Below are 52,968 nucleotides of genomic sequence, written 5' to 3' on the forward strand. Positions count from 1 at the left end.
GTGCGGGGGGACGTCGCGGCGCAGGCGGTCGTCGTTCGAGTCGGCCCGGTCGTCGCCCCAGCCGGTGTCGGAGTCGTCGGCGCTGCGGCTCGGGATGAGCGGGGAGTCGTCGACCGGCCTGCGGGGTCGGTCCGTGGGCTCCGGGCGGGGCTCGGTCGGAGTGGTCACGCTGCCGATTGTCCCACCGCGCGAGGGGTCGGCGACGGCAGCCGACCGGGCGGGCCGGCTGCCGTGCTCGCGGCGCGGGTCAGGCGAGGGGCGGGTGACCGGGATCGCCGACGCCCGTCGCCCTGCCGGTCACCCCGGGACCCCCGCTGCCGGGCGCCTCGGTGGTGCCGGGGGCGGACGACGGCCCGGCGTCCTGGCGGAGGGCCGGGCTCGACTGGGCGGCGAGCAGGTCGCGGATCTCCTGGAGCAGCAGGATGTCCTCGGACGGGCGCGCCGGCTCCGCCTCGATGCCGCGCTTGCGGCGCTCCGCGAGCTTGTTGAGCGGCAGCACGATGAAGAAGTAGATCGCCGCCGCGGTGATGAGGAACTGCAGCAGGGCGTTGAGGATCAGGCCCATGTTGATCTGGGCCTCTCCCGCCGCCCCGATCTTCCAGATCTCGGAGATGTCGGGCTGGCCGAAGATCATGGCGATCAGCGGCGCGATGAAGCCGTTCTGGATCGCCGTGATCACCCCGCTGAACGCGGCGCCGATGACGACACCGACGGCCAGCTCGATCGCGTTCCCGCGGGAGATGAAGTCCTTGAACCCCTGCAGGACCTTGCCGGCGCCCCGGGCGCCCTCGGTCGCGGTGCGCAGGCCCTTGTTCAGTACGTCGCTCATGCGGTGAAGACCCCCGGTGTGCTGCGGCGATTCGCCCGCATCATCCCACGATGACCGCGCTGAGCACGCGCGACGCGGCTGCGCCGCTCAGGGCGACCGAGTCCTCCGGCGCCACCGCGAGCAGGACGGGCGCGCTCTCGGCCGCGGCGGTGCTGCCGCCGAGCAGGCCGCCGCCGGAGCCCGTCGCCGGGTCGGCGTCGCCGCCGGGGCGCGCGAGCACGACCGCGGCGCGCGCCAGGCGCGTCGCGTCGTCGCCGTCGTGCAGGGCGGCCGCGACCACGTCGACGCGCATGCCCGGCGTCAGCACGTCCGCGACGCCCGCGTCGGCGAACCGCACCGGGACGACGACGGTGCCGGGCGGGCCGGTGGCGCCGTCGTCGACGAACAGCCCCGGGACGAGCGGCAGCCCCGCGGGCACGGCGACCGCGAGGCGACGACCGCCGAGCGCCTCCGCGTCCGCGCCGACGAGCTCGTCCGCGCCGGTCCGCGTCGACCGGGACCCGCCGTCGCCCGCGAGGCCCGCCGGCACCAGCGCGAGCGGCACCTCGGCGAGCCGCACGTCGCCCGCGGCGAGCACCGCACCGACCGCCAGGTCCCGTGCCGCGACCGGGACCCGCGCGGTCGGCGGGTCGGCCGGCCGCGCCAGCCCGACCGCGACCAGCGCGGCCAGGCCGGCGCACAGCGCGGCGAGGGGGCGTCGGACGCGCCAGCCGATCAGGCGGAGCCGACGCCGGACGGGCTCGGGCAGCGGATCGGTCAGGGGCACGCCCCGACGCTAGGCAGCCCGCGCGCCGCCGTGGGCGCCCGACCGCCCGCTCTGGGGACGACGCGCGCCCGGCGGGCTGTGGAGGAGTCGGCGCCCGGCCGTCGTCAGCCCGCGGCGGGCTTCGCCGCGCTCGTCGAGGACGAGGACGACGACGCGGCGGGGGCCGCCGCGCTCGTGGTCGAGCCGGACGACGCCGTGCTCGAGGAGGACGTGCCGCCGGTGCTCGCGCCGGTCGTGGAGCTGGTGGTCGACCGCGAGTCGTTGCGGTAGAAGCCCGAGCCCTTGAACACGACGCCGACGGAGGAGAACACCTTGCGCAGCCGGCCGCCGCAGGCGGGGCACTCGGTGAGCGCCGCGTCGCTGAACGACTGGTGGATGTCGAAGGCGTGGCCGCACTCGGTGCAGGTGTAGGCGTAGGTGGGCACTGCTGTCTCCCGCGGATGACGTGACCTGGGTGGACGGGGGGCCGGTCGGCTGGCGTCACCGCCCGCGCGCCTGGCACTCCCGCTGTCCGAGTGCCAATGATACGCGTGGCCCGGATATTCCTCGCGAGCGGGCCCGGTCAGCCCCCGAGCCGCACCCAGCGCTCGGGCGTCGCCACCATGTCGACGGTCCGGTCGTGCGGCTCGTGCGGCAGCGGCCGGGTGGCGGCGTCGTACAGCTCCTCGGCAAACACCAGCGCGATGACCGGCGTCCCGGGCCGGGCGTGGGCGAGGGCGCGGTCGTACCAGCCGCCGCCCTGCCCGAGCCGGTTCCCGGCGGTGTCGACGGCGAGCGCGGGCGCCACGACGACGTCGACCTCGGCGATGGCGTCGGCACCCAGGGAGGGGCCGGAGGGCTCCGGCGGCCGGCCGGGCGCGCGCTCGAGCAGGTCGTGCCGGCCGGCGAACCAGGCCCACTCGCGCTGCAGGCCGGCGCCGAGCACCGGGAGCAGGACCCGGGCGCCGCGCGCGGCGAGCGCGTCGAGCAGCGGACCGGTGTCGGGCTCGGTCGGCCGGGCGCTGTACGCGGCGACCACGCCGGCGTCGGCGAGGGCCGGGATCGTCTCGACCACGTCGACGAAGGCCTCGGCGGCGGCGGCCCGCAGCCGGGGCGACCGGGCGCTCCGCGCGGCGCGGATGGCGGCGCGGAACGCGTCCTTCACCTCGGTGGTGCTGCTGCCGTCGGAGACGTGCGGATACGGCTGGGCAGCGGCGCTCATGGCACCCAGTCTCGCAAATCGCCCCGGTGCCGGGTAGGACCAAAGGGGTTGCACCGGCGCGGCCGGTGGGCGGCGGGTCCCGTCGGCCGGGCATGATGCGGGCATGAGATCCGTCCAGGACCAGCTCGCGGCGGTGCTCGCCGCGGTCGGACCGGTGGCCCCGCTCGACGTCGTGCTGGCCGACGCGTCCGGCTGCATCCTCGCCGAGGACGTCGTGGCCCCGGCGGACGTGCCGGACCGGCCGGTCGCCGCGTGCGACGGCTACGCGGTGGCCTCGGGCGACCTGCGCGGCGGCGCGCCGGGCGCGCCCCTGGTGCTGCCGGTGGCGCACGACGTGCTGGCGGGCGACCCGGCCGCGCTGCGGCTGGCCCCGGGCCAGGCGGTGCGGATCGCGTCGGGCGGGCCGGTGCCCGCGGGCGCCGACGCGGTGGTGCCCGCCGGGGACACCGACCGGGGGGCCGTGCGGGTCGCGCTGCACCGGGTGCCGGAGCCCGGCGAGCACGTCCGGGCTGCCGGGACGGACACGGTGCGCGGCACCGTCCTGGTCGCGGCGGGCACCCGGCTCGGGGCGCGGCAGCTGGCGACGGCCGCGGCGGCCGGGCGCGGGCGCCTGCGGGTGCACCCCGCGCCGCGCGTGGTGATCGTGTCGATCGGCTCCGAGCTCGTCGAGCCCGGCGGGCCGCCGCGGGACGGCGGCGTCTACGAGTCGGCGGGCCACGCGCTGGAGGCCGCGGTGCGGGACGCCGGGGGGACGCCGGTGCGGGTCGGCGTGGTGCCGGACGACCGGGCGGTGCTGAGCGAGGCGCTGGAGGACCAGCTGGTGCGCGCGGACGTGGTCGTGACCACCGGCGGGCTGTCGGAGTCGCAGCACGACACGCTCGCGGACGTGCTCGCGCCCCTGGGGACCGTGCGGTTCGACCAGGTGGCGATGGCACCGGGCTTCCGCCACGGGTTCGGCACCGTCGGCGGCGGGCTGGGCGCGGTGCCGCTGTTCGCCCTGCCCGGCCACCCGGTCGCGTCGCAGGTGGCGTTCGAGGTGTTCGTCCGCCCCGCGCTGCGGGCGATGGCCGGGCACACCGACCTGTTCCGGCCGTCGGTGACCGCCCGCGCGGACGTCGGCTGGCCGTCGCCCGCGGGCGTGCGGCAGTTCGTGCCGGCCGCGGTGGTCGGGACGCCGGGCGAGGGCTACCGGGTGACGCCGGTGGGCGACCCCGCCGTGCCGTCGATCACCGGGTTCGCGCGTGCCAACGCGCTCGCCGTCGTGGGCGAGCAGGACTCCGCCGTCGTCGCCGGGCAGGTCGTGCACTGCCTGGTGCTGGAGGGCTGATGCCGCGCGGCTGGCCCGTGGTGCTGACGGACGGCGACGTCCGGCTGCGCCCCCTGCGGCGGTCCGACGAGGCCGCCTGGATGCGGCTGCGCGCGGTGAACGCCGCCTGGCTCGAGCCCTGGGACGCGACCTCCCCGGAGCCGGTGACCGGTCGGCGGCCGACCTTCGGGCAGTTCGTCCGCACCCTCGACCGGCAGGCGCGGTCGGGCACCTCGCTGCCGTTCGCGATCGAGCACGCCGGGCAGCTGGTCGGGCAGCTCACCGTCTCCGGCATCACGTACGGATCGCTGTACTCCGCGTCGATCGGGTACTGGGTCGCGCAGCACGTCGCGGGGCGCGGGATCACGCCGACGGCCGTGGCCCTCGCCACGGACCACTGCTTCACCGCGGTCGGGCTGCACCGGGTGGAGGTGAACATCCGGCCCGAGAACCGGCCGTCGCTGCGCGTCGTCGAGAAACTCGGGTTCCGGGACGAGGGGCTGCGCGAGCGGTACCTGCACATCCAGGGCGCGTGGTGCGACCACCGGACGTTCGCCCTGACGACGGAGGACGTGCCGCGCGGGCTGCTGGCCCGCTGGCACGCGCGCCGCTCGTCCGGGGTCTGACCGATCCGTCCGCTCTGCCCGGTTTCGTCCGGGTGTGGCAGGCTGGGCCCGGCTCGCCGAATGACATCGGTGTGATTTTCACGCGGCGCGCCGCTCGACACGCCGCGACGGGTCCGGGGCCGGTGCCCACGCCGCACCTACCGTCGTGGAGTGTACGAATTCGCCGGACCGGCCGCCCTCGTGGTGGTCGGCCTGTGGATCGCGTACCTGGTGCCGCACAAGCTGCGGCACCGGCAGCAGCTGCTGGAGTCGCGGACCGACGACCGGTTCTCCGACGCCCTGCGGGTGCTCGCCGTGACCGGCCCGGAGGGCTCGGGTCGCCGGCGGCGCGCGGAGGTGGCGGGAGGAGTCCGGCAGGACTGCGGCCCGGTGGAGAAACGGGCCGGGCTGCTCACCCCGGGGACGGGGAACCGGCTCGCGAGGACGGAGAGGGGAGGGGCCGAGGTGGACCGACCGCACGGGACCCAGGACAGGATCGGCGCCGACGCCGCCCGTCGCGCCGCGCAGCTGCAGGCCGCCCACGCCGCGGCGACCGCCCGGCGGGGCGCCGCCGCGCGCCGCCGCGGTGCGCTCGCCGGGGTGCTGCTGGCCGCGACCGTCGTCGGGTGGGTCGTCGCGGGCGTCACCGCGCTCGGCGTGCTCGCCGGCGTCGTGCCGACCGTGCTGCTCGCCGGCGTGCTCGGCCTCGGCCGCCGCGCCGTCGTGCAGGGGCGCCTGGCCGAGGAGGAGTGGCAGCGCCGGATCGACGAGGCCACCGCGCCGCTCCGCGAGCGGGCCGCCCGCCCGGGCCGCAAGGGCGCCGCCGGTCGCGCCGTGCGCCCGTCGCTCACCGAGACCCAGGCGATCGAGCGGGTCCGCGCCGACGCCCCCTTCCGCACGTCGACGCGGGTGCGCGACGGCGGCCGCGAGGGCGACACCTGGACGCCGGTCGCCGTGCCCCGGCCGACCTACGCCACCAAGGCACCCGCGCCGCGCCGCGAGCCCGCCCCGCTGGGCGAGGTCGAGGGCTCGACGCACGCCGCCCCGGCCCCCGCGGCCGTCCGGCTCGATCGACCTCAACGCCGTCCTGGCGCGCCGCCGCGCCGCCGGCCAGTAGGGCGCGGCGAGCGGTGTCGTGAGCACCCCGGATCGGGTGCTAGGCTGGTCACCGCTTCAAGGGGCTGTGGCGCAGTTGGTAGCGCGTCTCGTTCGCAATGAGAAGGTCAGGGGTTCGAATCCCCTCAGCTCCACCGGCACGAAGGCTCGGGATCATCACGATCTCGGGCCTTTCGTCATGTTTGCCTCTGGAAGCCCGGGGGACATCTGGGGGAACATGTCGCCGTGCGAGACGATCCGGACGTCGTGCCGGTCTACGACCGTGTCGCGCTTCAGCTCGTCGAAGCCAGCGCACTCTCCGGCGCTTCGACCCTGTTCCTGCGTGCACGTGCTCACTACGAGGACGAACTCACGGTGCACTGGATCACGGCGGGCAGTTCTCGCGGCCTGGTCCGCGTGGCGGAGTTCGCGCCGTGGCTCGCCGCCTGGCGCCAGTACGGTCCCAGGTCGACCGACATCGAAGAACTGAGGAGGTGGACGTACGTGCGACGCCCCGAGCCGCAGATTGCGTACAGCTTCGTCGCGTGCTCCGTCCGACAGGCCGCCGACCGCGTCGGGGTGTCTGAGACGACCCTGACGAAGGCGATCGATGACGGCTACCTCATTGCGCACCGCGCCGGCGACAAGGGTGGGAAGCGCATCATCCGCGCCGTCGATCTCGACGAGTGGGTCCAGTCGCTGCCGACCGAGCGTGTCGGCGAACGGTGGAGTCACTGGGCCTGATCGTGCCGGCGCGGGTCGACCACCGCCTCGGCCCATGTGGGCAGGAGACCACCTTGCCGTTGCCATGAGTCGACGGTGTAGGTGATGCCCATCCGACGGAGCAGGTTGGACACGATGCAGTAGCGGATAGCCGCAGTGCGGTTCCGCCCTGGGGGCATTGCGCTGAAGTCTCGGCGCGAGAGGATCGCCTGCCACTCTCGGAAGGCAGTCGCGTCTACGAGCCAGCTGCGCCCCGCGCGAGCGCCGGGGAGGATCGCTTCTGTGATCCACCTCCGCACTGCCTCGATCGGCACCTCGAGTTCGCCCGCGACACGCTCGGCAGGGATGGCGTCTTGGAAGTCGACGATTGGCTCCGGCGGCGGGTTCACTCGCCCTGGTCGTGGCGGCGGGAGGATCCGCCGCCTGGGGTTGTCGGGCTGCTCGACAGCCGCGTTGCCGCGGAGCGTGAGCCACAGTCCCAGCTCGATTACGTCGTACCGCCAGCCGCCTGCCAGGCGGTAGGCAGGTACCTCGCCCGACGCGGCCGCGCTGGTGAGCCACGACGGGGTGACCGCCAGCAGCTCAGCCACTTCCTTCGTGGTGAGCAGCCGGTCCGCCATGAGTCCATGATGGTCGCCCGCTGCCACTGCGGTGTACGGGCTGTGCTGCCACCCTCTTGGCATGAGTCTTCAGCGACGCGACAGGCGAGTGGTGGCTGCCAACTGGGCGCTAGTGCTGAGCAGCGGCGTTGTAGCCCTGATCGCAGTCGTGAGCGCATTGCTCCTCGACGACTCGAGTTGGCCCTGGTTCGTCGCTGCTGTTGCGACGGGCGTCTGTGCGGCCGGCGTCGTCAGATTGCGCCGCGCCTCGAGTCAGCCGTAGTCCGACGCTCTGACGACAGAGGTCGTTCGGTGGAGCGTGCGGGTGTGCCACACTTCGCCATGCTCACTTCTCACAACGCGCGCGTGCTGCTTGTCGAGGACGACCCGGGCGATCGCCTCCTGGTGGAGGAGGTGTTCGATGAGCACGGGGCGTCGGGCAATCTCGTGTCCGTCGAGGATGGTGCGATGGCGCTCGACTTCCTTCAGCGGCGCGGTGAGTATGCCAAGGCCGAGCGTCCCGACCTGGTGCTGCTCGACCTGAACCTGCCGAAGGTCAACGGCCGTGAGGTCCTGGAGCAGGTCAAGTCGGACCCGGAGCTGACGTCGATCCCGGTCATCGTGCTGACGACGTCCTCGTCCGAGGAGGACGTCCTGCGGGCCTACGCCTCCCACGCCAGCGCGTATGTCACCAAGCCCTTGAACTGGGACGAGCTCAGTGGGGCGGTGCGACGTATCGGGGAGTTCTATCTTGACGTCGCACGTCTGCCTCGGCGCCCGAGGGCTTAACTCCGCGAGGGGCAGCGCACAATCCGGGCGAAGTGGCGAAGGCTGCCGCTCTCATCGCTGGAAACCCACTCGCCGTCGACACACATGCCGATCAGGTAGAGGTAGCGCTGGGCGATGGCACGCAGGGGCGGGTCCTGCCCTGCGGGGAGGCGCAGGTGCTCTCGCGCGAGGGGTCGGCCGTGAAGGTCGGTGAGGCTGAGCGTCCACATCACCCCCGCCCCTTCTTCTCGGGGATGGTGCAGCACGACGACTTGAGCTCGGCGTAGCGCCAAGCCTTCGAGGTCGACGAAGCGAGGCAGGGGACTTCCGGGGTTCTCCGGCATGTCTTCCTATCGGTCGACTACGTCGAGGTGTGACCCGTCCTGAGGGATCTCCGCGGCGGTGCGCGCACCGCGGCCCGCCGCGATGCGTGATCGAAGCGGGCCGCCCCCTGCGGAAAACGGGCGCGCCGGTGCGGGGTCCGCGGCTGTTCCCGTGCCGGGCCAGCCGCAGGTCGCTCGAACCTACGACGATCTCGGTCACGGTGACTAGAGGGGGGAGGGATGCCATCGGATCTCGAACGCGGCCGCCAAACGTCGCGAGGGCGCCCGGCGGGTTTACCGTCGGCTGATCGTCGGGCAGCGGCCCCCTTGCTGCCCCAGCGATAGCGAGCATCGATCCGCGGTCCTGGCGGAGCGACCCGTACGGTGCCTGCAGGACGGGTCGTTTCGTGCTCCGGCACGGTTCCAGGTCGCCGCCCGGGACGTAAGCCTCTGCGTCGCGGGAGCAGTCGTGTGAGGCTCTAATCGTCGTCTGGAGTTCCACCAGGAGAGCGCCAGGCGGCTGGCGTCACCGTCGGCGTACGTGAGCGCCGGCGGTGGCGCCGCGGCTCATCGTGGCTGTCCAAGACAGGGCGGGCCACCCGACTCGTCACTGGGATCGCTCGAGCACACGCCGTGCGGCCACGTACAGAGTGACGTCGTCGCGCACCGACTCGGCGACGAGGGCCTTGAGCGCGAGGTCGGCCTCCACGCCGTAACTCTGCATGAGGACGCCCACGGCTTGCTGGACGATGTCGTGCCGGGCGAGCTCGGCGCCCATGCGGCCCCACGGTCCTGGCTGTGCACGGCGAACCTACTCAGCCAGCCCGCGCGAGGCAGGTCGCGAAGCAGTACGTTCCACCACAGCGCGACGTCGCTCAGGACGGTCGGTGGCGCCGTGTCAGCGGAGAATGCAGCAGCGCCGTCCTCCGCGCCTCACGACGGCTGCGAACGGCGTTCGCCCGTTCGGGTGTGGTCCCAGGCTTCCCTGACCTGTCAGGCCCACGATGAGGTCATGGAATGGCACACAGCAGGTGAAACCGCTGTCGGGCATGCGATCGGGGTGAGATACGTCGTGTCCCGCGACCGGATCGGGTGGTTCTTCTCCTGGGACTTCGACCCGCCTACCCTCGGTCGCCCAGGGACGGTCACCTGCCGGTTCGACAGCCTCGAGCTCGCGCGCGCTGCCGCGGAGGACCACTGGCGCATTCACTGAGGCTTCGGTCAGGGTTCGACGTCAAGCGCGCCGAGTACACCCGTCACCTCGAGCGTTGTCTCGACCAAGGGATCCAACCCGCGCACCCGCAGCCGCGCGTCCCGTTCCCGGCACAGCGCGATCATGCTCGCGAGCAGACCGACGGTAGAGGAGTCCGCGAACGTCACCCGGCTCATGTCCACCAGTTCGACGTCACACAGCAGCGGGGCGACGCTGCCGGCGGTCGGCTCCGGCGCGCCCGTCGCGCGCGCGAAACTCACCGACCACGACGAGGTCGATCTCGCCGGACATCCGCAGCACTGTTCGGTCCTCGTCGACCCAGATGCGTCCAGGAACCTGATCGGTCGGCCCCGGCTGATCGAAGCTGCGAGCGGCGTTCACGCCATGAGTATGCGGGCTAGATCGCCCTCGCACGGACCACATCACCCGACAGATCGGGTGGCGATGTCGACGGACCCCTTGCCGCGACAGGTTCGAGGCGAGTTTGCTGGAACACGAGCGCCTCGCCAAGCAGGAGGACTAGCGTGAACCGCCTCGGCTTCGAGCGACTGAGGGTCGCGATGCTGCACGACGCACAAGACCAGGACCGTCAGGTGGTGTGGACACTCAGCGTGATGAGCCTGGCCGGCGAGCCCGTCGCGCTCGACTCGCTGGGCATCGGCATCGAGGAGGAGGCCCCGCTCACCGCGGCCGAGCAACGGCTCCTGCGGGCCGGCCTTGTCGTCGGTGGTGGGTGGTTCAGCAGCCCCGACAACTACCGGCCCCGCTATTACGCCCCCGTCGTGCTTGAAGGCTCCTCCTCGAACTCTGACACGAACGGGTCGTCCGTGCGGAGGGGCTCGCTATAATCGGCGCTCGGTCCGCTCCCGTCGGCCCCCTGCCGGGAGCGGATCCCCCTCACGACTGCCTGGTCCACGGCGTCCTCAACGGGCGGTCGACCCAGCGTGGGAGGGCGGGCCACCACTCGGTGTCGTCGTCGAGGCTCGACCATGTCTGTCCGCTCGGTCGCGCAGGCCTCGTCAACCGCAGACCCGGACTGTGCCGGCTGCACGGTGACCAGCACGAGGACGCGATGTTCGTGCTCGTGCTACCCAACGACGACGAGTGGTGGTTCTGCGAGGCCACCCAGCAGCTCACGCAGGGAACGGCGGTTCTGTGATGCGGTCGTTCCCGCCGGGCTTCACGTCGAGCCCTCCTCTGCCGAAACGGGACTGGATGCGGCGCCCCGTCATGGGGCCCGAGGCGCCCGACGTTCACCTGCTCTGGGGCGACGGGCGGTGGGCAGCCCGGGGCACGCTCGACATGCACGGTCTCTGGGGCCACGGCGCCGATGCGACGGTGGGAAGCCTGGTAGCCGGCGCGTGTCGAGAGGCCGTTCTGCTCGCGCTACGGCGCGTCGATTGGGAAGCCTGGGTGTTCGAGGAGCACCACGTTCTGGTCCCGGTTCCGCACCATGTGCAGCCGGAGCCCGTGCTGGTGCTGGCGGGGTCGCTTACCCGCTGAGACCAACGAACGAGGAAGCGCCCCCGCCCTCCCGGAGGAGGACGGGGGCGCTGTCGTGCCGTTGCTGCTTTACCTGACGAAGAAGGACTGGCTCCAGTCGGGGTTGGTCCGTCCGTCGAGGGTCGCGCGCCACTCGTAGCGCTGGCCCGCGACGAGCGGCAGGCCCGGCCCGATGTTGACGGTCAGGGGGATCCTGACCTCGGACCCGGCCGGCAGTCCCGGCGGGCGCCCCGCCTGCGTCTGAGCCGTCACATTCAGCGGCTGGTCTCCGAACGGCCCCGGCACGGTGACCGGGTGCCCGTCGGCATCCACCAGCTCGAGAAGGAGCTCGATGTCCCTGTTCGTCTCGTCCCAGCCGACATCGAGCAGCACCACGACCGCCATGGGCGGCGTCGGGGTGCCAGTGGTGTTCCACCCCAGCCCGAGCGAGTGGACCTTGCCCATCGCCTCCTGAGCGGCGTCGGCCAGGAGCAGCGTCAGCCTCATGCCGTTGCGAACGACGCGGTGTGCGTCGGCGTCGCCGGCACCAGGGTCACAGTGGCGGAGGACGTGATCGCCGCCGAGGTGGAGCCCGTCGACGAAATGGCTGCCCCGCTCGTGATCGAGATCGGTGCTGAGATCGTCTCAGTGCTCATTCGAACTCCCTTGCAGTCGTAGCGGGCTTCCCCTTCCCGCTGTGATCGGCATCATGACACCGATCTCTGAGCGTTTTCACGTGAACCACGAACTACAGAGGTGTCGTTTCGTCAGCGGGTCAGGCCGCGAGGTGCTGCGGCCCGTCGTCGGGCTCGAGGCCGGTGTCGCCGACGGGCTGCTGCTCGGGGAGCCAGTCCTTCAGCGTCCGCAGGAGGGTGACGAGGACGGCGCCGCCGACGGTGACGGCGAAGGCGTACCAGTCGACGTCGTTGATGACGACGACGCCGAGCAGCATCGGGGCGCCGACCTGGCCGAGGGTCTTCGCCGAGCGGACGAGGACCGCCCGCCACAGCGGGACGGTCTTGCCGTCGACCTCGGGGAGGCCCGCGAGCGACGTGACGAGCGAGGCGATCGCGGAGAGTGCGGCGACCGAGACCACGTACAGCGGGGTGACCTCGCGCGCGACGAGCAGGGTTGCCAGCGGGATCAGGGCGGCGATCGCGGTGTTCGCGGCGCGGGCGCCGGCGGACTCCCACCAGGCGGGGGTGAACAGGTTCATGAGCGTGCTCCTCGGGGCTCGGGGCGGGCGGTGGTTACTTCTTCGCCGCGGCGGCCGCGGCCTCGGGGGAGTACTGGATCGCGTACTGCTGGGCGGCGAGGGTGCTGCCGGCGGCGACCTGGGTCGTGCGGTCGTCGACGTCGGCTTGGGAGAACTCGCGCTTGAGGAAGGTCCGGGCCCACTGCCGCAGGTACGCCGGCGCGGCGGCGATCTCCTTGAGTCGGGTGCCGATGCGGCCCTGCTCGTTCTGCATCTCGAGGAGCTTCGACAGGAGGGTGTTCGTGCCGTCGGTGGTCGCGGTGCGGTCGACGAGCGGCTTGCCGTGGGCCTCGTAGGCGCGGATGAACGGGTCGAGGCCCGCGTTGCCCGAGACCTTCGCGATCGGCAGGCAGGCCTTCCACACGCCCAGGTCGGCGTTGATCGGCGAGGCCGGGACGGGCTTGAGCCCGGCGAGCGGGGTGAACGTGTAGTAGGCGAGGTCGGAGCCGTTGGTGTGCTCGACGAGGATCATCGTGTCCTCCTGGGACAGGTCCGGGGCGATGGGCGGCGCGGGTGCGGTGAGGTCCGGGACGGTGGGCGTGGCCGTCCCGCCGCCGATGGGGTTGGTGACGGTGCCCGCGCCGCCGCCCACGTGGTTCCAGTGCCAGGCCTCGTTGATCGCCCGGCCCTCGGCGTTCGACCAGCCGCGCGGCTCGGCGACCGCGGCGAATTGCTTGTAGCGGGTGCCGTTGAACCCGCCGAGGTTCGCGACGTCGACCGTGATCCCCAGCCCGTGGTTCGAGGTGCCCGGCACGGCTGCCGCGGCGTACCCGGCCTTGAGGTACCAGCGGCGGCCCTGCCAGACCTTGAAGGGCCGGCCGGGCAGGTACGTGGTGGTGTACCGCTGGCGGAAGATCCGCTCCTGCGTCGCGTAGTCCCGGTACGCGTCGGTGAGCGTCAGGACCCACCCGTACACCGCGAGGATCACCGCGGCGACGACCGCGAGCGAGGCCTCGGCCGTCGCGGTCAGGCGCAGCGACGGCTGCGACCTGACCGGGGTGAGGGTGCGGGTGTCGATCAGGCCGTTCGCCACGGCGGGCCTCCTCAGATCTCGATGAGCGCTTCGGGGTACGGGGGGACGTCCTCGCCGGCCTCGTCCAGGGCGTTGCGCAGGACGTGCACGTAGTCCGACAGCAGACGGACCTCGCGGCGCAGGGCGCGGACCTCGTCGCGCACGGAGTCCTCGCGGTGCGAGCGGCGCGCGAGGACGGCGGTCAGGGCGGCGGCCAGGACGACTCCGATCGTGGTGACGACGGCGGTCACGACACCGAGCGGCAGGTACACGCCTGCCTCGGTCGCGGCGCGGGTCACGGGTTCCGCAGCCGGGAGGTGTTCGACACACCCCCGGCGATCGCGAGGAACGCGCCGGCGAGGATCCACTGTCGGTTCCCGCCGGGCTGGGCGATCCACCCGATCCCGTACAGCAGGCCCCACCCGCAGCACAGGCCGGCGACGGAGGCGAAGCCCGCGACGTCCCACCATCGCCGCACGGCGCGGTCACGACGCCGGAACGCCCCGATCACGGCCGCGAGCGCCGCGGCGCCCCACAGGGCGGCGTAGACCCACAGGGGTACGACTGAGGCCAGGGCGCGCAGTCCCCAGGGCAGGGACTCGGCGGTGGCGGGCGGCAGGCAGGACACGGCGACGACGACTGCGAGCGCGGCCCAGCACAGCAGGACGCTGCCGCGGGGCCCGTTCAGCCGGCGGATGATCCGGTCGGGCATGGCTCTCCCAGGGTTGGGGCAGCGGCTCGCGCTGCTCAGAAGTCGTAGACGCGGTAGATCTCGTAGGTGCTCGACCCGAAGACGGTGAGCGTGCCGCCCGACGTCACGGCGTTCATGTAGACCGTGAGGGTGCCGCTGTACCCGTGGGCGACGGTGAAGAACCCGACCATCTCGACGTCGGCGTAGGACGAGCCCGGGATCGAGCGACGCAGCTCGCGGGTGCCGCCGGGGTGCACGAGCGTGGTCGTGAGGGTGCCGGTGGCAACGTTCTGCCCGAGCGAAGCCTTGATCACGACGGCGTACACCCCAGGCCAGATGACGCCGCTCAGGGTCGTGCCGATCACCTGGATCGAGGTCCCCGCGTTCACGGTGGCGTCGCCCGCGTAGGACGAGCGGGCCGCGGCCCACTTGCGGGTCGAGCTGTTCGCCCAGATGTTCTTGAGCGAGTAGACCTGCACCTGGTCCCCGAACGTCGCCCCGCCGGTGACGTCGAGGGAGCCCTGGACGCTGGCGTTCTGGGCGACGACGTTGCCGAACTTGGCGGTGATCGGGTCGATAGACACCGCCATGACGCCGGCGTCGGTCCACATCCGGAACAGCCCGGGCGACAGGTCCATCGACTGCACGCCGACCGGGTAGACCGCGACGTCGTCGACGCACAGGTAGTTCGTCGTGGTCATCCCGGCCGCGCGGCGGTTCTGGATCTGCAGCTGCGCGGCCATCGCGCCGGCCGGGGCGGTGTGGTCGGCGGTGGGGACGCCCGCGTACTTGGCGCCGGAGGACGGGACGTACCCGACGAACAGGTTGTTCCAGCCGCCGACCGCGGCGCCGGTGGCGTCGTAGTACCGGATCCACACGGCCACGCCGGCGTTCACCGCCGTGGTGTTCATGACGGCGAGGGTGGTGCGCAGGACCTCCCCGGCGCGGACCTCGAACCGGTCGCTGTAGAGCTTCGCGCCGTCGTCGCCGGCGCCGTTGTTCACCAGGACGGCCTTGCCGTTGCCGGAGAACGCCGCGGTGGCGGTCTTGTACTCGAACGCGAACGCGGTGCCGTGCGCGCCGGCCTCGAACGACCACCCGGGGATCGTGGTGCGGCTGCCCGGGACGGCGGGACCGGTGGCCTGGGTGATCTCGAACCCGGAGTTCGCGACCCGCTGGGTGCGGAAGATGCCCAGGGCCATCTGATCGGCGGTGATGCTGCCCGCGGCGATCTTGTCCGCGGTGATCGCACCGGCGGCGATCTTGCTCGCCGTGATCGCGTTCGCGGCGATCTTGTCCGCCGTGACCGCCAGGGATGCGAGCTCGCGCGTCGTGATCGCCCCGGCGAGCAGCCGGTCGGCGGTGATCGTCTCGGCGGCGATCTGCGCGGCCGTGATCGTCTCGGCGGCGATCAGCAGGCCGCTGATCGCCAGCACCTGCCAGGCGGTCCCGTCCCATCGCCACTGCGCGGTGACGTGGCCGTCCCCGTCGATCTTCCACCACAGGTCGCCGACCGCGGCGCCGTCCTCGTCCGGGTCGCCCGTCGAGCGGATGATGGTGGTCTTCTTCGCGAGCTCGTCCTCGATCGCCGCGGTGTCGACCAGGTCGGCCACCTCGACGGTGACCTCCTCCGACAGCGGCGACACCTTGCCCGCGAGGGACCGGGACGCCAGGCGCACGTAGTACGTGCCGGCCTCGCGGCGAGTCACGATCTCCGCGCCCTGCGGGGTCTCGATCGTGCCCACCAGGTGCGCCGGCATCGGGTCGATGATCGGCGCGGCAGAGACGTAGACCTCGACGCGGGCGAAGTCCATCGGCGTGAGCGCGCCCTCGAGGAACCCGCCGTCCCACGCGATGCTCGCCATGCCCGGGGCGCCCTCGGCGATCGGCGCGGTCGGGGTTGGCGGGACCGGCCCGGCGAGCGTCACCGAGCCGAACGTCCCGTCGTGCTGCTCGCCGGTGCGGGTCGTGATCTGCCCGTCGACCGTGAACCCGTCGATCGCGCCGCCCTCGATCGCCGACAGCCCGAGATCCGGGGTGTGCGCGCCGGCGTCGATCTGCCGCTGCAACCGCGTGATCCGGCGCGCGAGCTCACGGATCGCCGCAGTCGGCTGGGGGTCGTCCGCTCCTGCGGCAACGGTCACGTCATACCTCCACCAGGTCCAGGACTGCCCGGTCGCTGCCGGGAGAGGTCTCGATCGATGTGATTCGCACCCAGCGGTCGATCGCGTAGTCGCCGACCTGACCGGCGACGAACACCTCGTCGCCGGCCGCGAGCGCCGCGATCGGGGTGTTGGGGTGGTCGATGACGGTGATCTGGTCGAGCAGAGGGCTGCCGTCGCGCCACGCGAGGTCCGCGCGGGCGACGGTGGACAGGTCGTCGCGGGTGCGGGCGGAGGTGTCGGTGTAGACCAGGACGCGGCGCACGCCGGCCGCGGCGCGTGTGAGCTGGGCGCGCACGCGGGTGCGGCCGGTGCCGGCGCCCAGGGCGTGCACCTCCGTGGCGTACAGGTCGTCCCCGCCTGTCAGGTCGGGGGTGAGGATGACGTTCTCCCCGACCACCAGGCGCAGGTCGGTGCGGCGGGCACCGAGCGCCGGGTAGCCGAGCCGGAGCCGGTGCACCAGCGCGGTGCGGTCGGCGTTCCAGCTCGTGTCCTCGGCGTAGTCGAACGGGGTCTCGGTGGCGAGCTTGTCGATCGTCGAGCCGAGGTCGGTGGTCGACCACCACTCGAGCCGGAACGGGCCGGCCTCGAACGAGACCGACTCGCCGGTCTCGGTGGTGAACTCGACCTGCTCGGCGTCGGTGCCTACCCGCACCGGACTGGTGGTCGAGTCGACCTGCACGCGGAGGTTGCCGTTCGGCTGGGACTGCAGGTGCGCCCAGATCATCCGCACGACCGCCAGCGGGTCGACCTGTACCAGCGCCTGGGTATCCCCGAGCCACGGCATCTCACCGGGGTACCCGGCGCGCCCCATCACGTCGACGGCGACGCGCTGCCCGGTGACGCCGCCCGCGGCGGTCAGCAGGCCACCGACGGCGACCTGCCCCGCGGGGTTCTCGGCGTACACCGAGCACTCCCACGGGCGCAGCCACGCCGGGGCGTCCCCGACGACTGTGCCGGTGAGGCGGTCCGGGCCGGAGAGCACCTCGGTCAGCCGCACACCGGCGAGCTGGACCTCGCCGAGGTACGCACCCGACGGCTCCGCGAAGCACACGTAGCGCCAGGTGCCTGCCATCAGACCGTCTGCTCGGTGAACTCGATGTCGATCGAGAGCGAGGTGTAGCCCTGCCGCGCACGCAGCGCCCCGGGGCCCGCCTGGAGGACACCACGGAGCTTCATCTGACGGTTCGTCCCCGCGGTGCCAGCGTTCAGCGGGATCGGGCCGCCGGCGACGATCATCGCCTCGACGACGCCCGCCTGCTCGGCCTGGAACTGGACGTCCGCCGGGCTGCCGGCGCCGTCCAGGACGAACCGGATGACCCCCGTCGCCGAGCCGCCGACCGCGTTGACCCCCGTGAGGATGGCCTGCGCGCTGTAGTGCGTGGCCCAGGCGGGCACCGCGACCACCGGCTGCACAGACGCCGGCCAGTCGACGAAGACGGTCGACGAGAGGTCCTGGGCGACAGTGACCTGAGACGCCAGCAGCGACCGCTTGGACCGCGGCCGCGCGAGCTCGCGCAGGCTGGTGATCATCCCCGTGGTGACGGTCGCGTTCGACGGAGGCTGCGTGATTCCGGCCAGCGGCTCAGCCGGGTAAGCCAGGCCCGCGCAGTACGCCCGCGCCGCCGCAGGCGAGGCGATCGCCGACGCCGGGACGCTCTGCAGCACCTCGAAGACGGCACCCGGCGCCTTGTCGGCCGGGACGGTCTGGAACTCCGGGTCGTACACCCGGGCGATGACCATGTCGGTCCGCGACCCGCTCGACCCGGTCGCCGGGACCGGGACCTCGCGCTGCACCTGGTCGTACAGGGCGTAGGACTGCTGCCCCCCACCCGGGTAGCGGTTCAGGACCGAAGCGGCGCCAGGCATCACCCGGACTGCACCACCCGGCACCGCGAGCGGCTGCACCTTGAACCCACCGGGCTCGACCACCCCGGGCGCCCCGCCGATCGCCACGTAGGCGAGGTTGCGGCCCACCGCCGCGGGCACGTCCACACCGTCGATCAGCCATGCAGACGGCATCAGCTCGCCCCTCTCGTTGTCCCGCTCACAGGGAGCGCCATGCGTCCCGCCACGCCACCTCGACGCGGCTCGTTCCGGTCACGTCCGTGCCGCCGTAGACCACCTCGTGCACACCCGGGGCCAGGCGCAGGTCCGACAGCCGCGTGGCCGGCGAGAGCATCCCCGACCACGGCGTCTCGTCCCCGCGGGTGACGAGCGCCCGGCGGCCGTCGATCACGAGCTGCTGGTCGTAGGCGAGGTTCCCCAGGACCTGGATCAGCACGCCGCCCACGCGAACCCACGGCCGGGATACGGGGCCGAAGAACCGCGCGGTCACGGGAGTCCTCGCGGTTCCGCCCACGACCGCGCCGCGCACCGTTTGGGCGCCCTCCGACGTCCACCGGAACGGTGGCGCCGTCGGGAACCGCAGCAGCGCCGACGATGCCGGCACGATGCCGAGCCCGACGCTCGACTCGGTGTCGGCGTAGTGCAGCGGGTCGGTCACGTCGAACGTCGCGAGCGCGGTCGCCGCGCCCCACCGAGCGAAGCGGCCGGAGTCGGTCTCGACGAACCGGCGCGGGCGGCCGTAGACGCGGCGCCACGCACCCTCGTGCTCGTAGCGCATCGGCACGAGGTCCACCGGCGAGGACACCGGCTCCCACGCCGCGGTGAGGGTTGCCATCCGCTGCCGGGCGGTCGCGTCGTCGTCACTGAACGTGGCTGCCTCGATCGTCCACGTCCGCGCCCCGAGCCGGTCGGCGCCCGGGATCACGCCGTCCGCCCCCGGCCGCTCGGTGTCGTCCGCCCGGACCGCGGTCTCCCCGGTCTCGAGGCTCGTGAGCAGGAACGGACGGCGATCGGGGTCGAGCTCGACGCCCCGGATCTCGATGCGCATCAGCCGCGGCCTCCGTACTTCCCAGACGCCGCGTGCCGGCGCATCGCCCAGAGCAGGTCCTCGGCCACCGACTCCGCCGTCGCGCCCTGGCTGAGCGCGATCTCCGCGGTGTACCGCGCGTCCCCGGGCGCGCCGGCCGTCAGCGGCACCAGGTCGGTGTTCACCGAGACCCGCGACGGCAGGTCGGCGGCCAGGCCCATCACCTCGCGTCGCACGTCGCGGCCACCGTCGCGTAGGCCGAGGCGCATGCCCTCGGTCGTGTCCTGCCCGATCCCGCGGAACACCCGGGACGGCGAGTGGATCCCGAGGATGTCCTTCGCGCCGTCGATTACCGACCCGACTGCGTCCTTCACGGCGGTCACCGCCGCGCCGACCGTGTCCTTGATGCCGCCGATCAGGCCGTTCAGCAGGTCCTTGCCGGCCTGGAACAGCAGCGGCACCATCCCGACGATCGTGCGGACCATCTCCGGCCCGAGTGCGACGAGCGCCCCGACGAGTTCCGGGAGGATGATCGGCAGCGCGTCGACGAGCCCGGTGAAGAGCTGGGTCGCCGCCTGGATCAGCGTCGGGATCATCCCGACCAGGGTGCTGACGAGCTGCGGCAGCATCCCGACGATCTGGGTGAGCAGCTGCGGGATCATCTGCAGCAGCCCGGTGATCAGGCTCGTGAACACCTGGATCGCCGTCACCAGCAGCGTCGGGATCATCTCCACCAGCGAGCTGATGATCTGCGGCAGCATGTTGACGATCGAGACCAGCAGGTTCGGGATCATCTCCATCACCGCGGTGATGAGCGTCGAGAAGAGCGTGAGCGCCGTCGTCAGCAGCGTCGGGATCATCATCAGCAGCGCGTTCAGCACCATCGGGAGCAGCCCGATGAGCGCGGTGATCACCTGCGGGATCGCCGTCACCAGGCCCATCACGATCTGCTGGAACAGGCTTAGCGCCGCGGTGAGCAGCTGGGGCAGCGCGGTGAGCAGCGTCGTGACGACCTGAGGGATCATCGCGATCAGCGCGGTGAGGACCTGCGGGACGATCGTGACCACGGCCTGCACGAGCTGCTGGAACAGCATGATCGCCGCGGACAGCAGTTGCGGGATCAGGGTCGGCAGCGCGCCGACGACCGTCTGCAGCAGCATCACGACGGAGCCGATCACCGACGGGATCGCGGCCGACAGCGCAGACACCACGGCCGGCACCACCTGCGACAGCGCGCCGATGATCATGGGGAGCGACCCCGAGATCGCGGTCAGGAGCCCCTGGACCAGCTGGACCGCGGCCGCGGCGATCACCGGGATGTTGCCGATGAGATTCGTCGCGAGGGTCGGGATCACCTGAGCGATCAGCGTGGGCAGGGTGCCGAGCAGGCTCGTCACCGCGCTGATCACCGTCGGGATGACCGACTGGAAGCCCGCGGCCAGAGTCGACGGGTCGACGGCGAGGAGCGCGCCGAGCGCGCCGACTGCGAGACCGATCGGCCCAGTAAGGCCAGAGAACAGGCCGCCGATCACCGGGATATTCGTCATCAGGCCACCGACGGATCCGGTGATGAGCCCGAGCACGGGCGCCAGCACCGCGGCGATGCCCCCGATGCTCGACGCCAGACCTGAGAAGTCGAAGCCCGCGACCATGTCCGCGAGACGGCCGGAGAGGTCCGCGATGACGGGGGCGAGGCGGTCCGCGAGAGCCGTGATCAGCGGGGTGACCCCCGCGGTCACAGCGTCGATCGCGGGGATCGCGTCGTTGAACACGCCCTTGAGCGAGGCCAGGGCCGGGGTCGCAACCTGTGCGCCGAACCGGCCGAGGGCCGAGCGGACGTTGGCGAGCGCACCAGTGAACGTCTCGCCGCCGGCGAGCGCGGCCCCGCCGAACCCCTCCTGCATTGCGGAGGCGAACGTGGCGAAGTCGATCTTGCCCTCGGAGACCATCTCCGAGACGGCCGCCGACGTCGTTCCCAGCTCGTCGGCCAGAAGTTGCAGCACCGGCACGCCGGACGACATCAGCTGAAGCATGTCGTCGCCTTGCAGCTTCCCGCGGGCGGCGACGGAGCCGAAGATCGTGCCGATGTCCGTGAGGCTGCGCCCGGAGATCTGCGCGGTGTCGGCGACGGTCTTCAAGACACCCTCGAGCTGGCTGCCCTGCTTCACCCCAGACGCGACCAAGCCCGCGGCCACCGTTGCGGCGTCTCCGAGCCCGAACGCGGTGCCCTTCACCGATGCCAGGGCGTCGTTCATGATCTGCGTGATCGAGCCCGCGTCGTGTCCCAGACCCTTGAGCTTGGCCTGGGCGTTCTCGATCGCCAGGGCGCGGGCAATGCCGCCCTGGAGCGCGATGGCGCCGATCGCGGTCGCGAGACCGACGGCGGTCGCAGTGGCGACCTTCAGCCCGGAGGAGATCGCGCCACCGAGCGAAGACCCGGCCCGCTTGCCCGTCTCGGTCGCCGCGGACTCGACTTCGCCGAGCTCCTTCTTGACGTCCTTCGCGACGCCTGCGGATTCGATCGCAAGGCTGAGGTACGCGACTCCGAGCTCGGTAGCCAACGCTCGCCACCCCCGTTCGGCTGTGTCGTGGCGAGGTGGAGAGCGGTACCGTCCCGGGCATGGGAAAGTCGAAGACCGATACCAAGCGCGTCACCCTCGACATCGCTCGGAAGAAGGGCGCGAAGGAACTCGTGCGGCTCCGCGAGGAGGGCTGGGAGGTCGTGTCCGAGCACAAGCGCGGGGCCTTCCAGTGGAAGCCCGGCCAGGTCGACTACGTCCTCACGCGCTCGCGCTAACGAACCGACCCCGCGCGTCGCGTTGAGGCATCGCCCGTCCGCGGGCGTCGATCTCCGGGACGGGCATGCGCTGCTCGGCGCGGATCTCGGCGTACCAAGCGTCGAACTCGGCGATCGTGTCGAATCCCTCGCCGGCGCCGATGACGTCGCGGTCGGTGGTCTCCGACCCGGCCACCCCCGGGCGCGGGAGCGGCTCAGGCGGGGGCTTGTGGCCCTTGAAGTTCGCGCGTTCGAACACCCACCGCAGGGCCCGGATCTCGTCGATCAGCAGCGCGGCGAGCATCTCGGGCAGGCCCCACAGGACGTTCGGGTCGATCGCCCGCCACAGGGCCGCGCCCGGCGACAGGTTCTCGATGTAGTCCAGCAGGACCGTGGGTCGGACAGTGCGCTCGGCGAGCACCTGGTCGAGGTCGAGGCCGTACTCGCGGCGCAGGTCCGCACGCAGGGGTCCTCGGTGGTTGACCAGGTACCCGACGAGCCTCAGGAGTTTGGGGCCGAGGTGCCCTTCAGCGCGTCGAACACCTCGTTGATGAGCGCGACGCCGGCGGCGATCCCGAGCGGGCCGTCAGCCTTGGCCGCGGCGATGAGTCGCTTCGCGCCGGCGATCCCGAGGAACCGGCTGAAGACGTCGATCAGGCGGGGCAGCGCCTCGGCGTCGGATGCGCCCTGGTCGATGGTCTGCATGTCGAAGAGCAGCTCGAAGTCGTCGAACCGCTCGGCGGGGATCGACAGGTCGACGCCGCGGACGGTCACCTCGAACGTCGACGCCTGCTCGGTTGCCTTCGGCTGGCGGTCCTTCGGCTTGCGGGGGGTGGTGGTCATGGGGGTGCGCCTCCTCATGGTGCGTCGCCTCGGATGTGACCCGCGGGGGCGGCGAGGCGGCGCGCGAACTCCGCCCCCGCGGGGGTCTGGCAGCGGTCAGGCGGTCGTGACGCCGTCGTCGCTGTACTCGTAGAAGTAGTTGCCGTTCTCGTCCTTGAAGAGGGTCAGCGTCACGGGGTACGCGATGACCTCGGAGTCGGAGAACGTCTGCGTGAAGTCCTCGGTCGTGACCTGCCCGCGCGGCACGACGATGCGGCGCAGGTGCCGCCCGTCCTTCAGGTCGAAGACCCACACGGACTCGTCGACGTCCTCGCCGGCGTAGGCGACCGCGATCTTCGTGCCCTCGCTCGCCGTGGCCGCCGTGATGGTGACCGCGTCCTCGCCCCAGATCGTCTTGGCGACCTCGCCGTTCGCCGCCTCGATGAGCGTGAACGTGAGCTGCACGCCGATCTCGGTCCGCGAGCGCTTCACCTCGTCGCCGCCCCAGGCGCGGATCGTCTCGTAGGCCTTGTTGATGGCCCGCTCGAGGCCGTCCTCGGCGGCGTAGCCCTGGCCGATGTAGCCGGACGTGAGCGCCGTGGACTCGCTGGTGGGCAGCGCCGTGCTGAGTGGCGCTCGGAAGATGGCGCCGTTCGGCTTCGGCCGGCCGGCGACGACGTTCTTGCTGTTGGTCACGATGACCCTCCCTCGGGGTGCGCCGCCTCAAGGGGTGGTGGTGCTGGCCTTCCGTCGCCGACGGGAGGGGTCGTGCTACGCGGTCGCGTCGGGCTCGGGGCCCGCGAGCGCCGCGAGGATCTGGTCCTTGGTCTTCGCGGTGCTGACGTCGACGTCGAGCTGCTCGGCGTGGGCGCGGAGTTGGGCGACGGTCCAGGACGCGTCGGGCTCGCCGGCGGGGGCGTCGTGCTGCTCCGTGGCTGCGGCGCCGGGGCGGGAGGGCGGCTGGTCGCACCAGCCCTGCTTGCGCCACTCGGCGGCCTTGGCCTTGCCGGTGACGGTCGTGGTGACGCCGGCGATGACGGGGTGGTGCAGGGTGACGGTCTCGGGTGCGGTCACGGGGTGCCTCCGGGCAGGGTCGCGTTGCGGGTGCGGATGATCGGGGTCATGACGTAGCGCGGGCTCCCGGCGGTGGGGTCCTCGAGGTAGACCGGGCCGCCGACCCACCCGCGCGGCCCCTGGGGGACGTGACCATCGGGGGTGTCCATCGCGCACATGAGCGCGTACACGATCCGCGCGAGCTCGGCGGCCGCGGCGCTGTCGGTGTCCCAGCACTCGATCGTGACTTGCGCGTCGGTGTGGGCGACGGACCGCGGCGTGGTGCCGGTCAGCGAGACACGCACGAACCGGGGCGGCCGCGGGCGCGGCACCCGGGTCGAGGCGCGCGCCGCGTCCCCTCGGGCCGTGAGCGCCGGGTTCAGGTAACCGATGGTGATCGCCTCGGCGTCCGGGGGGCCGGTGAGGTCCATCAGCCCTTCGCCTGCCCGAGCGCCCGCAGGAGCGTGTGGTTCTTCGCGTTGTCGCGCATCGCCTCGGTGGTCGTCGTCAGGACCGCCGCGCGGCCACGGACACGGCCGCCTGTCTCTTCGGCCATCCTCGCCTCGAAACCGTCTCCGGCGGCCGCGGCGATGTGCTCGGCGTAGGCGTCGAGCTCGTCCATCACGGCCGGCTCCGTGCGCAGGTCGGCGAACGCCCCGTTACGCCACTTCACGCGGATCTTCGCGCGGCGGGCCACGTCAGTCCTCCACGGACAGGTCGAGCACGGCGTGCAGCCGGCGGCCGATCTCGTCTTCGCGGTCGCCCTCGAAGCGCACCGCGCGGATGTCGACCGCGACCTCGACATCCCCGACGTGCACCAGCTGGCTGCCGACTTCGATGTACGCCGGGAGGGTGACCTTGCCGGTGCTCGCGATCGTCGCCATGTCAGCCCTCCACGCGCTTGAGGTTGATCCGTAGGCCGGCGGCCCACTGCCACGGGCCCTTCGTGTAGTCCTCGACGTGCCCCGACTGGCTGTACGGGACGCCCTCGATGACCCAGAGGTCCTTGTGGCTGCCTGGGGTGCCAGCGGGGGCGTACAGGTCGAGGTCGCGCTCCACGGCGTCGCGGGCGGAGTCCGACGGCGTCTTGTCCGCGGACGGCGGTGCCCACCCGTGCACGGCGAGCGTCGCGGGGGCGCCCCAGGTGTCGACTGGGTTGCCGTGCGCGTTCGTCGTTCCCGGGATGTAGGGCAGGCGCACGACGGTGTACGGGGTCGGCAGGCCCATCAGCCCACCTCGTAGATCGGGCGGCCGGCGATGTCCGCACCGCAAGAGCAGTAGGTAGCGCCGAACGCGAGGCTGCACCACGGGGCGTGCACAGCCGTCGAGACGCCGCCCATCGGGACGGTGAACGCGGTCTGCGCGCCGCAGCCGAGCAGCCGCTTCTCTGCCTTGGTGAGGTAGAGGTTGCCCATCGGGTTAGAGAACGTCAGGGACTTCGCGAACGGGCCGGCGGTCTGCTGCTCGGCGTTCACGCCCTCAGCCTCGGTCCCGACGATCATCGCCCGCTTGACCATCGCGCACGCGACCATCCGCGGGATGTCCGGGTCGAGCTCCGGCGCGGTAGCCGGAGGAACGGTCGTGATCTTCGCGTCGATCCCCGGGCACTCGACCCGGATCATCGCCGACGCGAACCGCAGGAGCATGGTCGCGCGGTTGGCCTCGTCTGAGGTGAGGGACCGCCACGACTGCGTCAGGTCCTCCGGTGTGGCGAACGACGTCGCAGCCATGGCGGTCCCTCCCCTCAGGCCTTCAGCGCGGCGATGATCGCGTTGACCTTGACCTTCAGCGCGTTCGCCAGGGTCACCGCCGAGGCCGCGTCGGTGGCGTCGGGCGTGGTCACGGGCGTCAGCGCGATGAGGCCGGCGGCCCCGGTGAGCTTGATCGGGGCGCCGGTGGCGTCGAAGAACGCCGTGGTCTCGAAGTCCTGCCCCCGCGCGGGGGCGGCCTGGGAGACGACCCGGACCTGCTTGGTGGACTGGCTCACTGGCCGGCCTCCTCGTCCTCGATGCCCTCGTCGTCGCTGTCGTCGTCCTCGTCCTCGGTGGACTCGGCGGCGGCCTCGGCGACGAGCGCCCGGATCTGCTTCTGCGTCGCGTCTTCGGGCACGTCGAGCCCGAGGACGTCGGTGGCGTGTGCGAACCACGCCTCGCGAGACGCGTTGCCCTTCGGCGCCTTGACCTCGCCGGAGTGCGAGTCGGAGCCGTCGGGGGTGCTGGTGCCGTGCTCGAACGGCTTCCAGTCCTTGTCGAGCCGGGACGCGGTGTCGTCGTCGACGTTCACGACGACACCGGTCCGGGAGTTGCGGAGACGAGGCATCAGGCCGTCGCGTCCTCGACGACCGCGAAGCGGTCCGCGAACACGTACCAGCCGTAGACGATCTCGAGGCGCAGGGCGATCTGGTTCTTGCGCTTGAGGTCGCCCTGGCCGTCGGGGTCGCCGTACTTGATCAGCTCGACCGGGATGTCGCGCTGCACACCCCAGCGGATGCCGGAGCGGAAGTCACCGACGATCGCGCGGACCTTGGTGTCGGCGGCCTCGGGACGGCCGGAGACGGTGTCTCCGACGGAGGCGGGAAGGCCCTGGAACGACGAGAGGTTCACCCCGAACCCGAGCTCGGGGAACTTCTTGCGCCCGTCGCCGAACCGCGCCGTCGCGAGGGTCCAGGCGTAGGACGGGTCGAGCGCGATACCCGTGACGGGCTTCTGAGCGCCGATGACCAGCCCGACGGCGGTCTCGATGTCCATGTCGGCCGCCGAGGTGGACGTGATCTCCACGCGCTTGGTCGTGGTGTTCAGGTAGTTCGTCCACCCGGAGATCGCCGTGCCGGTCAGCGGGTTGATCCGGTAGTACAGGCCGAGGTCGAGCGCGCGGGCGAGCGCGATCTTGCCGGCGTCAGCGAGCTCCTGCAGGACGCCGAGCTGGTAGTCCTCGTCGGCCCACTGGACCTCCTCGTTGAACCGCATGGTGACCTGCGCCTTGTGGGGCTCGGCGGTCACAGAGCCGAACGACCCGCCGCTCGAGCCCTTGTCGGCGCCCTGGCCGACGAACTCGGCCTTGGGGAAGTCGTTGAACGTGATGATGTCGACGTTGCCGAACCGCTGGGCCTCACGACCCGAGAGCGCGGCGATCGTCGACCCGGTCTTGGCGTCCTTGACCATGCCGTCCGCGATGTTGCGGGGCAGGTTCTTGAGGTCGCCGGTGCCGAAGACGGCCATGGTGATGTCCTTCCGGAAGGGTCAGTCGCTGCCGCCGCCGAAGAAGTCGCGCACGAACTCGCGGCTTTCGTTGGTGGCGCCTGCGGTGGGGTTGGGCTCGTCGCCCTGGTTGGGGATGACCGGCGCGGACTGCGCCGTCAGGAGCGGCTTGAGCTCTGCGAAGTGCGCCTCGAGCTCCTCACGCGTCGATCCGCGCAGGGCGGATGCCGGGACGGCGGAGTCCTTGACGATCTCCTTGGCCCAGTCGGCGACCTGCTGCTTGCCTTCGAAGGTCGCGACCTTGCCTTCGGCGGTCTCCGCGCGGGATACGGCTTCGGCGGTGGCCTGCTCGGCGGCGGCGATCTTCGTGTCCGCCTCGGCAGCCTTGTTCTTGAGGTCGTCGTAGTCCGCGAACTTCGCGCGCTCTCGCACGAGGCGGTCCTTGACGAGCTCGTCGAACGCGGCCTGCGAGTCGACGGTGATCGGGAACTCCATGTAGCTGCTCCTCTGCACCCCGATTGACCGCTCGGGTAGGCGTAAACCCGCTGGTGCGGGTGGTCTCAGTCGGACATCTCGTCCAGGAAGGCGCGCACGCGCGCGTTGTGCCGTTCGCGCTGCTCGGGGCTCATCCGCGAGGTCCGCTCGGACGCCACGTAGGCGCGGACGTCGACCTCCGGTGCGTCGCGGTCCCAGGAGGGCACCGCGGCGCATCCGCAGTCGCCGTGCGAAGCGAAGTGCGCGGTCGCCTCCTTGTAGACCCCGCCGCGGCCCGCGAGCATCCGGCAGAACTTGCAGGCGCCGGGTCGCGCGACCCGCTGCCAGCCGGATGCGGCGGGGTCGAGGTTCGCCGACCGGGCGATCGTGGCCCGGCCGGGGTACAGGGCGTACTTCGTGACCGCGAGGGTCAGGAAGTCCAGGGTTCCGGTCGGGGTGTCTGTGAAGAGGTGCTGGGCCCCGAACCGGACCTGCGACTCGACCAGAGCGTCCGCGACGGCATCGGCCATCTCGGCGCGGAACCGTCCGGGGACGCCCTCGGAGAACCGCATGTCGTCGTACCAGTCGGCCGCCACGCTCGCCGCGGTCTCGCCGTACTCGGTCACGAGCGACGGCATGAACCGCAGCAGCGCGTCCCGGGCTGCCTCTGGCCGGTTCAGGTCCAGGCTGTTCCAGAACGCCGTCAGGTCACGCTTGACCAGCGCCGCGATCCCGGCCTGCTGGGACCGGTACCGCGCGACTTCCTCCGCGGAGGGCACGGATCACTCCTCCGGCGTTGCGGCGGCCTGCTGGCCCGCAGCGATCAGCGCGGCGGTGCGTGCCCCTGTCTGCGCGCGACGCTTGTCCGCGAGCAGCCGCGTGATCTCGGCCTCGGTGAAGCCGGCGTACCGCAGGCCGTCCTCGGTCTCCCCGAGCCAGGGGAACACCGTCGCCAGCTTCACCAGCGCATCCGCGGCCGTGACCGGAGAGGTGAACGCCGGGTTGAGCCAGTTCGTCTGGATCGCACGCAGCTCGTCCGACGCCTCGGTCTTCCCGTCTCGGACGAGGACGACCTTGCGGGCGACCTGCCTCAGCGCTGCACCGAGGGTCTTGGTGGTCGCCCGGGCCTTGACGATCAGGTCCTTCTCCGCGGCGTACAGGGCCTCCGCCGACGGCGGGTTGTCCTGCACGATGCCCAGCGCCGACACCGGCAGCCCGGTCTCGCCCGAGAACTGCGAGGCGTACATCCGGTACTGGTCCATGAGCGGCTGCATCGTCATCTGCGCGAACTGCTGCACCGACGGCAGCTCGCCCTCCTCATCACGCGTGAGCGCGAACCAGCGGTCGATCGCCGCCTGCCACTTCCCACGCTTGAACGCGTCCTCGGCGACCCCGAGCGCGGCCATCCGCGGCACGGCGTAGAAGTCCGCGCCGATCTCGGTCCGCACGATGGTCGTCAGGGCGTGGTCGGTGATGTTCATGACCGCACGGCTGATCCGCGAGCGCCCGAACGGGCGGTCGAGCTGCGGGTCGTAGGCCAGGGGCTCGACCAGCACCTCCTGCAGCTGTGCAGCCCGCCGCTCGGCGACCCACGACCCGGAGGGGCGGCGGGCGCACAGCAGCACCAGGCCCGGCAGGTAGACGTCCATCGCCGTCGGGTTGCCGTTGTCGTCGGTAGCGGTGACGGCCAGGGCCGCGCTTACCGCGCGGCGCCGCTTGTCCCACAGGCCGGCCGACCACTCCGCGGAACGGGCCATGACGAGCACTTCGGGCTCGCCGGCCTGGGTGTCGCCGCGTGCGATCGTCATGAACGAGCACGAGTGCTTGTACGCCGACACGATCGCCTGCGGCAGGTCCAGGTCGAACCGATTGGCCTCGAGCAGCGGGGTGAGCCCGAACGGGTCCTGCGTCTGCCCAGGCGAGACGTACCCGTCGAAGACGGTGCGCTCGGCCAGGCCGCTGACGGACTTCTCCGGCCAGCCCAGCACAGCCTTGATGCGGTGGAAGGCCTCCGGCGGGATGTTGCCCGTCGGCTTCAGCGGCATCTTGCCGTCGTAGTACGTCGACCGCAGCAGGTTCCGCGGCTGCTTCGCGCGCCACGTCGCCACCAGGGACCGGATCGTGTCGAGCTCGGCGGCGGTCACGTTCGTCATGAACCGCGGCAGACCGTCGAGCACAGCCGAGGACGCAGTAGCGATCACCACTAGAGCACCACCGCCTTCCGCCCGGGTCGTCGCTTGCTGGTGCGTGCGCCCCACAGGGCCAGGGAGACCGCCTCGGTCGGGGTCTCGTCGCCGTCGTCGGTGGTCGCCTGCCAGCCCCAGGAGCCGCTCGTGCCGCGCGCCGTCTTGTTGCTGACCGCGATCGAGTCGTCGAGGGCCTTCTGCCCGGAAGTGGACAGGTGCGTCAGCGGCAGCGGCGTCCCGGGCAGCTCAGTGGCCGCCAGGCGCGCGGCGCGCACCGTGTCGAGGAGCATCGCGCAGGCGGTGAAGTAGTCCTGGGTCGTCGCGACGTGGATGCACCGGGCACTCACACCCCGCGAGCGCAGCGCCTCGACGAGGATCGACGCGCCGGCCTTGCCGGAGACCACGATCGTCGCCGTCTTCTGCCAGCGCTCAGCGAGCCAGTCAGCGAGCGGTCCAACACCGGAGTCAGTCGGGCCGCTGTACGCGCCGACGAGCTCGACGTGGACGCCATCGGCGTGCTTCATCGCGCCCGAGACCGCCACGCGGGTCCCGTCGGCCGAGTACGCGACACCGAACGACGGGGTGCCGTCCTGGGGCGGCCCCGTGACACCGAGGGCGTTCCACTCGGCGGCCGTGATGGTGCGCTGCGCCTCGTGATCGGACTTCCAGATGCCGAGGCGGTCCTGCCCGAAGCGGTCGGAGGAGTACGTCTCGCACTCGCCCTGGACCACCTCGTGGTTCAGCCGCGTGTTCCACGCCGGGTTCGCGGCCCAGCACACGTACTCAACCGCGGCTGACCAGCGGCGCGCCTCGAGGTCGGCCTTCGCGGCCGCGTACTCCGGGGAGTCCGGGTCGGCGCCCCACTCGCACCAGGCGGACGTGGTCGACTTGCCCTCGACCGCCGCCGCCCGGACCGACTCGAAGACCTCCGAGTCGTCCTCCTCCTGCGGTGCGGTACCCAGGAGCCACACCTGCGGGTTCGGCATCGCGGACATCGTCGAGTTGATCGACGTCCACGCCCGGGCACCGAGGATCTGCGCCTCGTCCAGCAGCAGGCAGTCCGACGAGAAGCCCTTGCCGCCTGCGCCCGATCGCGCCTTGAACTGGATCGTCGCGCCGTTCGTGAACTTCACGTGCTCGCGGTTCAGGGCGTTCATCACGGACTTCACGCGGGCGCGCAGCGACGCGTTCGCATCCGCCTCGATGATCTCCATCAGCTTCGCGAACGCCTCGCGCGCCGTGTCCTGCTGGTGCGCCGAGATCACGATCTTTCGCTCACCGAACAGCAGCGCACCAGAAAGGCCCCGCGCCACGAGCAGCTGCGACTTCCCGTTCTGCCGAGGGACGGTCACGCCCACTCGCTTCGCAGCCCATGTCCGGTCGCGGCGCTCACCCATCGCGGCCTGCAGGATCTGCTCCTGCCAACCATCCAGGCTCACCCCGAACGCCGCCGAGAGGTCGGCTACGTCCTCCCAGGAGTTAGCTCGTGCCCCCTGCGGCACGACCAGGGCGCGCGGTGGCGCCTCCCCGAGCAGCGCGACGGGCGGCGAGGTCGTCAAGCGGATCCCTCGCCTTCTCCGCAGTCTTGCCTGACAGGTCGGCCTTGCCGATCCCGAGCTGGGAGAGCAGACCCCGCAGAGCGTTCGCCTGCTGGCGGGCCTCGCCCAAGCAGTCGTCGAGGGTCACGGTGATCTCGTCGCCGGCTTCCGTCTTCGTCCGGAAGTGCATGAGCTCGATCCACTCGGACTTGCCGGTCACGATCCCGTCGATCTGGTCGAGGCGGTCCATGATTCGGCAGGCCTCTACCACCAGGGCGGCGACCGCGGGGTCCGCGGCCGAAGCCTGCTCCATGTGCGCGCGGAACCGCTCAGCGGACGTCGTCACGGCCGGCCTCCCTACATGCGGTCGAGGGTCACCCTGATGAAGCGTTCGCGGGTGTACCGCTCGACGCTCAGGCCGTTGACCGTGCGCTTCCACCCGGGCTGCTCGTCGGCCTCGACGAACACGTGCGCGCCGGTGCCGGACGAGGATCGCTCAACCAGCAGGACCCGCTCGGGCACCGCGACGACGAACGCCCACACCTGCTCGTCCGAACAGTGGTCCAGGTCGTAGCAGCCGAGACCTCCGCCGAGCATCACCCCGACGCCGTCACCAGCGGTGGACCGCCGGACTTCGGCGAGCGTTGCCCACGTCCAAGCCTTCGTGCTCGAGGCCCACTGGCCGTCACAGCGGATCGGGCGCTTCCCGTCTGCGCGGACCCACCGCCGGCCCCGCATCTCCGCAGGGACCTCGCGACCTCGGTATGCCCGCTGCCGACATGCCGACGAGCAGTACGACCGAGGACGCCCCGGACCCGCGAGCGTCGGCAGCTCGACTCCGCACGGGCACGTCCTCATGCGGCCCAGTCTAGCGTTACGAAACCCCCATCGCCACCAGGCACGACGTTCCGAACCGACCGAACCGATCGGCGAATCCGCAGGTCAGCGCTCTGTGTGTGAAAGGGCGCTATGCCTACGGGGGCGCCTTGTGGGTGGGGGGAGGGGGTGGTCCCCCCCCGTCGGCCACGGGTTGCCCGGGTGGGTGTTGTCGTCACCAGATGTCGGAGGCGATGACAGGGGTCGTCGATGTTGTCTTGGGTGTTCGTCGTCCGTCGCCCCGTTGCTGGTTGCACCAGCGGTGGAGGAGTCGGGTGTTGTCGTGGCTGGTTGGTGAGCCGCCGCGGCTGATGGGGATGATCTCGTCGACGACGGGGAAGCGGTCGTCGAGGTGGTGGAGCGTGCGGTCGAAGGGTTCGCTCGGCCACGGGCAGGCGGGCCACGCGCAGGTGCCGCCTTGGGCGAGGAGGGTGGCGCGGCGTTGCCGGCGTCGGTGCCCGTTGGCGTAGCGCGGGTTCCGTGCCACGTCGGTCACCTCCCGCTGGGGTGGGTACCCCTGGGGGTGAGTCCGGGCTGGGGGTGGTGGGTGACCATGGCGTCGAAGACGTCCCCGGGGTCCCAGCCGCCCCACCAAACCCAGATGTCGCCGTGCTCGCCTGGCATGGTCGATTCGCCCCCCAGACCTCGGCCATGGCGCCACTTTGTGGCGATGGAACCCGTCTCGGCTGACCTGAAGTCCCTGCGCATGGTTGTGAGCTCCGTCGCTGGCGCGACCGGCCCTGAGGTGTTCGGAGGCTCCAAGGATGGGTCGATCGAGCCGTTCATGGTGATTGCTCAGTTCGGCGTCTCATCGGTCCAGACCGCAGCGACCGGTACGGCTGAGGAGATCATCAACTTGGGGTTGACCAAGGAGCAGGCGTTGGCCATCGCCCAGCAGCTGAGGGCTGCTGCGGCGCTCATCAAGGAGTAACGAGGAAGGCCCGGCGCTCGCGGTGTCTCACCGTGTGCGTCGGGCCTTGGGTACACGTCACCCGTTGATCCGGTGACAGCCAGAATCTAGCACCCGGTGTGCCGCTCGGTCCAGGTACGACACACCGGGGCGCTGGGCCTCAGGCGACCTCTGGCGCGGGGTTGAGCTTTGTGGCGATGTCGCCGAGGCGGTACAGCGGCTTGCCGTGCGGATCAGTGCCGTGCTCGGGCATCTGTCGGGGGTGGCCGGCGTCAGCGCGGCCGCGGTCGCGCTTGAGCCAGACGTTGAAGGTGTTCCGCTTGAGGTCCGGGAGGATCCGGCGGGCGTCGTCGAGGGTGACGAGGGTGTCGGGGTTCGTGGTGGGCAGGTCGTGGAACGTGGCGCGCAGGGCGCGGGCGAAGTGCGCGTGGCTGGGCCAGGTGGTGTGGCAGCGGGTGCAGGTGTGGGTGTCGTCGAGGCCGGCGTTGGTCCACTTCTGGACGACGGTGCCGCCGCATTCGGGGCAGGGGACCTCGGAGCGGACGGGTGCCTTGGATGCGCCGGTGAGGAACCGCAGGCGGCCGATGAGGTCGCGGAGGTCGGCGCGGTAGTCGGTCCAGGTGTCGGCGTGCTGGGCGGCCCAGGCGGTGTTCGCGGCGAGGTACTCGACGGTGTCGTTGAGGGCGGTGGTCTGCGGGTCGGGCTGCTGCTGGGCGTCGCGCCAGGCCTCTTCCCAGAACGTGAGCACGGCGCGGACGGACGGGGGGTCGCGGCGCTCTGCGTCGAGGAGGGCGGGGTCGATGGTGGTCTCGCCGCGGCCGAGGCGGGTCTTGTCGGCGGTTCCGCCGGCGGCCATGACCATGGCGGCACCGCCGAGGATGGTCGTGTCGTTCGCGCGTCGGGGTTCGCCGGCGCCGAAGCGGGTGTCGTAGCGGATGGCGTGGAGGCCGGCGGCTGCGGCGATGACGTCGGGCAGGAGCTGGTAGAGGTCGCGGATCTCGCGGATGTCGTTGCGGGCGCGGGACACGCAGTGGTCGCAGACGCGGCCGTGGGTGTCGAGGATGCGGTGGCAGGTGGCGCACTGGGTGGCGGTGGCCGGGCAGATGGCGCACGCCCATGTGCGGGGGGTGTCGTCGGGCTGGGTGGTCTCGGTCCAGTCATGCTGGTGGTCGGTGGTGCTGGTCACGGGTGGTGCCTCTCGTTGGCGGGGACGAGGACGGGCGGGGTGGTCATGCGGCTGGGTAGTGCGGGGTCCACTGGCGGACGACTGCGGTGCGTTCGTCGGACCAGGGCCAGTCGCCGCCGCGGACGAGCTTCTCGGGCCAGGCTCGTTCGTCTCGGTCCCCTCGCCAGCGGACGAGGTTGGCGGTCTTGCGGCTGAGGTCGCTGGGGTCCATGGCGATGCCGAACCCGAACTCGGGCCAGCCCATGAGGGCGGAGCTGCCGCGTGGCCGGAGGTCTCGGTCACCGCCCTTGTTGGTGGCGTGGCCGGCGTGCGCTTCCATGACGAGGGCGAGGCCGCGGGCGCGGAGTGAGTCGAGGGCGGCGATCATCGGGGCGGCGTCGTCGTCGGAGTTGATGGCCCGGGGGATGAGTCGGTAGAGCGGCCCGATGACGAGGAGGTCGGGCTCGTGCTCGTCGACGAGGTGGTGGACGGCGCCGAGGTCCTTCTCGGTAGTGATGTCCATACGGGGCACGCAGGCGAGCTGGACGGTCCGGGCGGGGTCCTCGGACCCGGCGAGACGGGCCTTGGTGACGAGGGGTCGGGTGGCTCGCCGCCACTGCTTCTCCGTGTTCTCAGTGTCGACGACGAGGACCTTGATCGGGTCGATCGGGCGCCCGGTCATCGGGTGGAGGCCTGCGGCGGCCATGACAGCGATCTGCCGGACGAACGTGGACTTCCCGGCGCCCTCGCCGCCGGTGAGGACGACCCGGTCCATCCGCTCGAGGAGGTCTGGGATGAGCCAGTCGTAGGCGTCGGACCCGTCCAGCACCTCGCCGAGCGGCTTGGCCTCCATCGGGGCGGACACAGAGCCTCGGACGGCGTCCCACTCGCGGCGGACGAGGCTCATGACCTCGTCGAGGTTCCCCCACCCGTCGGCGAGCTGGACGGCATGCAGACCGAGCGCGGTCAGGCGCCGTCGGATGCCGCCTTCGCGCACCATGCGAGCCCAGTACCCGACGTTGGCGGTGACCGGGGTCTCGGTGACGAGCTGGTGCAGGTACAGGAAGTCAACGCCGGGGATCCCGCGCTCGGCCGCTGCGTCGCCGACGGAGATGGCGTCGACACCGGTCCCGGCTGAACGCAGGCCGACCATCAGCGACCAGACCTTGCCGAGCCTCGGGTCCTCGAAGTCGTCCCCGCTGATTTGCTCCTCAAGCGCGAACCGGATGCTGTCGGGGTTCTGCAGGCCGGCGCCGATGACCGACCGCTCCGCCTCGGTGACCCGGCTCACCTGTCACCGCCGAGAACCCGGTCGGTGGCGAAGCGGGTGGCCTCGGCGAGGGTCGCGCCCTGCCGCATGGCGCTCTCGGCCAGCGACTTCCACGTGATGTCGCCGCCCACCTCGATGACCGACTGGGGTACCCGCCGCGCGATCTCCGGCTTGGCGCGCTCGGTGCGCTCGTGGTGGACGACGGCCACGGCCTCACGGATGTCTCCGGGGGTGACCCAGCGCTCGCGGGAGGTGCGGGTGGCGACCACCTTCCGGACCGCCGCCTGGACGTCGTCGTGGCGCAGGTCGTCGAGGGCGAGGAGCCACACCTCGGCCTGCCCCTCGATCAGTCCGAGGAGGCCAGCGGTGCTGAGGGTGTGGATGGCCTGCTGGGTCTGCTGCTGGTTCACTTCGTGTCTCCGTTCTTGGTCGCCTCGCGGGCCTCGTCGGCGAGGCGGGCCTTCTCCATCTCGCGGGCCATGAGGTCGGCCCTGCGGTCGGCTGGGCGCCCGGTCTTCGTGCGTTCGGCGGCTGCCTGGGCCTGAAGCCGGTCGTACTGCTGCCGGAGCTTCGACATCGACCGGATGTTCAGCCGCCAGAACTCGTGGTCGGTCGCCCACGTGATCGCGGAGCGGACCTGGTCGACGGTTCGCCCGTCCCGGTCCAGGAGGAGCCGGGCGGCGCTCCGGTTCGCCTTCGTCCTGGCTGGCTTCTTGAAGCCGTTCTCCTGGACTCGCTCGTCGAGGAAGTCGAGGAGATCTAGGACCTCGGGCCGGGGGTCGTCGTCGACATCGGGTCGGGATGTCGCGTCAGCGACTTCCGACGAGTGTTCTTCCTCTTTCTCTCCTTCTCTCTCTTCTTCTTCCTCTCCTTCTACCCATCCGGAGCTACTAGCACTCACATGGCTACTTACGTCCGCACACAGGGGGCAGTCGGGGTCGAACTCGCCTCGATCCCGGTGCCAACGGTTGTGAGCCGCGGTGGTGCCTCCACGGCTCTGCGCGCCGGTGGCCTGCGTGTTCAGGCCGTTCCACTTCTCCCAGGACCGGATCTGCCACCCGTCGTGGGTGGTGATCCATAGCCCTTCTCGCACGAGCGCCTGGGCCGCCTCGCGCGGTCGTCGGAGTCCCGCTCCGACGCTCCTGAGGTCGAACTCCGTCACGGCTCCGTCCGTCTTGTGCACTCTCGCGTGCGCCAGAGCGCGGATGAACAGCAGCTCTGCGTTCGCGCCGGCGCCTCGGAGGCGGGGGTCGCGTTGGAAGTGGACGTGCAGAGGGACGAACTCCCCGGGAATCTTGCGGGCTGTCACGGCTGCCCTCCATCGCTGAGGGTGCGATTTCCTCCGCGCAGGTATCCCGGACGGTGCGACGATGGGCGAATGGTCGACCGGGCTGAGGACCAGCGAGACGCGCTCAGGGTGTACAGCGCGGTGATGGTGTGGACATGGTCGTTCCTGGCTGCGGTCTGGCTCGTGGTCGCTGCGGTCGGCGGCGGAGTGACGCGCTGGATATTCGCCGTCGTGTGGACGGCGATCGCCGTCGCTGGATGGATCTTGCGGAGGGCCCTGCGCGCGCGAGGACGCATCTGATCAGACGGCGAGGTCGCCATGCTGATTCCTTCCTGATTGGTCCGCCGGGGTGGGCGGTGGCGGGTCAGCCCACCCCGGCGGGGCTCGTGGGTTAGTCGCGGATCCAGCGGCGGGGGCCGAGGCGTGTGCTGCCGTCGGGCTCGGCGTACTCGCCCTGGTGGCGCATGGTCTTGCCGACGCGGCCGGCGTGGACCCGGATGAGGCATCCGTGGGCGTGGACGTAGTGCCAGCGGTGTCCGCGCCATCCCGGCTGGTCGGTGTCGGCTGTGCACCAGTCGGGGCACGCGGTGGGCCGAGGCCGGCTGAGCATGGAGTCGATGAGCCGGTCGGTGGGTCGGTTGTTGCACAGCTCGGCGCCGAGTTCGTGCAGTTGCTCGGCGGTGAAGGTCCCGGCGGTGGTGAGCGTGAGCTTGATCGGCCCTTCGGACTCGGTCCACTCGGCGCGCGTGCGAGAGGCACGGAGCGTGACGCCCGTGATGACCTCGACGGCTCTCGTCGTGTGCGCCACGAGGCGTTCCGGCGACGTGGCTACGGCTTCGCACGCGCTGGCGTCGCACCAATCGAAGTGCTCTTCGGATATCACGGACCCACCGCCTCCGCGGCTGCGACGATCGCCAGGACCGCGGCCGCGAGCTCGTGCTCGGTGCCGTTGCCGAAGGCGCGCTCGACCGCATCCAGGAGACCGTCGTCTTCGGTGATGTGCCGGTCGATCACCTTCGCGGCGGAATGCGGCCCGGCGGATGCTCTGGGGCTCGTCGCCGAGATCCAAGCCGGGACACGTGTCGTCTTCGTCGGCCTCTCCCACCGGCGGCTCGGTGATCACGTCCCACTCGATGACCTCGTCGTCGGGGTGTCGCCAGTTCGCGAACCACGAGACGTCGCCGACGAGCATCTGCGCGACCAGGCGTCGTTCGTCGCGGCTCGTGGTCTCGGCGAGTGCACGGTCGATCGCGTCGGCGGCGGTCGCGCGGAGCTGCCACTGCCGCAGCGCGGGGTCCGCCAGTGCGCACGAGGGGCAGACGGGCCGGTCGTGCTCGGCCGGCCAGACCACGTACCAGGTACGTGCGAGGAAGTTGGCCGCGCACCGGGTGCACGACTTCTGCTCCGGGCCGCTGACGGCGAGGGGAGCGACGACGACGGTCGGGGCGTTGGTCTGCCGGAGCTGGATCACTGGGGCGTTGGTGTCGGTGCTCATCCGAGCTCTCCGTTCCCGTAGAGGACCGTCAGGGCGGCGCGGTACGTGTCGAGGTCGGCCTGCGTGAAGCGCTCGCGGATGTCGCGATGCGCTGTGCGCGGGTCCGTGATGCCGTACTTCTGCATGAGTTCCGTGATCACGTCGTGGGCACGGCGGTCGACGTCATCGCTGGTCTGTCCGTCGATGCTCATGCGGTGGCCTCGGTGCTCGGCAGCGCGTAGATGCCGTGCTCTAGCCGGACGACGACTCCCCGACGGGCCATCCCGGACAGGACGCTCGTGACCGAGCTGTACCGTGCCTCGGGCACCGCATCTGCGACGTCGCGAGGACGGAACCGGGGGATCCGACGGGCGACCTCGTGGACGGCGTCGGCGATGTAGCTCGGGTCCCGTCCCATGCTCGACTGCGTCGCTCCGGCCAGAGCGAACCTGGCGACGCGGCCGCGTCCCGTGCCGCGCACCGTCCTAACGATCCGGCCCTGGCCGGCCATCTGGCGGAGGACCTCGCTGACCGTGGCCCGCTTTGCGGTGGGCACGGTGGCGAGGACGTCATCGGCCGTGAACTCGGTCATCGTGTTCGCGACCTGGAGAACTGCTCCGCGGATGTCGTGATCACCGGGGTTCGGCCCCTGGTGGTGGCTGACGAGGGGCCGTGCTTCTACCTCGCGCCACGGCGCTGCCTCGAGGACGGCGTCGAGCGATGCCGTCATGGCCGCTCGTCGGGCAGAACCCTCTCGCCCGTACACGCTCTTGTAGTGACCCCGGGCCTCCAGTTGCAGCGCCTTGCGGAGGAACCCGTACCACGCGGCGTTGGGGTCCTCTGGATCAGCCGCGTTCTGGTAGGCGGCGACGTACCGCTGTGCCACCGAGACGGAGACGGAGGTGAGGTAGGACTCGAGGTCGTCGTTCAGCAGGTTGTCGTGCCCATGGGCGCGTCGCGCCTCGTGGGCAATGATCTCGACCACGTGCCTGTCGTCGAGAAGGGTGCGCCAGTCTCGTCTCTGGGAGGCTGCCGGACGGTCCAGTACAATCGTCACGTTCTTGCTCCTATGGGGGGTGGGAGCCACGGCGCCGGCGAGTTGCAGCTCGCGCGGCGCCTTCTGCATCTGCAGACGGGCGTTCATCAGGCGTCCGGCAGCGAGTCGAGCCAGGACGCAAGGTCCCGGACCAGGACCACGCGCCGGCCGCGGGAGTCGCGCTTGGCGCGCAGCGGCGGCGGGAACGCCTGCGGGTCGGTCGCTTTGGTCGCGCGGTCGAGGGTGTCCTCGCTGAACGGGACCAGCTCGGTGGCCTCCTTGAGAGTCACCGCGAGCCGCTCGGCCGGCGCCTTCACCGGACACCGACCACGAACACGACGAGCCCGAGCATCAGCCCGAAGCCGATGAGCGATGCCCAGGCGCCGATCGTCAGCGCGACCGACGCCGGCGGCGCCATCCGCTCCGCGGTCTCCGCCACCTGCTGGTCCAGGGCGGTCATGCCGCCACCTCGGTGAGGTCGGCGCGCATGATGTCGTAGACGCGCTCGAACAACGGGAGGTCCCGCTTGAAGTAGCCCTTGACCTCGGTCCACGTGCCGTTGACGAACCGGTTGACCGGCTCCGGCTCGCAGCCGCGCTCGGCGACGTACAGGGCCTTGAGGCGCTTGCCGAACGAGCCGGACCACCGGGCGATGACCCGGGCCTTCACGCCCTTGCTCTTGAGGAACGAGTAGACGTCGACCGGGATCGCGCCGTCCTCGATCTCCGGCTCCTCGCCCATAGACCGAGCCAGCACCAGACGCGCCTTGGCCTCGAGGTAGTCGGGCGCGATGATCCCCGAGGCGAGGCGGATCACGTTCATCTGCGCCTCGGCCTGCTGCGCCAGGACCGTGAGCTGGTGCTCGGTCGCCCGCGGGTTGATCGCGCCACCGTTCGCCCAGTACGCCTCGATGACGTCGGCGACCTCGGACTGGAACGCGATGAGGAGCGGCCTGGCCGTCTCGCCCACGCGGCGCTCGTCGATGGTCGCCAGCAGCATGAGGAAGGTCCGCACGTCGACCGCGAGCATCTGACGCCGCTTGCCGTCGGCGGCAACCACGGTGGTGAGCACCGTGGTTGCCCAGGACTTGTCCTCGAGCTTCTTGCGCTGGTTGTCGTAGTCGACGCCGAGGGCGTCGATCGCCGGCTTCAGCACGACGTGGGGCTTGCCGTCGACGTCGACCGCGAGCACCTCGGTGTCGCGGAACGGGATATGGACCAGATCGGTCACGAGATAGGCTCCTGTCTTGGTCGGTGCCCCCGTAGCCCGGCATGGCTTAGCGGGGGCACTGCTGCGTCTTGGATGGCTTACGCCGCAGGAGCGGCGAGGTTGGGGTAACTGATCGCCTCGATCGGTACGCCGAGAGCGTCCGCGAGTTGGCGCAACGTTGCCGCCGAGGGCTGGCGCGCTCCGGACTCCATCAGCGACACGAACGGACGGCTGACCTGGGCGCGAAGAGCCAGGTCGCTCAGCGAGACCCCATAGGCCTCGCGGATCACCCTCAGCGAGGCCCCGTTCAGGCGGCGGGTCGTCGGCGTCTGCATGGCGTAAACGCTAGCAACGGAGCGGCGTAATCTCAACGGTGTAACCACACGTAGGACGTAACCTGGGGCTGACCTGGGCGTCTATCCATCTTGCGCGTTGCTCCGCGTTACCCCAAGATGGGGTCATGAAGCACGCCAGCGATGTCACCGGCTCCCTGATCCGAAGGTTCAGGGCGTCGCTCAACCTCTCTCAGCAAGAGTTCGCCGAGAGGCTGAAGGTCGCGAAGAAGACCGTGTACAACTGGGAAGCGCGAGGGGATGACGCGCTTCCCGACCAGGCCCAGGCCAGGTTCGTGCGAGCTCTACAGTCGTCGGTTCCTAGCCGGATCGCCCTGGCGGAGATCCCTTCCGAGGTGCTCGCATCGGTGCAGCCGGTGGTCGACGAGGACGAGGTCAGCGTGCTCGCTCAGCAGATGACCGAGGCAGCGTCCCGGCTGCAGGCTGCGGCGGCTAGCAGAGACGCGAACGAGGTAGCTCGTGATGCGCTCGGGCTCGCGACCGGCATCGAGAGTCTGATGGATACGCTCGACGTCGCCGTCCGCCTGGGTGTACATCCGGCAATCATCAAGTCGCTCGCGCAGGGCGCCGTAGACGCGCTGGTTGACGCGGGACTAGTGCCGCTCCTCAGCCGGCTGGACCAGTCCGATCGCGTGATGGCGCTTCTCCAGCGCGCAACGGGCATCTATCGGGAGTCGGTCGAGAAGTCGCCCAGGCGGGAGAAGGTCGGCGGGTTCGACTTCTCTCCCTTGCCGATGCCGCGCCTTGTGACCGGCGCGGATGCTTCAGGCCACGCCGCCGATGGCGAAGATGCCGCGCTGGAACGATCGGTAGACCCAGACGATTAGTGGGCTTGGGCGGGCTGCGGTCCTGAGCCGCCCCTCCCGCTCTGCCCTCCGGTCACAACCACCGCGATATCGAGGCTCGCGAGCAGTTCATCGACGCCCACGGGTCACCTGGCCGCGACGGGCTGGAGCAGCACCTGAAGGTCGCAGCGCTTGATCCGGATGGCCTTCTCGCCGATCCGGTAGGCGGGGACGGTGCCGTCGGCGATCCATCCGCGGAGGCACCGCTCTGTGACGCGCAGGGTGCGGGCGGCCTCGGCGACGGTGACGAGGTCGGTGGACGGCTCGGGGGTGGCGTGGGGCATGATGGCCTCGAATCTTCCTTGGCGGGTTGATTCGCGAGCGGTCACCCCTCGGTGTTGGAAGCACCGAGACCCTGGGTGGCCGTTCGCTCTGTATGTAGTTCGTTCCGCTCCGGTCGTGCTGGATCGGTGAACAACACACTAGAGGCTGATCCCGACACCAGGTACCGACTCCACAGGCTGTGGATGCGCAGGTCAGCGCCGTGATGTTTGCCTGGATCGGGCAACGCGGGGAACGGCTGGGAACCGCTTCGTCTACTGGGGTGCCTATCTTGTGCTGACAAGTGGACACCGCGTTCGAATGCTCTGACCTCAGACCTTGCGGGGCCGCAACGACAAGTGGACACCGGAGCGCCTACCTTCGCGTCTACTCAAACGTGTTCCCGGCGTTGCCGGCTTCGGGCCAACATCCGACGGCCGCAGGCGCACGGTGGTGTTCACCCGAACGAACTAACGCTGAGGGCAGGCCGGCGTGTACTTCCCGGTCACGGTCTGCCCGAGGAGCGGAGTTCACGTAGTGGGTGACGCCGCCGCCTCTCTGACCGCAGGCTCGATCGAGGCCCCGTCGGTGGAGATGCTTAGCCGGCCGTGGGAAGTTCGTGGACCGCAGTGCCCGGCAGGGTGAGGTTGAGCTTCGCGGCGACGTCGTCGAGCGCCTTGCGAGCAAGGGCCTGCGACACGTGCTGGTACCCGCGGCTCGTGACGATCGTCGAGTGCCCGAGGATCGCCTCAACCACCTTCGGGTCGACCCCGGCCTCGAGGAGCAGCGTGGCCGTGGTGTGCCGCGCCTCGTGGAGCTCGTAGCGCCGGCCGACGGTGTCGTCGATCCGGGCGACCTGAGCCTGGTCCTGCAACGCCCACCACGCCTCACGGTCGGTCACCTCCGAGCGAGGTGTCCCGTCCGGGTTCGGCCACACCAGGTTCCACTTCGATGGCGGGCAGATCTCCCGCCAGGCCGCGAGCGCCGCGGTCATCCACGGGACCAACGGGATGATCCGCTGCCCGTTCGCCGTCTTCGGCGGGACGAGATGCCACCGGTCGACGAGGTGCCGGGTGGGGAGGCCCGGCTTGATCTGAAACCCCGACGACCGGTCGCGCTTCACCTTGTACGGCAAGGCGTCGAGCTGCCAGGAGATGTCGATGGTCCCGTTGTCGAGGTCGACCAGGTCCCACGTGAGGCCGAGGCACTCTCCCTGGCGCATGCCCTGCAGGAATGCAGCGACCCAGCGGGAACCGTCAGGGTGGGTCGCGGCGGCCGCGAGCATGGCGTGCGCGTCGACGATCGAGATGGCGTCCCGGTCGTTCACCGCCTTCGCCGGCGCCGGGACGAGCAGGACGCGCTGTGGTACGTCGTACCCCTCGAGGATCGCGTCGCGCAGCATCTTCGTCAGCACGACCTGCGCACGCTGTGCGGTCGACGTGGACAGCCCAGAGCCGATGATCGCTGCGGTGACCGCGCGCACGTCTGCTGGCGTGAGCTGGTCGAGGCGGCGGTGCCCGATCGTCGGGATGACCCACTTGCGGACCTGCGAGATGTCCGTGGCGGCCGACGTGTGCCGAACCTCGGCAGGGCGACGGGTGATCCACTCCCCGGCCCACTTCTGCACCGTGACGCGGGCCGAGGCACCCTCGACCGGCAGGCCTTCGGCGGCGATCTTCCTCTGCCGTTCCTTCAGCCTCGTCTTCGCCTCGGCCTCGGTGCGGCCCGAGACCTTGATCTTCCGGCGGGTGCCCTTCGCGGTCACCCCGGCCTCGATCGTCCCGACCCAACGCTTCTTCGAGGGGTCCCAGGAGACGCCGCCGGTGCCGTACTGCCGGCGCTTGCGCTCGGCCATCGCGGGTCCTCTCGACAGGGGGACAAGTAGGGGGACATTAGCACTCGCCGCCGGGCGGGGGCAGGGCTGCCGTTATTGCAGGTCATGGTCACATTCGGTTGGTGACCAACAATCTCAGACTATCATTCGCAATGAGAAGGTCAGGGGTTCGAATCCCCTCAGCTCCACCTGAAGACGAAGGCCCGGGATCGCGGATCCCGGGCCTTCGTCGTCCCCGGCCGGCCTCGCCGCTCGCTCGTGCCGCGGAGCCTGTCGGTGGTGACCGCTAGCGTCGGTCCCGTGCGGGTGATCTACAACACGGCGACGTCGCTCAGCGGGTACATCGCGGACGAGGAGAACTCGCTCGCCTGGCTGTTCGCGGTCGACTCCGCGTCCCAGCCCGACCACGAGGCGTTCCTGTCCGGCATCGGGGTGCTGGTGTCCGGCTCGACGACCTACGAGTGGGTGCTGCGCGAGGAGGACCTCGTCGCGCACCCGGAGAAGTGGCCCGCCTACTACGGCGCCCGGCCGTACTACGTCTTCACCAGCCGGGACCTGCCGGTGCCGGAGGGCGCCGACGTGCGGTTCGTGAGCGGCTCCGTGGCCGAGGCGCTGCCGGCGATCCGGGCGGCCGCCGGCGCGGGCGACGTCTGGGTGATCGGCGGCGGCGACCTGGCAGGGCAGTTCCTCGACGCCGGGGCGCTCGACGAGGTGCAGGTCAGCGTCGCGCCCGCCGCGCTCACGGGCGGGGCGCCGGTGCTGCCGCGCCGGGTCGGGCCCGACCGGCTCCGGCTGCGGTCGGCCGAGCGGTTCGACCAGTTCGCGCACCTCACGTACGACGTGCTGCCGCCGGCCTGACCGGCCCGCCGCCCCCGGCGGAGGCCCGCGAGGGATCCCGCCCGTCGGCGTCCGCCGGGGTGGACGCCGGGACGACGCCGCGGCCCGCGGTGGCAGAATGGCGCGGTGCCTGACGCCCTGCCGCCCCGACCGGGCCGGTGGTCCCGGGCCTGGTCCGCGACCAAGACGTGGGTGGACCCGCTCGTCGTCATGATCGTCGCGGTGTTCCTCCTGGGGCTGCTCGCCCCCGCGTCCGGTGGCTTCGCGACCGGCCTCGACCACGTGACCACCGCCGCCGTCGTCCTGCTGTTCTTCCTGTACGGCGCCCGCATGGCGACCAGCGAGGTCTGGGACGGCCTCAAGAACTGGCGACTCCAGGGCGGGATGCTCGCCTCCACGTACCTGGTGTTCCCGGTCCTCGGGCTGGCGGTCCAGGTCCTGCCCGACTCGGTGCTGCCGGCCGACCTCAAGACCGGCCTGCTCTACCTGTCGCTGCTGCCGTCGACCATCCAGTCGTCGGTCGTGTTCACGTCGATCGCGCGGGGCAACGTCGCCGGGGCCATCACCGGGGCCACCGCCTCGAACGTGCTCGGCATCGTGCTGACGCCGCTGCTGGTCGGGATCCTCATGTCCCGGGCCGGCGGCCCCGTCGGCGGGTCCGCCGGGTCGACGCTGCTGCAGCTGCTCCTGCCGTTCGTGCTGGGGCAGCTCCTGCAGCCGAAGATCGGCGCCTGGGTGCGCGCGCACAAGCCGGTCACGCTGATCACGGACCGCGGCACGATCCTGCTGGTCGCGTACGGCTCGGTGTCCGAGGCGGAGTCGTCGGGCGTGTGGGACGACCTCACCGTCGGCGTGCTCGTGGTGCTGGTCGCGGTGTGCGCGGTGCTGCTCGCGGCGATGCTGCTGGTCACCTGGAACGGCGGGCGCGCGCTGCGGCTCTCGCGCGGGGACCGGATCGCGCTGCTGATGTGCGGGTCGAAGAAGAGCCTCGCGACCGGCCTGCCGATGGCGAACGTGCTGTTCGGGCCGGTCGCCGCCGCCGGGGTCGCGCTGCCGGTGATCGTGTTCCACCAGCTCCAGCTCGCGACGTGCGCGGTGCTGGCGCGTCGGCTCGCCGCCACCGACCCGGAGCCCGACCCGGTCGTGACCCGGGCCTGACCGTCCGCCCACCCGTTCCAGTGGAAGGTCTGGCCGGACACGCCGTCGGCGTGTCCGGCCAGACCTTCCACTCGGGCGACCCGCGCGCCGCTTCCGCGCGCCGCCCCACGGGACCGGGCGGACCGGGCACACTGGTGCGCGGGGGCCGGGCAGCAGCACGCCCGAGACCAGTCCCGTCGCCCGGAAGGACCGTCGTGCCCGCTCCGACCACACCCCTGCGTCTCGTCCCGGCACCGAGGCTGGTGCGCGAGGCCGAGGGTGCGCCGTTCGTCGTCTCCGCCGCCACCACCGTGACCGTGGGCGTGAGCCCCGCGGAGGTCGCGCTGGGCGTGCTCGCCGCCGAGCAGCTCAGCCGCATCTCCGGCAGCACCGTGGAGGTGCGGTACCGCGACGTCGCGGAGCCGACCCAGCCCGGGGACGTCGCGTTCGTGCTGGACCCCGAGCACCTGACGGGGGAGCAGTACCACCTCGACGTCGCCGAGGACCTGGTCCGGGTCGCCGCGGGCACCGCGGAGGGGCTGATGCGCGGGCTCGCGACGCTGCACCAGGTCATGCGCCCGCTCGACGGCACGTTCGCCGCGTGGCCGGTGCACGTCGAGGACGAGCCGGTGCACGGCTGGCGCGGGCTGTCCGTGGACGTCGCCCGGCACTTCTTCGGGACGGACGACCTGCGGGTCGTCGTCGACCTGATGGCCGCGTACAAGCTGAACGTGCTGCACCTGCACCTGTCGGACGACCAGGGCTGGCGGCTCGACCTGCCCTCCCGGCCGGAGCTCGCGGCCCGGTCGGGCGGCACCGCGGTCGACGGCGACCCGGGCGGGTACTTCACCACCGAGGAGTACCAGGCGCTGGTGGCGTACGCGGCGGCGCGCGGCGTGCGGGTGGTGCCCGAGATCGACGTGCCGGGCCACGTGAACGCCGCGCTGCACGCGTACGGCGAGCTGACGCCGTCGGGCGAGCCCGCCGAGGCGTACACCGGGATCGACGTGGGCTTCAGCCGGCTGCACGCGGACCTGCCGACGACCGAGCCGTTCCTGCGGGACGTGTTCGGCGACGTCGCGGCGGTCACGCCGGGCGAGTACGTGCACATCGGCGGGGACGAGGTCCTCACGATGGACCGCGACGAGTACGCGCGCCTGGTGCGGATGGCCTCGGACGCGGTGCGCGCCGCGGGCAAGAAGGTGGTCGGCTGGCAGGAGATCGCCACGACGCCGGTCGAGCCGGGCACCGTCGTGCAGTACTGGGACACCCGGATGGACCCGGCGCCGATCGTGGCGGCGGCGCAGGCGGGCGCGCGGCTCCTGATGTCCCCGGGCTCCAAGGCCTACCTCGACATGAAGTACCACGACGGCACGGCGCTCGGCCTGGAGTGGGCCGGTCACATCGAGCTGCGCGACGCCTACGAGTGGGAGCCGGCGACGCTGGTCCCCGGCCTGCCCGAGGGCTCCGTGGTCGGCGTGGAGGCGGCCGTGTGGACCGAGACGCTGCGCGGCCTGGACGACCTCATGACGATGCTGCTCCCGCGCCTGGCCGCCGTCGCCGAGGTCGCCTGGACCCCGGCCGACCGGCGCGACTGGGACGACTTCGCGACCCGGGTCGCCGCGCACGGTCCCTACTGGGACGCCGAGGGGCTGGCCTGGTACCCCAGCCCGCAGGTCGACTGGCACGTCGACCTGTCCTGACCCGGCGGCCGACGGTCAGATCCAGGACCGCAGCCACATGTGCAGGTGCCAGAAGTCGTAGGGCACGACCCACGCCGTCCAGACCGGGTAGAAGAACGCGCTCACCGCCAGGACGACGACCAGCACCGCCGAGGTCGTGACGATCCCTCGGCGGCGCTGGCGCTCGTCCCGGCTCTGCACCAGCAGCGCCAGCACGTAGGTCAGCGTGAGCACCACCCAGGGCGTGAACGCGATCGAGTAGAACGTGAAGATCGTCCGGCCGGTGTAGGCGAACCAGGGCAGCCAGCCGGCGGCGATCCCCGACAGCACCGCGCCGGCGCGCCAGTCCCGGCGCAGGACCAGCCGGTACAGCGCGACCAGCAGCGCCAGCGCGCCGAGCCACCAGATCACGGGGTTGCCCAGCGAGGTGATGGCCTGCGAGCAGGCGTCCGCCCCGCACAGCTCCCGCGCGGCGGACCCGGTGAGCTCGGACACCTCGGTCGGGTAGTAGAACGACGTCGGCCGCCACTGGATGATCCAGCCCAGCGGGTGCGCGGCGTAGGCGTGCTCGGCGGTGAGGTGGGTGTGGAAGTCCCACATCTGCGTGTGGAAGTGCCACAGCGAGCGCAGCGCCGGCGGCAGCCACGTCACGCCCTCGCCGGGGTGCTCGACCGCCCACTGCCGCAGGTACGCGCCGGGGTGAGCGAACCACGACGCCCAGGTGCCGAGGTACGTGCCCGCGGCGGTGAGCACCACGATCAGGCCGGCGGGGATCGCGTCGCGCCACAGCGTCGCGGGCAGCCAGGCCCGCACCCCGACCGACCGGCGGGCGGTGGCGTCCCAGGCGACGGACAGCAGCCCGAACACCGCCAGGAAGTACAGGCCGGACCACTTGGTGCCGATGCACAGGCCCAGCAGCACGGCCGCGGCGAACCGCCACCACCGCCAGCCCAGCCGTGGCCCGAGGCCCAGCTCCGCCCCCGAGTCGAGGACCGCCGCCGTCCGGGCCGCGAGCCGGCGGCGCGCCTGGTCCCGGTCGAGCAGCAGCGCCCCGAACGCGGCGAGCGCGAAGAGCATGACGAAGTTGTCCAGCAGGCCGGTGCGGGAGTGCACGATCGCCTCGCCGTCGACCGCCATGAGCAGCCCGGCGACGGTGCCGAGCGCGGTGGAGGCGAACAGCCGGCGACCGATCCGGGCGACCATGAGCACCGCGAGCGTCCCGGCGACCGCCGGCGCCAGTCGCCACGCGGTCGAGGACTCGATGCCTCCGCCGAGCTGGATGCCCAGCGCGATCAGCCACTTGCCGACGGGCGGGTGCACCACGTACTCGGGCGAGGTGCCGAGCGCCGAGCCGTCGCCCTGGGCGAACAGCGGGTTGGCGTCGTCGCCCCAGGAGCCCTCGTAGCCGAGCCGGAGCAGGGAGTACGCCTGCTTCACGTAGTACGTCTCGTCGAACACGAGCTCGTGCGGCCGGCCGAGGTTCCAGAACCGGAGCACACCGCCGAGCAGCGTCACGGCCAGCGGCCACAGCCAGCCCGTCAGCCTGGCGCGGCGCGTCGCGCCGAGCAGCAGGGTCCGGGCGCCGAGCAGCGAGACGAGCAGGCGGTCGTGCGTGGACAGGTCCGGGTCGTCCTCGCGGTCGGGGTCGTCGCCGGCCCGGATCACCAGCGTCCCGGCGGCCGGGGTGGGGGCTGCGTGGCCGTGGTGGCCGTGGTCGTCGCCGGGCTCCGGGGCGGCCACGGGCGGGAACCGCCGCGCGGGCGCGTCGTCCTCGACCCGGTCCGGGCCGTCGGCGGGGTCGCGGGGACCGCGCTCGTCGGGCGCGTGGTCGGGCTGCGGCACGGTCGCCATCGTAGGGGCGCCGTCTGGGCGCGACCTGCGCGCCCGCAGCACCGAGGGGGGAGACGGCGCGTCGAGCGGGTGTCCGGCGGGTGCTCGCCCGACGTGCCGGTTGCCCGCTCGCCGCCGGTGAGCCGGTGGCACCCGGCGCGCCGCCCGCCGCGGAGGTGGCAGGCTGGCCCGCGTGACCCCCCAGGCTCCCGGCAGCGGCCGGCTCGTGCTCGCGGCGACCCCGATCGGCGACGTGGAGGACGCCTCGCCCCGGCTGCGCCGGCTGCTCGAGGAGGCCGACGTGGTCGCGGCGGAGGACACCCGGCGGCTGCGGGCGCTCGCGGCCCGGATGGGCGTGACCGTCGGGGGGCGGGTCGTGAGCCACCACGAGCACAACGAGGCGGCGACGACCCCGGAGCTGCTCGACGTGGTGCGCGGCGGCGGCACCGTGCTCGTCGTCACCGACGCCGGGATGCCCGCCGTCTCCGACCCCGGGTTCCGCGTGGTGTCCGCGGCCGTCGAGGCGGGGCTGACCGTGACCGCCGCCCCCGGCCCGAGCGCCGTGCTGACGGCGCTGGCGCTGTCCGGGCTGCCCACCGACCGGTTCTGCTTCGAGGGCTTCCCGCCGCGGAAGCCGGGGGAGCGGGTCCGCGCGCTGACCGCGCTGGAGCGCGAGCCGCGGACGATGGTGTTCTTCGAGGCCCCGCACCGGCTCGCGGCGACGCTGGCGGACATGGCGTCGGCGTTCGGCGCCGAGCGGCCCGCGGCGGTGTGCCGGGAGCTCACCAAGACCTACGAGGAGGTCGTCCGGGACGGCCTCGGCGCGCTCGCGGCGTGGGCCGCCGCCGGGGAGGTCCGCGGCGAGATCGCGGTGGTCGTCGCCGGGGCGCCCGCCCGGGAGGTCGCGTCCGAGGCCGACCTGGTCGCCGAGGTGCTGGCCCGCGCCGACGCCGGCGAGCGGCTCAAGGACGCCGTGGCCGAGGTCGCGCAGGTCGCGGGCGTGCCGAAGCGCGACCTGTACGCGGCGGCGCTGGTGGCGCGCGCGGGGCGCTGAGGCCCGGCCCCGTCAGGCCCCGTGCACGACGTCGAGCGCCGCCCGCAGGGCCACCAGCTCGACCTGCCCCGGCGCCGACGCCCGGCCGACCGTCCCGAAGGTCGCCGCCGAGCCGAACACGCCCCCCGCGACGCGCGACGCGACGCCCGTCCCGGCCATCGACATGGTGATGAGCGGGCGGTCGGTGCGCTGCGCGGTCTCCCACGTCGCGGCCAGCAGCGTCAGGACGTCGCCGGGGTCGCGCGGCATCACGGCGATCTTCAGCACGTCGGCGCCCCGCTCGGCCATGTGCAGCAGCCGGCGCACGATCTCCTCCCGCGCGGGCGTGGCGTCGAAGTCGTGGTTCGAGGCGACGACGGCGACGCCCGCCGCGTGCGCGAGGTCGACCAGCGCCCGCACGGTGCCCGGGTCCCGCATGACCTCGACGTCGAGCAGGTCCGCCACACCGGTCGCGAGCACCGCCCGGTAGACCGCGACGTACACCTCGTCGGTGACGTCGGCGAGCCCGCCCTCGTGCGCGGTGCGCGTCGTGACGAGCAGCGGGAGGTCCCCGAGCGCCCCGCGCAGCGCGGCCGCGGCCGCCGCGGCGGACGACGGCGTCGCGCGGCCGCCGTCGAGGTGGTCCACGCGCCACTCGACCACGTCCGGCCCGGCGGCCACCACGGCGGCGGCCTGCGCGAGCAGCTCCTCGACGGTGCCGCCGGTCAGGGGCACGATCACCTTCGGCCGGCCGGCGCCGATCGCGGTGCCGCGCACGGTCACCGGGGTCGGCGCGGGCGCCGCGGTGCTGGTCATGGTGGGTCCTCCTCGGCCGGACGCTCCGCCGGACACTGCATCATGCCGGTTCGTCAGGCGCGGCGCGTACCCCCGCACCGTCGGGCGCACTAGCGTCGGGCCATGGAGTTCCGTCGCATCCCCGGGCTGCCGCCCTACGTGTTCACGATCATCGACACGCTCAAGGTCGATGCGCGGCGCGCCGGCCGGGACGTGGTCGACCTCGGCTTCGGCAACCCCGACCTGCCCAGCCCGCAGATCGCCGTGGAGAAGCTCGCGGAGGCGGCGCACAACACCCGCAACCACCGGTACTCGGCGTCGCGCGGCATCCCCAAGCTCCGTCAGGCGGTCGCCGACCACTACCTGCGCCGGTTCGGCGTGACCCTCGACCCCGACACCCAGGTCATCTCGACCATCGGCGCCAAGGAGGGGTTCAGCCACCTCATGTGGGTGCTGCTGCAGCCGGGCGACGCGGCGCTGGTGCCGACGCCGTCGTACCCGATCCACATCTGGGGCCCGTACTTCGCGGGGGCGGACGCCCGGCAGGTGCCGATCGGCGACGGCACCGACGGGGCCGGCTACGTCGACCGGGTCATGGAGGCCTGGGACCTCGGCTGGCCGAAGCCGCGGGTGATCGTGCTGTCGTTCCCGCACAACCCGACGACCACCACCGTCGAGCTGCACGACCTGCAGCGGCTCGTCGACTGGGCGCGGGAGCGCGACGTCGTCCTGGTGCACGACCTGGCGTACGCCGACATGTGCTTCGACGGCTGGACCCCGCCGTCGATCATGCAGTGCACCGGCGCGACGGAGGTCGCCGTCGAGCTGTACTCGATGACCAAGTCGTACTCGATGGCCGGCTGGCGGGTGGCGTTCCTGGTCGGCCGGCAGGACGTCGTGGGCGCGCTCGCCAAGCTCAAGTCGTACCTCGACTACGGGACGTTCCAGCCGATCCAGATCGCCGCGACGGTCACGCTGAACGAGGCGACGGAGTACCCGGCGGAGCTGTCGGCGGTGTACGAGAGCCGGCGGAACGCGCTGGTGGACGGCCTGTCCCGGATCGGCTGGGACATCCTGCGGCCGAAGGGGACGATGTTCGCCTGGGCGCGCATCCCCGAGCCGTACCGGGAGATGGGGTCCATCGAGTTCGCCGAGATGCTGGTGCGGGACTGCGACGTCGCGGTGTCGCCGGGCGTCGGGTTCGGGCCGGGCGGCGACGGGCACGTGCGGTTCGCGCTGATCGAGAACGAGCAGCGGATCGGCCAGGCGGTGCGGGGGCTGCGCAAGGGGCTCACCCGGCTGGGCGGCTGACCCGCCGCCCGCGCCGCCCGGCGGAACCTTCGGGTCCTCCTCAGGGTGCGCTCAGGGGTCTCCCGGATGTCGGTGGTGGCCGGGGGACTGGCAGGCTCGGACCGCGACGCGGGGGACAGCCCTGCGCCCAGCACGAGGAGCGCGACCATGGCACGGCGGACGACGGCAGCGGCAGCAGGAGCGGTCGGGGCGGGACTGGTGCTCGGGCTCGCCGGGTGCGTGGGCGGCGGCGGGCCGACGGTCAGCCGCGACGTCGCGATCGAGGACGTGACCGCGGTCGAGCTGGCGGCGTCCGGCGACCTCACGGTGCGGCGCGGCGACACCCCGTCCCTGACGGTGCGCGCCGCCGAGGGCGCGCAGGGCCGGCTGGTCTCCGAGGTCCGGGACGGCGTGCTGGTGCTGGACGCCCGCAGCTCGTTCGGCTTCCAGAACCTCGGCGACGTCGAGTACGAGCTCGTGGTCACCGAGCTGGAGCAGGTGGTCGTCTCGGGCTCCGGCGACGTCACCGGGGCGGACGTGTCGGGCGACGTGCTGCGGGTCAGCATCACGGGGTCCGGCAGCGTCGAGCTGGACGGCGTGGACGCGGACCGGGTCCAGGCCGCGATCGACGGGTCGGGCGACGTCGAGCTGTCCGGCCGGGCGGCCACGGCCGCGCTCGGGATCGACGGGTCCGGGAACATCGACGCGGAGGACCTGCGCGCGGACGAGGTCGACGCCTCGATCGGCGGCTCGGGCTCCGTCGCGGTGCACGCCGAGCGGCGGCTCGCGGTCTCGATCGGCGGCTCGGGCTCGGTGCGCTACACCGGCGACCCGGAGATCACCCAGGAGATCGACGGGTCGGGCAGCGTGGTGCGCGAGGACTGACCCCCTG

At 71.9% G+C, this 52,968-nt stretch carries 70 protein-coding genes and 1 tRNA gene; 17 read left to right on the forward strand and 54 right to left on the reverse strand.

The annotated features are described in order from the left end of the window. Positions 1-247 precede the first annotated feature (247 nt). The 4 genes from mscL to MHY85_RS02970 form a co-directional block, all read right to left on the reverse strand. Positions 248-829 (reverse strand): large conductance mechanosensitive channel protein MscL, encoded by a 582-nt coding sequence (gene mscL / locus MHY85_RS02955; protein ID WP_239193002.1) that lies wholly within the window; start codon positions 827-829, stop codon positions 248-250. 40 nt (positions 830-869) lie between these two features. Next, the gene (locus MHY85_RS02960) at positions 870-1,595 is read right to left on the reverse strand and encodes an SAF domain-containing protein (protein WP_239193005.1); all 726 of its coding nucleotides are present in this window, start codon (positions 1,593-1,595) and stop codon (positions 870-872) included. A 104-nt stretch (positions 1,596-1,699) separates the two neighbouring features. Next, on the reverse strand, positions 1,700-2,020 hold the full coding sequence (locus MHY85_RS02965; protein ID WP_239193008.1) for an FmdB family zinc ribbon protein: 321 nt from the start codon (positions 2,018-2,020) through the stop codon (positions 1,700-1,702). A 137-nt stretch (positions 2,021-2,157) separates the two neighbouring features. Continuing rightward, a complete protein-coding gene (locus MHY85_RS02970) occupies positions 2,158-2,796 on the reverse strand; it encodes a 5-formyltetrahydrofolate cyclo-ligase (protein WP_239193010.1) in 639 nt (212 codons plus the stop codon). 103 nt (positions 2,797-2,899) lie between these two features. On the opposite strand from MHY85_RS02970, the gene glp reads away from it, so the two are divergent. Beyond that, positions 2,900-4,123 (forward strand): gephyrin-like molybdotransferase Glp, encoded by a 1,224-nt coding sequence (gene glp, locus MHY85_RS02975; RefSeq protein ID WP_239193013.1) that lies wholly within the window; start codon positions 2,900-2,902, stop codon positions 4,121-4,123. After that, positions 4,123-4,728 (forward strand): GNAT family N-acetyltransferase, encoded by a 606-nt coding sequence (locus MHY85_RS02980; RefSeq protein ID WP_239193016.1) that lies wholly within the window; start codon positions 4,123-4,125, stop codon positions 4,726-4,728. The genes glp and MHY85_RS02980 overlap by 1 nt, the downstream gene beginning before the upstream one ends. 78 nt (positions 4,729-4,806) lie before the next feature. On the opposite strand, the gene MHY85_RS02985 is transcribed toward MHY85_RS02980, so the two are convergent. Continuing rightward, a complete protein-coding gene (locus MHY85_RS02985) occupies positions 4,807-5,850 on the reverse strand; it encodes a hypothetical protein (protein WP_239193019.1) in 1,044 nt (347 codons plus the stop codon). Between the two features lie 34 nt (positions 5,851-5,884). Between MHY85_RS02985 and MHY85_RS02990 the strand changes: the two genes are divergently transcribed. After that, a tRNA-Ala gene (locus MHY85_RS02990) sits at positions 5,885-5,957 on the forward strand. A 112-nt stretch (positions 5,958-6,069) separates the two neighbouring features. After that, positions 6,070-6,546 carry a helix-turn-helix domain-containing protein gene (locus MHY85_RS21725; RefSeq protein WP_239193022.1) on the forward strand — a complete coding sequence of 159 codons (477 nt, stop codon included), beginning with the start codon at positions 6,070-6,072 and terminating at the stop codon, positions 6,544-6,546. On the opposite strand, the gene MHY85_RS03000 is transcribed toward MHY85_RS21725, so the two are convergent. Then, complete coding sequence (locus MHY85_RS03000) at positions 6,534-7,145, reverse strand: helix-turn-helix domain-containing protein (RefSeq protein WP_239193025.1); 612 nt, start codon at positions 7,143-7,145, stop codon at positions 6,534-6,536. The two genes, MHY85_RS21725 and MHY85_RS03000, sit on opposite strands and share 13 nt — an antisense overlap. A gap of 345 nt (positions 7,146-7,490) precedes the next feature. Here MHY85_RS03000 and MHY85_RS03005 point away from each other — a divergent pair, with 345 nt between their 5' ends. Further along, positions 7,491-7,913, forward strand: coding sequence for a response regulator (locus MHY85_RS03005; RefSeq protein ID WP_239193027.1), 423 nt, complete (start codon positions 7,491-7,493; stop codon positions 7,911-7,913). A gap of 909 nt (positions 7,914-8,822) precedes the next feature. Here the strand turns inward: MHY85_RS03005 and MHY85_RS03010 are convergent. Then, the gene (locus MHY85_RS03010; RefSeq protein WP_239193029.1) at positions 8,823-8,993 is read right to left on the reverse strand and encodes an ANTAR domain-containing protein; all 171 of its coding nucleotides are present in this window, start codon (positions 8,991-8,993) and stop codon (positions 8,823-8,825) included. Between the two features lie 282 nt (positions 8,994-9,275). Here MHY85_RS03010 and MHY85_RS03015 point away from each other — a divergent pair, with 282 nt between their 5' ends. Continuing rightward, positions 9,276-9,428 carry a hypothetical protein gene (locus MHY85_RS03015; protein ID WP_239193031.1) on the forward strand — a complete coding sequence of 51 codons (153 nt, stop codon included), beginning with the start codon at positions 9,276-9,278 and terminating at the stop codon, positions 9,426-9,428. An 8-nt stretch (positions 9,429-9,436) separates the two neighbouring features. On the opposite strand, the gene MHY85_RS03020 is transcribed toward MHY85_RS03015, so the two are convergent. Further along, a complete protein-coding gene (locus MHY85_RS03020; RefSeq protein ID WP_239193034.1) occupies positions 9,437-9,688 on the reverse strand; it encodes an STAS domain-containing protein in 252 nt (83 codons plus the stop codon). Then, positions 9,621-9,809: a hypothetical protein gene (locus MHY85_RS03025; protein WP_239193037.1), complete on the reverse strand. Its 189-nt coding sequence runs from the start codon at positions 9,807-9,809 to the stop codon at positions 9,621-9,623. The genes MHY85_RS03020 and MHY85_RS03025 overlap by 68 nt, the downstream gene beginning before the upstream one ends. A 143-nt stretch (positions 9,810-9,952) precedes the next feature. Between MHY85_RS03025 and MHY85_RS03030 the strand changes: the two genes are divergently transcribed. Next, positions 9,953-10,276, forward strand: coding sequence for a hypothetical protein (locus MHY85_RS03030; protein WP_239193040.1), 324 nt, complete (start codon positions 9,953-9,955; stop codon positions 10,274-10,276). Between the two features lie 367 nt (positions 10,277-10,643). Further along, positions 10,644-10,931 (forward strand): hypothetical protein, encoded by a 288-nt coding sequence (locus tag MHY85_RS03035; RefSeq protein ID WP_239193043.1) that lies wholly within the window; start codon positions 10,644-10,646, stop codon positions 10,929-10,931. A 69-nt stretch (positions 10,932-11,000) separates the two neighbouring features. Here MHY85_RS03035 and MHY85_RS03040 read toward each other — a convergent pair whose 3' ends face one another. The 11 genes from MHY85_RS03040 to MHY85_RS03090 all read right to left on the reverse strand — a co-directional run bounded on the left by MHY85_RS03040 (position 11,001) and on the right by MHY85_RS03090 (position 21,466). Further along, a complete protein-coding gene (locus tag MHY85_RS03040; RefSeq protein WP_239193046.1) occupies positions 11,001-11,417 on the reverse strand; it encodes a hypothetical protein in 417 nt (138 codons plus the stop codon). Further along, positions 11,414-11,566, reverse strand: coding sequence for a hypothetical protein (locus MHY85_RS03045; RefSeq protein ID WP_239193049.1), 153 nt, complete (start codon positions 11,564-11,566; stop codon positions 11,414-11,416). The genes MHY85_RS03040 and MHY85_RS03045 overlap by 4 nt, the downstream gene beginning before the upstream one ends. Positions 11,567-11,685: 119 nt before the next feature. Next, positions 11,686-12,126, reverse strand: coding sequence for a hypothetical protein (locus tag MHY85_RS03050; protein WP_239193052.1), 441 nt, complete (start codon positions 12,124-12,126; stop codon positions 11,686-11,688). 34 nt (positions 12,127-12,160) lie between these two features. Further along, positions 12,161-13,198, reverse strand: coding sequence for a M15 family metallopeptidase (locus MHY85_RS03055; protein ID WP_239193054.1), 1,038 nt, complete (start codon positions 13,196-13,198; stop codon positions 12,161-12,163). 11 nt (positions 13,199-13,209) lie between these two features. After that, the gene (locus tag MHY85_RS03060) at positions 13,210-13,449 is read right to left on the reverse strand and encodes a hypothetical protein (RefSeq protein WP_239193056.1); all 240 of its coding nucleotides are present in this window, start codon (positions 13,447-13,449) and stop codon (positions 13,210-13,212) included. A 23-nt stretch (positions 13,450-13,472) separates the two neighbouring features. Further along, the gene (locus tag MHY85_RS03065) at positions 13,473-13,889 is read right to left on the reverse strand and encodes a hypothetical protein (protein WP_239193058.1); all 417 of its coding nucleotides are present in this window, start codon (positions 13,887-13,889) and stop codon (positions 13,473-13,475) included. 35 nt (positions 13,890-13,924) lie between these two features. Continuing rightward, positions 13,925-16,012, reverse strand: a complete 2,088-nt coding sequence (locus MHY85_RS03070) for a hypothetical protein (RefSeq protein ID WP_239193060.1) — start codon at positions 16,010-16,012, stop codon at positions 13,925-13,927. 1 nt (position 16,013) lies between these two features. Beyond that, positions 16,014-17,105: a hypothetical protein gene (locus tag MHY85_RS03075; RefSeq protein WP_239193062.1), complete on the reverse strand. Its 1,092-nt coding sequence runs from the start codon at positions 17,103-17,105 to the stop codon at positions 16,014-16,016. Next, positions 17,105-18,052, reverse strand: coding sequence for a hypothetical protein (locus MHY85_RS03080; RefSeq protein ID WP_239193064.1), 948 nt, complete (start codon positions 18,050-18,052; stop codon positions 17,105-17,107). The genes MHY85_RS03075 and MHY85_RS03080 overlap by 1 nt, the downstream gene beginning before the upstream one ends. Before the next feature lie 25 nt (positions 18,053-18,077). Then, entirely contained in the window at positions 18,078-18,926 is an 849-nt protein-coding gene (locus MHY85_RS03085) for a phage tail family protein (RefSeq protein ID WP_239193066.1), read from the reverse strand. Continuing rightward, positions 18,926-21,466, reverse strand: coding sequence for a tape measure protein (locus MHY85_RS03090; protein ID WP_239193068.1), 2,541 nt, complete (start codon positions 21,464-21,466; stop codon positions 18,926-18,928). Before MHY85_RS03090 ends, MHY85_RS03085 begins: the two co-directional genes overlap by 1 nt. A 59-nt stretch (positions 21,467-21,525) precedes the next feature. Between MHY85_RS03090 and MHY85_RS03095 the strand changes: the two genes are divergently transcribed. Continuing rightward, positions 21,526-21,702, forward strand: coding sequence for a hypothetical protein (locus tag MHY85_RS03095; protein ID WP_239193070.1), 177 nt, complete (start codon positions 21,526-21,528; stop codon positions 21,700-21,702). Here the strand turns inward: MHY85_RS03095 and MHY85_RS03100 are convergent. The 19 genes from MHY85_RS03100 to MHY85_RS03190 all read right to left on the reverse strand — a co-directional run bounded on the left by MHY85_RS03100 (position 21,686) and on the right by MHY85_RS03190 (position 32,323). Continuing rightward, on the reverse strand, positions 21,686-22,102 hold the full coding sequence (locus MHY85_RS03100; protein ID WP_239193072.1) for a hypothetical protein: 417 nt from the start codon (positions 22,100-22,102) through the stop codon (positions 21,686-21,688). The two genes, MHY85_RS03095 and MHY85_RS03100, sit on opposite strands and share 17 nt — an antisense overlap. Before the next feature lie 80 nt (positions 22,103-22,182). Then, positions 22,183-22,524: a hypothetical protein gene (locus tag MHY85_RS03105; protein WP_239193074.1), complete on the reverse strand. Its 342-nt coding sequence runs from the start codon at positions 22,522-22,524 to the stop codon at positions 22,183-22,185. Positions 22,525-22,620: 96 nt separating this feature from the next. Next, positions 22,621-23,199, reverse strand: coding sequence for a hypothetical protein (locus MHY85_RS03110; protein WP_239193076.1), 579 nt, complete (start codon positions 23,197-23,199; stop codon positions 22,621-22,623). A 75-nt stretch (positions 23,200-23,274) separates the two neighbouring features. Next, positions 23,275-23,577, reverse strand: coding sequence for a hypothetical protein (locus tag MHY85_RS03115; protein ID WP_239193078.1), 303 nt, complete (start codon positions 23,575-23,577; stop codon positions 23,275-23,277). Continuing rightward, a complete protein-coding gene (locus MHY85_RS03120) occupies positions 23,574-23,987 on the reverse strand; it encodes a hypothetical protein (RefSeq protein ID WP_239193079.1) in 414 nt (137 codons plus the stop codon). Before MHY85_RS03120 ends, MHY85_RS03115 begins: the two co-directional genes overlap by 4 nt. Next, on the reverse strand, positions 23,987-24,253 hold the full coding sequence (locus MHY85_RS03125; protein WP_239193080.1) for a hypothetical protein: 267 nt from the start codon (positions 24,251-24,253) through the stop codon (positions 23,987-23,989). Before MHY85_RS03125 ends, MHY85_RS03120 begins: the two co-directional genes overlap by 1 nt. Before the next feature lies 1 nt (position 24,254). Beyond that, positions 24,255-24,440 (reverse strand): hypothetical protein, encoded by a 186-nt coding sequence (locus MHY85_RS03130; protein WP_239193081.1) that lies wholly within the window; start codon positions 24,438-24,440, stop codon positions 24,255-24,257. A gap of 1 nt (position 24,441) precedes the next feature. Further along, on the reverse strand, positions 24,442-24,783 hold the full coding sequence (locus MHY85_RS03135; RefSeq protein ID WP_239193083.1) for a hypothetical protein: 342 nt from the start codon (positions 24,781-24,783) through the stop codon (positions 24,442-24,444). Next, on the reverse strand, positions 24,783-25,286 hold the full coding sequence (locus tag MHY85_RS03140; protein ID WP_239193085.1) for a Gp19/Gp15/Gp42 family protein: 504 nt from the start codon (positions 25,284-25,286) through the stop codon (positions 24,783-24,785). The genes MHY85_RS03135 and MHY85_RS03140 overlap by 1 nt, the downstream gene beginning before the upstream one ends. Before the next feature lie 14 nt (positions 25,287-25,300). Continuing rightward, a complete protein-coding gene (locus MHY85_RS03145; protein ID WP_239193087.1) occupies positions 25,301-25,543 on the reverse strand; it encodes a hypothetical protein in 243 nt (80 codons plus the stop codon). Next, the gene (locus tag MHY85_RS03150) at positions 25,540-25,875 is read right to left on the reverse strand and encodes a hypothetical protein (protein ID WP_239193089.1); all 336 of its coding nucleotides are present in this window, start codon (positions 25,873-25,875) and stop codon (positions 25,540-25,542) included. The genes MHY85_RS03145 and MHY85_RS03150 overlap by 4 nt, the downstream gene beginning before the upstream one ends. Then, positions 25,875-26,774: a major capsid protein gene (locus MHY85_RS03155; RefSeq protein ID WP_239193091.1), complete on the reverse strand. Its 900-nt coding sequence runs from the start codon at positions 26,772-26,774 to the stop codon at positions 25,875-25,877. The genes MHY85_RS03150 and MHY85_RS03155 overlap by 1 nt, the downstream gene beginning before the upstream one ends. Before the next feature lie 21 nt (positions 26,775-26,795). Then, entirely contained in the window at positions 26,796-27,248 is a 453-nt protein-coding gene (locus MHY85_RS03160) for a hypothetical protein (protein ID WP_239193093.1), read from the reverse strand. Between the two features lie 65 nt (positions 27,249-27,313). Next, positions 27,314-28,006, reverse strand: coding sequence for a hypothetical protein (locus MHY85_RS03165; protein ID WP_239193095.1), 693 nt, complete (start codon positions 28,004-28,006; stop codon positions 27,314-27,316). A gap of 3 nt (positions 28,007-28,009) precedes the next feature. Further along, positions 28,010-29,380 (reverse strand): phage portal protein, encoded by a 1,371-nt coding sequence (locus MHY85_RS03170; RefSeq protein WP_239193097.1) that lies wholly within the window; start codon positions 29,378-29,380, stop codon positions 28,010-28,012. Between the two features lie 50 nt (positions 29,381-29,430). Then, positions 29,431-30,972 (reverse strand): terminase large subunit domain-containing protein, encoded by a 1,542-nt coding sequence (locus tag MHY85_RS03175; protein WP_239193099.1) that lies wholly within the window; start codon positions 30,970-30,972, stop codon positions 29,431-29,433. Next, on the reverse strand, positions 30,893-31,297 hold the full coding sequence (locus MHY85_RS03180; protein WP_239193101.1) for a hypothetical protein: 405 nt from the start codon (positions 31,295-31,297) through the stop codon (positions 30,893-30,895). Before MHY85_RS03180 ends, MHY85_RS03175 begins: the two co-directional genes overlap by 80 nt. Before the next feature lie 11 nt (positions 31,298-31,308). Then, complete coding sequence (locus MHY85_RS03185) at positions 31,309-31,548, reverse strand: hypothetical protein (protein WP_239193103.1); 240 nt, start codon at positions 31,546-31,548, stop codon at positions 31,309-31,311. 454 nt (positions 31,549-32,002) lie between these two features. Further along, the gene (locus MHY85_RS03190; RefSeq protein ID WP_239193105.1) at positions 32,003-32,323 is read right to left on the reverse strand and encodes an HNH endonuclease; all 321 of its coding nucleotides are present in this window, start codon (positions 32,321-32,323) and stop codon (positions 32,003-32,005) included. 174 nt (positions 32,324-32,497) lie between these two features. Between MHY85_RS03190 and MHY85_RS03195 the strand changes: the two genes are divergently transcribed. Continuing rightward, positions 32,498-32,758, forward strand: a complete 261-nt coding sequence (locus MHY85_RS03195) for a hypothetical protein (protein WP_239193107.1) — start codon at positions 32,498-32,500, stop codon at positions 32,756-32,758. Positions 32,759-32,897: 139 nt separating this feature from the next. Here the strand turns inward: MHY85_RS03195 and MHY85_RS03200 are convergent, their stop codons facing one another. The 11 genes from MHY85_RS03200 to MHY85_RS03250 form a co-directional block, all read right to left on the reverse strand. Beyond that, the gene (locus MHY85_RS03200) at positions 32,898-33,923 is read right to left on the reverse strand and encodes a hypothetical protein (protein ID WP_239193115.1); all 1,026 of its coding nucleotides are present in this window, start codon (positions 33,921-33,923) and stop codon (positions 32,898-32,900) included. A 43-nt stretch (positions 33,924-33,966) separates the two neighbouring features. After that, entirely contained in the window at positions 33,967-35,193 is a 1,227-nt protein-coding gene (locus MHY85_RS21730; RefSeq protein WP_239193117.1) for an AAA family ATPase, read from the reverse strand. Continuing rightward, on the reverse strand, positions 35,190-35,582 hold the full coding sequence (locus MHY85_RS03210) for a hypothetical protein (RefSeq protein ID WP_239193119.1): 393 nt from the start codon (positions 35,580-35,582) through the stop codon (positions 35,190-35,192). The genes MHY85_RS21730 and MHY85_RS03210 overlap by 4 nt, the downstream gene beginning before the upstream one ends. Then, the gene (locus MHY85_RS03215) at positions 35,579-36,481 is read right to left on the reverse strand and encodes a hypothetical protein (RefSeq protein WP_239193121.1); all 903 of its coding nucleotides are present in this window, start codon (positions 36,479-36,481) and stop codon (positions 35,579-35,581) included. The genes MHY85_RS03210 and MHY85_RS03215 overlap by 4 nt, the downstream gene beginning before the upstream one ends. Before the next feature lie 370 nt (positions 36,482-36,851). Continuing rightward, positions 36,852-37,955, reverse strand: a complete 1,104-nt coding sequence (locus tag MHY85_RS03220; protein ID WP_239193123.1) for a hypothetical protein — start codon at positions 37,953-37,955, stop codon at positions 36,852-36,854. Next, positions 37,952-38,146 (reverse strand): hypothetical protein, encoded by a 195-nt coding sequence (locus tag MHY85_RS03225; protein WP_239193125.1) that lies wholly within the window; start codon positions 38,144-38,146, stop codon positions 37,952-37,954. Before MHY85_RS03225 ends, MHY85_RS03220 begins: the two co-directional genes overlap by 4 nt. Continuing rightward, entirely contained in the window at positions 38,143-39,078 is a 936-nt protein-coding gene (locus MHY85_RS03230) for a hypothetical protein (RefSeq protein ID WP_239193127.1), read from the reverse strand. The genes MHY85_RS03225 and MHY85_RS03230 overlap by 4 nt, the downstream gene beginning before the upstream one ends. Next, positions 39,078-39,260, reverse strand: coding sequence for a hypothetical protein (locus tag MHY85_RS03235; protein ID WP_239193128.1), 183 nt, complete (start codon positions 39,258-39,260; stop codon positions 39,078-39,080). Before MHY85_RS03235 ends, MHY85_RS03230 begins: the two co-directional genes overlap by 1 nt. A 23-nt stretch (positions 39,261-39,283) precedes the next feature. Further along, the gene (locus tag MHY85_RS03240) at positions 39,284-39,430 is read right to left on the reverse strand and encodes a hypothetical protein (protein WP_239193129.1); all 147 of its coding nucleotides are present in this window, start codon (positions 39,428-39,430) and stop codon (positions 39,284-39,286) included. Next, a complete protein-coding gene (locus MHY85_RS03245; RefSeq protein WP_239193130.1) occupies positions 39,427-40,200 on the reverse strand; it encodes a phage antirepressor N-terminal domain-containing protein in 774 nt (257 codons plus the stop codon). Before MHY85_RS03245 ends, MHY85_RS03240 begins: the two co-directional genes overlap by 4 nt. A gap of 77 nt (positions 40,201-40,277) precedes the next feature. Next, positions 40,278-40,514 carry a helix-turn-helix domain-containing protein gene (locus MHY85_RS03250; RefSeq protein WP_239193131.1) on the reverse strand — a complete coding sequence of 79 codons (237 nt, stop codon included), beginning with the start codon at positions 40,512-40,514 and terminating at the stop codon, positions 40,278-40,280. A gap of 125 nt (positions 40,515-40,639) precedes the next feature. Here MHY85_RS03250 and MHY85_RS03255 point away from each other — a divergent pair, with 125 nt between their 5' ends. Beyond that, positions 40,640-41,359: a DNA-binding transcriptional regulator gene (locus tag MHY85_RS03255; RefSeq protein WP_239193132.1), complete on the forward strand. Its 720-nt coding sequence runs from the start codon at positions 40,640-40,642 to the stop codon at positions 41,357-41,359. A 104-nt stretch (positions 41,360-41,463) separates the two neighbouring features. On the opposite strand, the gene MHY85_RS03260 is transcribed toward MHY85_RS03255, so the two are convergent. Beyond that, on the reverse strand, positions 41,464-41,661 hold the full coding sequence (locus MHY85_RS03260) for a helix-turn-helix domain-containing protein (RefSeq protein WP_239193133.1): 198 nt from the start codon (positions 41,659-41,661) through the stop codon (positions 41,464-41,466). A gap of 575 nt (positions 41,662-42,236) precedes the next feature. Continuing rightward, a complete protein-coding gene (locus tag MHY85_RS03265) occupies positions 42,237-43,493 on the reverse strand; it encodes a tyrosine-type recombinase/integrase (protein WP_239193134.1) in 1,257 nt (418 codons plus the stop codon). A gap of 279 nt (positions 43,494-43,772) precedes the next feature. Here MHY85_RS03265 and MHY85_RS03270 point away from each other — a divergent pair, with 279 nt between their 5' ends. The 3 genes from MHY85_RS03270 (at position 43,773) to MHY85_RS03280 (ending at position 47,149) form a co-directional block, all read left to right on the forward strand. Continuing rightward, a complete protein-coding gene (locus MHY85_RS03270; protein ID WP_239193135.1) occupies positions 43,773-44,330 on the forward strand; it encodes a dihydrofolate reductase family protein in 558 nt (185 codons plus the stop codon). Between the two features lie 105 nt (positions 44,331-44,435). Then, positions 44,436-45,467, forward strand: coding sequence for a bile acid:sodium symporter family protein (locus MHY85_RS03275; RefSeq protein ID WP_308191302.1), 1,032 nt, complete (start codon positions 44,436-44,438; stop codon positions 45,465-45,467). Between the two features lie 194 nt (positions 45,468-45,661). Further along, the gene (locus MHY85_RS03280; protein ID WP_239193136.1) at positions 45,662-47,149 is read left to right on the forward strand and encodes a family 20 glycosylhydrolase; all 1,488 of its coding nucleotides are present in this window, start codon (positions 45,662-45,664) and stop codon (positions 47,147-47,149) included. A 15-nt stretch (positions 47,150-47,164) separates the two neighbouring features. Here the strand turns inward: MHY85_RS03280 and MHY85_RS03285 are convergent, their stop codons facing one another. Further along, positions 47,165-48,970, reverse strand: a complete 1,806-nt coding sequence (locus MHY85_RS03285) for a dolichyl-phosphate-mannose--protein mannosyltransferase (protein ID WP_239193145.1) — start codon at positions 48,968-48,970, stop codon at positions 47,165-47,167. Positions 48,971-49,151: 181 nt separating this feature from the next. On the opposite strand from MHY85_RS03285, the gene rsmI reads away from it, so the two are divergent. Next, on the forward strand, positions 49,152-50,012 hold the full coding sequence (rsmI, locus tag MHY85_RS03290) for a 16S rRNA (cytidine(1402)-2'-O)-methyltransferase (RefSeq protein ID WP_239193147.1): 861 nt from the start codon (positions 49,152-49,154) through the stop codon (positions 50,010-50,012). A gap of 12 nt (positions 50,013-50,024) precedes the next feature. On the opposite strand, the gene aroD is transcribed toward rsmI, so the two are convergent. Next, on the reverse strand, positions 50,025-50,807 hold the full coding sequence (gene aroD, locus MHY85_RS03295) for a type I 3-dehydroquinate dehydratase (protein ID WP_239193149.1): 783 nt from the start codon (positions 50,805-50,807) through the stop codon (positions 50,025-50,027). 102 nt (positions 50,808-50,909) lie between these two features. Here aroD and MHY85_RS03300 point away from each other — a divergent pair, with 102 nt between their 5' ends. Next, positions 50,910-52,097, forward strand: a complete 1,188-nt coding sequence (locus tag MHY85_RS03300; protein WP_239193151.1) for an aminotransferase class I/II-fold pyridoxal phosphate-dependent enzyme — start codon at positions 50,910-50,912, stop codon at positions 52,095-52,097. A gap of 147 nt (positions 52,098-52,244) precedes the next feature. Then, positions 52,245-52,961, forward strand: coding sequence for a head GIN domain-containing protein (locus MHY85_RS03305; RefSeq protein ID WP_239193153.1), 717 nt, complete (start codon positions 52,245-52,247; stop codon positions 52,959-52,961). The last annotated feature ends 7 nt before the right edge of the window (positions 52,962-52,968 follow it).

Origin of the sequence: Cellulomonas sp. ACRRI (assembly GCF_022346185.1) — a bacterium.
Lineage (GTDB): Bacteria > Actinomycetota > Actinomycetes > Actinomycetales > Cellulomonadaceae > Cellulomonas.

Excerpts from the sequence above, each read along its gene's own strand:
- mscL (WP_239193002.1), bottom strand. The coding sequence starts at position 829 with ATGAGCGACGTACTGAACAAGGGCCTGCGCACCGCGACCGAGGGCGCC.
- MHY85_RS02970 (WP_239193010.1), bottom strand. The coding sequence starts at position 2,796 with ATGAGCGCCGCTGCCCAGCCGTATCCGCACGTCTCCGACGGCAGCAGC.
- glp (WP_239193013.1), top strand. The coding sequence starts at position 2,900 with ATGAGATCCGTCCAGGACCAGCTCGCGGCGGTGCTCGCCGCGGTCGGA.
- MHY85_RS02980 (WP_239193016.1), top strand. The coding sequence starts at position 4,123 with ATGCCGCGCGGCTGGCCCGTGGTGCTGACGGACGGCGACGTCCGGCTG.
- MHY85_RS03000 (WP_239193025.1), bottom strand. The coding sequence starts at position 7,145 with ATGGCGGACCGGCTGCTCACCACGAAGGAAGTGGCTGAGCTGCTGGCG.
- MHY85_RS03010 (WP_239193029.1), bottom strand. The coding sequence starts at position 8,993 with ATGGGCGCCGAGCTCGCCCGGCACGACATCGTCCAGCAAGCCGTGGGC.
- MHY85_RS03035 (WP_239193043.1), top strand. The coding sequence starts at position 10,644 with ATGCGGCGCCCCGTCATGGGGCCCGAGGCGCCCGACGTTCACCTGCTC.
- MHY85_RS03040 (WP_239193046.1), bottom strand. The coding sequence starts at position 11,417 with ATGAGGCTGACGCTGCTCCTGGCCGACGCCGCTCAGGAGGCGATGGGC.
- MHY85_RS03045 (WP_239193049.1), bottom strand. The coding sequence starts at position 11,566 with ATGAGCACTGAGACGATCTCAGCACCGATCTCGATCACGAGCGGGGCA.
- MHY85_RS03050 (WP_239193052.1), bottom strand. The coding sequence starts at position 12,126 with ATGAACCTGTTCACCCCCGCCTGGTGGGAGTCCGCCGGCGCCCGCGCC.
- MHY85_RS03065 (WP_239193058.1), bottom strand. The coding sequence starts at position 13,889 with ATGCCCGACCGGATCATCCGCCGGCTGAACGGGCCCCGCGGCAGCGTC.
- MHY85_RS03075 (WP_239193062.1), bottom strand. The coding sequence starts at position 17,105 with ATGGCAGGCACCTGGCGCTACGTGTGCTTCGCGGAGCCGTCGGGTGCG.
- MHY85_RS03080 (WP_239193064.1), bottom strand. The coding sequence starts at position 18,052 with ATGCCGTCTGCATGGCTGATCGACGGTGTGGACGTGCCCGCGGCGGTG.
- MHY85_RS03085 (WP_239193066.1), bottom strand. The coding sequence starts at position 18,926 with ATGCGCATCGAGATCCGGGGCGTCGAGCTCGACCCCGATCGCCGTCCG.
- MHY85_RS03095 (WP_239193070.1), top strand. The coding sequence starts at position 21,526 with ATGGGAAAGTCGAAGACCGATACCAAGCGCGTCACCCTCGACATCGCT.
- MHY85_RS03105 (WP_239193074.1), bottom strand. The coding sequence starts at position 22,524 with ATGACCACCACCCCCCGCAAGCCGAAGGACCGCCAGCCGAAGGCAACC.
- MHY85_RS03120 (WP_239193079.1), bottom strand. The coding sequence starts at position 23,987 with ATGGACCTCACCGGCCCCCCGGACGCCGAGGCGATCACCATCGGTTAC.
- MHY85_RS03130 (WP_239193081.1), bottom strand. The coding sequence starts at position 24,440 with ATGGCGACGATCGCGAGCACCGGCAAGGTCACCCTCCCGGCGTACATC.
- MHY85_RS03135 (WP_239193083.1), bottom strand. The coding sequence starts at position 24,783 with ATGGGCCTGCCGACCCCGTACACCGTCGTGCGCCTGCCCTACATCCCG.
- MHY85_RS03140 (WP_239193085.1), bottom strand. The coding sequence starts at position 25,286 with ATGGCTGCGACGTCGTTCGCCACACCGGAGGACCTGACGCAGTCGTGG.
- MHY85_RS03150 (WP_239193089.1), bottom strand. The coding sequence starts at position 25,875 with ATGCCTCGTCTCCGCAACTCCCGGACCGGTGTCGTCGTGAACGTCGAC.
- MHY85_RS03155 (WP_239193091.1), bottom strand. The coding sequence starts at position 26,774 with ATGGCCGTCTTCGGCACCGGCGACCTCAAGAACCTGCCCCGCAACATC.
- MHY85_RS03160 (WP_239193093.1), bottom strand. The coding sequence starts at position 27,248 with ATGGAGTTCCCGATCACCGTCGACTCGCAGGCCGCGTTCGACGAGCTC.
- MHY85_RS03170 (WP_239193097.1), bottom strand. The coding sequence starts at position 29,380 with ATGACGAACGTGACCGCCGCCGAGCTCGACACGATCCGGTCCCTGGTG.
- MHY85_RS03185 (WP_239193103.1), bottom strand. The coding sequence starts at position 31,548 with ATGCTCGGCGGAGGTCTCGGCTGCTACGACCTGGACCACTGTTCGGAC.
- MHY85_RS03195 (WP_239193107.1), top strand. The coding sequence starts at position 32,498 with ATGGAACCCGTCTCGGCTGACCTGAAGTCCCTGCGCATGGTTGTGAGC.
- MHY85_RS03220 (WP_239193123.1), bottom strand. The coding sequence starts at position 37,955 with ATGAGCACCGACACCAACGCCCCAGTGATCCAGCTCCGGCAGACCAAC.
- MHY85_RS03225 (WP_239193125.1), bottom strand. The coding sequence starts at position 38,146 with ATGAGCATCGACGGACAGACCAGCGATGACGTCGACCGCCGTGCCCAC.
- MHY85_RS03230 (WP_239193127.1), bottom strand. The coding sequence starts at position 39,078 with ATGAACGCCCGTCTGCAGATGCAGAAGGCGCCGCGCGAGCTGCAACTC.
- MHY85_RS03240 (WP_239193129.1), bottom strand. The coding sequence starts at position 39,430 with ATGACCGCCCTGGACCAGCAGGTGGCGGAGACCGCGGAGCGGATGGCG.
- MHY85_RS03250 (WP_239193131.1), bottom strand. The coding sequence starts at position 40,514 with ATGCAGACGCCGACGACCCGCCGCCTGAACGGGGCCTCGCTGAGGGTG.
- MHY85_RS03255 (WP_239193132.1), top strand. The coding sequence starts at position 40,640 with ATGAAGCACGCCAGCGATGTCACCGGCTCCCTGATCCGAAGGTTCAGG.
- MHY85_RS03260 (WP_239193133.1), bottom strand. The coding sequence starts at position 41,661 with ATGCCCCACGCCACCCCCGAGCCGTCCACCGACCTCGTCACCGTCGCC.
- MHY85_RS03265 (WP_239193134.1), bottom strand. The coding sequence starts at position 43,493 with ATGGCCGAGCGCAAGCGCCGGCAGTACGGCACCGGCGGCGTCTCCTGG.
- aroD (WP_239193149.1), bottom strand. The coding sequence starts at position 50,807 with ATGACCAGCACCGCGGCGCCCGCGCCGACCCCGGTGACCGTGCGCGGC.
- MHY85_RS03300 (WP_239193151.1), top strand. The coding sequence starts at position 50,910 with ATGGAGTTCCGTCGCATCCCCGGGCTGCCGCCCTACGTGTTCACGATC.
- MHY85_RS03305 (WP_239193153.1), top strand. The coding sequence starts at position 52,245 with ATGGCACGGCGGACGACGGCAGCGGCAGCAGGAGCGGTCGGGGCGGGA.